The sequence below is a fragment of the Parasphingorhabdus sp. JC815 genome, from assembly GCF_040717415.1.
Classification (GTDB): domain Bacteria; phylum Pseudomonadota; class Alphaproteobacteria; order Sphingomonadales; family Sphingomonadaceae; genus Parasphingorhabdus.
Genome location: NZ_JBFEFM010000001.1, coordinates 229,554 through 285,942, shown reverse-complemented (window position 1 = coordinate 285,942; position 56,389 = coordinate 229,554). Strand labels below are relative to the sequence as shown.

The window sequence follows — 56,389 nt, the reverse complement described above, 5'->3', positions numbered from 1 at the left end:
CTCCGGTAAAAGAGCCTTTCTTGTGACCGAATAAAATGGATTCGATCATCGTTTCGGTAATGGCGGCACAATTCACCGTAACCAGTTGTTTATCAGCACGCGTGCTGTTTTCATGAATATAACGCGCAACGCCTTCTTTGCCGGTCCCGGTTTCTCCGGTGATCATGACATTGGCATCACTGCGCGCCACGCGGGCTGCATATTTATATAGGGCAATAGATTTAGGGTCTGCAAAAGCGGGGCCTTTACCCCCCCGCATGGATTCAATGATGCACGACAAACCAAACAGACGGTCTGCTTCACCAAATTCAATGCGCGGGGGTTGGCTGAGGGTAGCCGGAACAAAACGGAATGGACCATCCCGATAAATAACGACGGGATCTTTCACCACATTGGATGACGCACTATGATCACGGTGGAGGGGTTCAACACTCGCGAGCATATCAACAAATTCCGGAAACCTAGAGACCAGGCTAGATTTTATCGCACTGTTGATCATTTTATTCCCTCATGATTATTCTGAACACGGAATCCTGCTGTGTTCATCATAGTCATCGCAATCTACGTGCCAGTTTTGGGAATTGGCAGAAACGCGCCATATTTCAGTATGGACTTGTCGGAATACCGACATATTTATCGGAAAACCGACAGTCATTAATACCACCTGTCGGAGAACCGACATTTTTTTTCATTAATTATTTTGAGACCCGCCGTTAACTCCTTTGAGGCCGCTTCAAGAGACGAGGTGACCCACAATAAGACCAGTAAGTAAATTGTGAAAAGGATGTCACTATGACTGTAATAGGAACTAACGTAACGGCTCTGCGCACCAGCTATAACACCAACCAGGCTGAAATGGGTCTCGCAAAATCTATCGAGCGCCTGTCAACCGGCCGTCGGATTAACAATGCTGCCGATGATGCGGCCGGTAACGCCATTGCAACCCGTATGTCTTCCGAAATTCGTGGCCTCAGCATGGCAATTCGTAATTCCAACGATGGTATTTCGCTTGCCCAGACCGCAGAAGGCGGCATGAACGAAATCACCAACATGCTGCAACGTATGCGTGAACTGTCAGTTCAGTCTGCCAACGGCACGCTTTCCAACGGTGACCGCACCAACCTCCAGACCGAAGTTACCGCTTTGATCGCCCAGATTGGTGATGTCGCAACACGGACAACCTTCAACGATGTTGCATTGCTTGACGGCACCAACGCATCCATCAACATCCAGACCGGTAGCGACGCCTCTCAGACAGTTGTTGTCGGATTGGTTGATGTCAGTGCTGCGACCCTTGGCGTTAACGCGCTGGATATCAGCACAGAAGCTGGTGCAACAGCTGCGTTGACCGCTCTCGACACCGCTTTGGATACCGTGACCACGGGTCAGGCTTCTTTGGGTGCTTCGCAAAACCGTCTTCAGGCAACGATCTCCAACCTGTCTGATCGTGTTGCCAATATGACGGAATCACGTTCGCGCATCATGGATGTGGATTTCTCTGCCGAGACAACCGAGCTGGCTAAAAACCAGATTTTGAGCCAGGCTTCTACCGCCATGCTCGCTCAGGCGAACCAGTCCCAGCAGTCAGTATTAAGCCTGCTGCGCTAAGACAATCGTCACGACGGAAAAGCCTCTTCCCCAAAAGGGAGGAGGCTTTTTCTTTGGCGGTTACTGGATTATCAAACCAACACGCGTCATTCCGGATACTCCGGGATGGCGTAATTCTATTTACCAGACCCCATTGCCGCCTGTAATTTCTCCAGCGCCCGTTTTTTGATCTGGCAGACGCGAACAGAAGACACATCCAAAGCAGCGCCAATTTCATCTAGCTGCATCTCTTCGATGAAATAACAGTTGAGAACAAGCTGCTCGCGTTCATTCAGCTTCTTCAAATTGGCCGATAAAAGCTGAACCATCTGGTCTTTTTCCAGCGTTTCATGCTGGTCATCGTCTTCATTGGTGAACCAGCTACTGGAATCGCAATAGACTTCATCAAGGGAATCGACGTGAACATCAATTGCGCGATCGGCATTTTTACGAAACTCAGCCTGATCTATGCCCATAGCGTTGGCGAGATCCACCTCATTGGGTTCATACCCGTTTTCCTGAGCCAGTTGCTCGCTGACCCGGCGGAGCTTTTTGTTCCACTCAACCGCACTTCTACGCAAATTACAGGTGGTTCTTAGATAGTCGATCATCGCGCCGCGAACCCGGACATATAGATAGGTGGTAAAACTATGCCCCTGATCAATATATTTGGCAGAAGCCTCCACCAGCGTCACCAAACCGACCTGAATCAAATCCTCAATCTCGACCCGGTCAGGAGAGAATGATTTAATCTGCCATGCAATCTTGGTCACAAGCCCCTGATGTTCCCTGACCAGTGCAGACTCGTCAACCTGCATCGCACCATAAGCTTGAGAGACTCTGTTTTTCGTTTGTAACATAAGTTCATTCCACTCGATTAAAATGTCTGGTCTGATTCCACACGCGCCGGTTCTGGTCGGGTCTGTGGAACGCCGATTTTTGCCAATACTTCAATGGATTTATCTTCCGGCAATTCCTGATAGGAAAGCACCGTCAGGTCAGGGAAACGGTTCTTCAGCAATGCTCCCAACGGGCGGCGGACAATGGGCGAAGTAATCAGCGCAATGTTCCGCGCTTCCATCGGCAGGGTCCGTGCCGTATCATCAACCGCTTCGACCAATTGCTGTGCCAGCTGCGGTTCAATCGGATAATTGGCATCTTCTCCAATCTTTAACGCCTTGACGAGCAGGCTTTCCAGATCGGCATCCAGCGTCACGACCGGCAGCGGCAGATTAACCGGCACCATTGTCTGAATGATCAGGCTACCGATTTTCTGCCGGATCATATCAACAATCTTATCGGTTTCGCTATGATGGTTAGACGCCTCCAGCATCGCCAGGCAGATTTTCTGAAAATCCTTGACCGGCACCTTCTCGGCAAGCAGTTCCCGGCAAATCGCTGTAATCGCAAAGAGCGACAAGGGCTGCGGCGTCAGGCTGTCGACCAGTTGGGGCGAGCTTTCTTTTAACAGGTCGAGCAATTTCTGTGCTTCGTCCATGCTGAATAGCTGCGCTGCGTTTCGGCGAACGACATCATTAAGATGGGTCGCAACAACCGTCGGCGCGTCGACGACCGTATATCCTTCTGCAATAGCTTGAGATTTTTTATCCGCCCCGATCCAGATGGCATCCATGCCAAAAGTCGGGTCTTTACAGGGGCGCCCTTCGATAACTGCATCGACATGACCGTCATCCAACGCAAGAAAATCATTGGGCCAGACTGTGTCCTCACCCAATACCATACCGCCCATCATGATCCGGTAGCTATTCGGTTCTAGCTCCAGATCATCCTTGATCCGCACCAGCGGAACCACAAAGCCCAGCTCTTTGGAAATTTGACGCCTTATTCCGGTGATCCGCTTCATCAATGGTGCACCCTTGCGGTCTTCCACCATCGACACCAGCCCATAACCGATTTCAATACCCAGCCGGGCTTTTTCGGACACGTCTTCCCAATCAATCTGCTCGGGCTGTTTTTCAGGCACTGTTTCTGTAACCGCTTCAACCGGCTTAGGCTTGCGGATGAGGTAGAATGCAAAGCCGCCTGCTACGGCTGCTGCAGGAAGCACCACCATGTGAGGCATACCCGGTAAGACACCCAGAATCGTCAGAATCACGGCCACGGGAATCCACGCCGCCCCTGACCCGAACTGAGAAGTAATCTGGTCCGGCAGGTTTTTGCTCGAAGAAACTCGCGTGACAATGGCAGCCGCAGCAATCGACAGGATCAACGCGGGAACCTGCGCCACCAATGCGTCGCCAATGGCAAGCATGGAATAAGTACTTGCCGCCTCGGCAAAGGGCAATCCGTGCATCGTGGTGCCAAGAACGATGCCGCCAATAATATTCACCGCAAGAATCAATATCCCCGCAACCGCATCCCCTTTGACAAATTTGGAAGCACCATCCATCGAGCCGTAAAAGTCAGCCTCTGTCGCCACTTCCGAGCGCCGCGCCTTAGCTTCTTCGGGTGCGATCAGACCGGCATTCAAATCGGCATCAATCGCCATCTGTTTGCCGGGCAAGGCATCCAGTGTGAAGCGGGCAGATACTTCTGAAACCCGGCCTGCACCTTTTGTAATGACGATCAGATTGATGATCATCAGGATCGAGAATACAAATATACCAACAACATAATTTCCGCCGAGCAACAGACTGCCAAAGGCTTCGATAATCTGTCCGGCTGAATCCCCGCCTTCATGCCCCTGCACCAATACCACGCGGGTGGATGCGACATTCAGACCCAGCCGCATCAGCGTTGCGAATAGCAACACCGTCGGGAAACTGGAAAAATCAAGCGGCTTGGTTGCATTCAAGGCCACCATCAATATGGCAAGCGAGATCATGATGTTGGTAATAAAGCCTATGTCCAGCATGATCGTTGGCAGCGGCAGAACCATGAATATGACCAGCAAAAGGGTCGCAAGCGGTAGCAGGCCTGATTTCAGGTTACCCGCCATCCGGTCCATGGAGAAAATTTGTCGGTTCATTATATATTATATCCCCAAAGTGGCGAGCATCAGATAGGCAGCACGCGCTGGCTCGTTAAATGGCTTTGCCTTGTTCGCTTGATCTTGACCGGCATGTGCGCGGGCGATCCGCAGGTAATCAGCGGGTTGCACCATCTGCCCCCTGCGCGCGTCCTGAAGTGGTTGCGTGCGACCGGCAGACGGCGGCAAAGTCTTTCCGCTTACCGGCAAACCATTGCCGACCAGATTGACCGCATCAGCCAATTTATGCGCAAAACGATTGCGGATGGTTTCAAAGCTGTTTGCTTGACCAGCGCGATTAAAAAATATGTTGCGATTGGCACGGGCCGCTTCGGGAAAAGCCCGGGCAGCAGCTCCATCAGGATTTTCATCCATCTTGTTCAGAAATTTTGCTGCTCCGGCAGGGCCAAGGAAATGCGCCAGATACAGATCAACGGACTGGGGTGTTCTTCCGGTCTTCCGTTCCAGATAGTCACTATTGTCGCTGGCAAAATCACCGGCCAGATCAGCAGAAAGTTGCGGGTCATTTCTAAGTGCTAATATGCTGGATTTCTGCGCTTTATCGGCAACGCTCAGATAGCCGTTTCTATTTCTGGAAATAGCGTTCTGCGCCCATCCCAGCCCATATTTATCGCCCTTGTCCTTTATCAGTCCAAGCCAGGTCTGGTCGATAAACTGATATAGTCCGGTAGCCGATGAAGTCTGCGCTTTTGCATCTGCCCGCATACCGCTTTCAAGCTGTGCCTGGGCGACCAGATACTGGAAGTCCACACCGGTGCGCTGTGCTGAACGGGCAATAACGCCTGAAAGGTCACGACGTCCTGAAGAGTTCGGTCTGGCAATATTGGCATCAGCAAAATTGGTAACGGGTAGATGGGACATGTTGGTATCAAATTCTCCTGTAAATAGGAGAAGCAATAGTCATGCCAAATGGAATCGCTTAAGAGCCGACAAGCATATCACAGTTCTGCCATGCCAAAGGCGGCTCAAACACTTATCCCGCCCAACAGAAAACCCGTCATTTCCACATCGGAAACAACGGGTATAATTTGCGGTTAAGTTCAGGTTTCGGAGCTATAAACGCTGTTTACCGTTCATCGGCACGGAACAGCACGGAACAGCGGATTATATTTAACGCCCCCGCGGTGTTCCGGAGTAGGTGTTTGCCTGACTCTCGCGAAATCCGGCCAAAAGCTGTAGTCTTGTCGAGCTATGGTCCCGCAAAAAACGCAAACGATAAATGGACGCCTGCATTAACTCGTCCGCTTCACTTATAAGCGGTTTGAGGCCGGGATCATAATCCTTCGCCTCTATCGCGCCAAGTTTCGCTGCCGCCTCACCCAATTCGGTGCTGGCCCGGAAAATAGCATCACTGTCATGGCCTTCCAAAGCTGCGAACAATATATCCTGCGAATTACGGAAAGATTCGACTATTTGCTGCATCAATCCGATCCCATTCCAAAAACGCCTCTATCCAGCATTTTTTGCGCCAACGCATCGCTATCCACTTTGTAGGTTCCAGCGGCGATCCGCTCTCTCACATCAGCCACTTTTTGTATGTCAAACGGCGGCGTTTTTTCTGCCAGCACAGAGGCAGTAGTGGTTATGGATGGCGTTTCTTTCATCGAGGCGACATCCGGTCCTGCACCGATGTTTCTGGCCGTCCCATCATGTGTTGCTCCCTCTTTCACAGCCGGGCGGTCCAGCCGCGTATTGATCGCCGAATAGCTTTCAACAGGTTTCATTTCTATAGCTCCTTAACACTGTAGCCTATTAGTGTTTGCGCTTTCGCACAGATAATATCTACATCGTTCCTGATATTTAACGGCGCGTTGTGAAAAAATTAATATCTTTGTTTGAAAAAACTTACTGAACCAGTTCTACTTCACCGGAACCCGATACACGGGCCATTAATTCTTTGGATTTGCGGTTAGCACGAACAGGAATATAATCCCCTATCCGCCCATTTTTCTGCGCCACTACACCATAGCTTATACTGAAGCTGGGACGTTTAACTACAAGCGTCAGCGGCTGGTTTCTAAAGACCACAAACTCATCGGCACGCTCCGACTGATTAGATAGCCCTGCTTGACTGCGCCTTACCGGAACGAAAATCCGCCAGCCCAATTCAGGACAACTCACCATGACCGCATTATTCTTGGTGTCCGAAAAACGCACTCCGTTAGAACAGCGTTTCAATCGCAATTTCGTATCAATGGGTGCGCGCGCTCCGCCTGCATCACCGATTTGCGCTCCAAGATGCGCGGCAACCTGTCGGTCGAGCGCGGCGCTATCTTCAAACGGAGAAGCTGCGCCCATTGCGAAAAGAGACATTATAGGAATAGCAAAGCGGTAGTGAAGCATGATCGGTTCCTGTATTGTGTTCAGAGAAAACCAAGCAGGTTCCATGCCAGTTTATGCAATTTGCTATATTATTTGCCTAAGCCACTATTTTCAGGTGATTGGAAGGTCAGCAAGATATTTTGCTTTTCTGTGGTTTTGGACAGCAGCTTTTCTGGCATTTTCAGAACGATCCGTTCACCGTCCTGACCGGCTTTTTCAAAAGCATCGGCAATCGCAGCAGAGCGAGCGGCTACTTTCTCCCATTGCCGTAGCCTTTGACCGCTTTCTTTCTGTGTAATTGCTGGCACATATATGGTCAGTGTCTGGTTTTTCCGGACATTAGGAATTTTTGCAATCTCGCGGCGCGCATGATTGGTCAGCACCGCGCTGCTATCACCAAAGAAATCAGTGACCTTATATTCAAATTCCGCCAGAATAGCCGAAGCCTGAGCAGTCTCATCTGACAGTTTTTTATCGGATTCAGGGTCGGCAAGATTCACAAAATGGGCATAGGCAAAGGCGCTGAGTAGCATCAACGCCAAATCGAGAAATGACAATGTCGTGCGGCTTGCATTCACTGTTCGCTCGCCGCCCGCGCCGAATGTGCTGGGGGATATGCGGGGGACTGTGCGGGGGAAAAATGCACTGGCGTCAAGATAACCAGCTCGCGCTGCGCTATCGTTATCGCGTGCTGCACCACCGCCGCGCGATAGGCATTTAATACTTCTGCTCGCGCCTGCAATCTCACATGTATGGGATAGGCAATAATATGCGAAACGAACAGGCCATAGAGGCTTGTGAGCATGGTGAAGCTCATCGCTGGCCCCATTTTCAGCGGATCAATTCCGGTCGCAAATAACTGGATTAGACCGATAATCGTACCGATCAATCCAATGGCCGGTGCAATTTCAGCAGCGGCGTTCCAATATGTTGCTGCCATATTCAGCTTTTTCTGAGCCGCATTACGCTGCAACCGCGCCCATTCCCCGAATGCTTTGGCATCACTGGAATTAACCAGCTCTCTAATCAGGCGAGTGACGAAAGCATCCTCGCTGCTCAGGTGCTCCAGTCCAGTAAAGCCTTCTTCGCGCAAAACAAAATCAATACGGCGGCACATGAAAGTGGCATTTTCTCCGCTTTCAGCGAAGGGATCTCTGCCAAGAGCGCCCAGCGCGGCAAAAGCCAGACCAAAAGAGGGCCGGCCATTTTGAATCCAGGCCATGATCAGCACACAGCCAAAAACAAGTCCGAATGATAATGGATCAAAAAACCGACCGATGTTGTTAAGCACGATGTCCATTAGTGTACATCCCAGTTACAGAGGTGTCGGTTATTGGGGGGCCGGTTACTGGGAGCATAGCTGTTGAAAGCGGCAAAATTTTTCCGCCCACCGGCAAAAATCTGCCGGTCTGGAACATTTGTGCCTAAAATCTTCATTCTTACCGCCATAATAGCTCTAAAACTCACCATTTTCCACCATTTGCCAAAAAGCTGGCACGGCAATTGCATTGTGTTGCTCGAGATTACCTATTCCGGTGTTTCTCATATCCCGGTGACGGTCGAAAGGCCGCACGATTAAGACAGGATGACAATCGATGCCGAGTTTAGATCAGATATTTGCATTGAACGGAGGAGCGTTAAAGTTGCGCTCCCAGCGTTTGAATATGCTCGCTTCTAATATCGCAAATGCTTCTACGCCTGGATATAAAGCGAAAGATCTCGATTTTGACCGCGCGATGCAACAGGCCCAAAACGGTAGCTCCGTAAATAAAGCAATGAGCGATCACACAGGTTATCGCGTGCCGCTGCAACCCTCACTTGATGGCAATACCGTAGAACTGTCGGTTGAACAGACTCTGTTTGCTGAAAATGCCATTCAATATCGCACCACCCTCTCGTTCCTTCAGGGGCAGGTGTCATCAATCAAACGCGCATTGAAAGGGGAATAGTTATGAGCGGTATGAATGTTTTTGACGTCGCCGGTCGAGCGATGTCGGCGCAGATGGTGCGGCTGAATACCACGGCATCCAATCTGGCCAATGCCCGCACAGATTACGCGACAAAGGACGAAGCCTATCGCGCAATGCGCCCGGTTTTCCGCTCGGTCATGGAAGATAATATGGCGACGGTCGATGTCGAGCGCGTTGTTCAAAGTGATCTGCAACCGCAGAGGCGGCATGACCCGACAAACCCCATCGCCGATGAAGACGGCTATGTCTGGGAAGCGGCTGTCGATGAAACGGCAGAGATGATCGATATGCTCGAAACTTCGCGCAATTACCAGAATAACGTCCAGGTTTTACAAACTGCAAAATCACTCATCCTAGAAACAATAAGGAACCAGTAATGGATATCGCTCCGCAGGTTTATGACAAAAAATCATCCTACATGGACGGTCTGACCACATCACAGCCGCCCAATGCGACAGGTGATAGCACATTGGATCAGGATTCCTTTCTACGGCTGATGACCACCCAGCTAAAGTTTCAGGACCCTTTTGAACCGATGGATAATCAGGCGATGGTTGCCCAGCTCGCACAATTTTCAAATGTTGCGGGCATTTCGCAGATGAACAAGGCTCTTACCGATATTGCTTCCATGTTGGGAAGTAACCGCTTGTCCGATGCAAAGGAATGGATCGGTCATTCGGTTCTGGTTCCCGGTAATTTCGCTGTTGCCAACAAAAGCGGTGAATATGCCGGAGAATTTGAATTAACAGAGGCGAGCGAAAATCTTTCCATCGACCTGCTGAATGACAAAGGCGAAATCGTGATGTTTGCCGAACTGGGCAGTCAGGATGCCGGGCCAGTCCAGTTTAACTTTGAAAGCAAGAATGCTGATGATCAACCATTGGATCTCGGGCGACTGAAAGTCCGGGTGAACGGTGGTTCTGTCTCCGATCTTGCGACGTGGGTACCGGTCGCATCTGTACAAACATCCGAGGGCAATGGTCCTCCACTTCTTGTTACCCCGATTGGCAACGTCTTGCCATCGGATGTGCTGCGCGTCGGATAAACGCAGCAGTTTACTCAAATATTTATTAGGAGAAGAATAATGTCTTTTTTTACATCTCTTACTGGCTTGAAGGCAGCACAAACTGACCTGAATGTCATTTCAAATAACGTAGCCAATACAAATTCAACCGGCTTCAAGAAAAGCCACGCTCAATTTGGCGACCTATTTGCCGCTGCTCCAACCCAAACGACTAAGACTGTCGCAGGTCAAGGCGTCCGCTTAGCTGGTATTACACAGCAATTTACGCAAGGAACATTAAAACCAACCGACAAGACGCTGGATATGGCGATTGCCGGTGACGGCTTTTTCGCTGTGCGTAGTCAACCGCCTCAAGCAAGCCTGTCCTATACTCGTAACGGCGCTTTCATTGTCAATGTTGACCACGAAGTCATTGATACAACCGGTTCCAAAGCACAGCTTTTGCCTGTTGATGCCAATGGTGTCGCAACATCCACAAATATTGCCGACATGTATGATTTCATTGTACCTGAAACAGATCCCGGTGATCCGACTGCACTGTTGACCAATATTTCCATCAATGGCGAAGGCGTTGTCAGCGCAAGCTTTACTAACGGCAACCAGATACATCTTGGTGCCATGGCACTTGCGAGCTTTACCGCTATAGAAGGGCTTCGCCCCAATGGTGATGCACATTGGCAGGCAACCGGCGACTCTGGCCCACCCCAGATCAATCAGGCTGCGAACGGTCCTTTGGGTCAGGTGCGTTCCGGTGCGCTGGAACTGGCTAACGTGGATATTACCGAAGAATTGGTTTCGCTCATTTCGGCGCAGCGCAATTTCCAGGCCAATGCCCAGGCAATTGAAACTGCCAATACCCTTAGCCAGACGATGATAAATCTGAAGGTCTAATGGCTGACGGATAGGGAGTTAATCAATGGACAAGCTTGCATATACCAGCGTCAATGCGATGAAATCGTTGATGAACCGGCAAACCGCCATCGCCAATAATATGGCGAACTCGAATACAATTGGCTTCAAGGCTGATATGGTTTCGGCAAAAGCCAAATATTTGGCTGGCCCCGGCCATGACAGCCGGGCCATAGCGGTCGAGCGGGATATGCAAGCTGATATGAATGCCGGAACTGTTACGCAAACCGGACGCTCTCTCGACATTGCTCTGGAAGGCGATGCGATGATCGCGGTTCAAGCAGCCGATGGCAAAGAAGCATATTCCCGGCGAGGCGATCTTCGTATTGCTGCGTCGGGTGCCATGATAACCGGGGACGGCTTTCCCGTAATGGGCGCCAGCGGCCCGATCACTATGCCGCCCGCGGAACGCGTAGATATTGGTGCAGACGGGACTGTCTTTTTCGTGCCCCAGGGCGGTGATCCCACACAACCACAAGAGCTGGACCGGATAAAACTGGCCAGCATGACCGGCAGCGCCATTTCCAAGGGGCCAGACACATTGTTTCATGCCGCCGATGACGGCGTCCTGCCAGTTGATGACAACGCGCGATTAATTTCAGGAGCATTGGAAGAATCCAATGTCAACATGACAGCCGCGCTGGTCGATATGATTGAAACAAGTCGCGCCTGGGAAACACAGGCTAAATTGCTGCGAACCGCCCAGGAACTGGATGAAAGCAGCGCCAGCGTCATGAATATGCCGCAATGATAACCGGCGTGCCCGGCGCACGACCATAGTTTGTGCGAAATTCGCACGGCCATAGTTTGTGCGAATATCGCACGGAGGAGACATAAATGAGCAACGCAGCCCTACAAGTCGCGCGCACCGGACTGGACGCGCAAAATACTAAAATGCGTGTTATCGCCAACAATCTGGCGAACGTAAATACAACAGGATTCAAACGCGACCGCGCAGATTTCGAAACCCTTGCTTATCAGAATATCGTGACCCCCGGCGCGCCGTCCGATGCACAGAACCGCTTTGCCAGCGGCCTGCAACTGGGCACCGGTGTGAAACTGTCCGGGATCGGCAAAGTTGTTACGCAAGGCACACAGCAAAACAGCGATAATGCCCTTGATATGGCAATCGAAGGTCAGGGCTATTTTCAGGTGGAAATGCCCGACGGCACGACCGGCTATACGCGAGCCGGTAATTTTAGCCGGTCTGGTGAGGGCAATATTGTCACAAGCGACGGCTTGCCTCTCATCCCCGGTATTCAGGTTCCCGAAGGCGCAACATCGCTGACCATCGGTAATAACGGAACGGTGACAGCAACGCTGGCGGGGCAGGATGACATAACCGAGCTGGGCCGCATCGAACTTGCCAGCTTTACCAATCCGGCGGGACTTCTTTCGGTCGGCAACAATATTCTGACCGAAACGGCAGCAAGCGGTGCGCCTTTGGTCGGCGAAGCCGGCACGGAAGGACGCGGTGCTATCCGTCAGGGTGCGCTGGAAGGCTCCAACGTCAATATTGTCGAAGAACTAGTCAATATGATCGAGACGCAGCGCGCTTATGAGGTCAATTCGAAAATGATCTCTGCCACAGATGAAATGCTGCAATTTGTGAACCAGCAAATCTGATTTTTCGGGAGCAAGAGACTATCATGCCTTTATCATCTATTTCGAAAACCGCTCTGCCGGTTACACTTGCGCCCTTTTTTCTTATCGGGTGCATGGGATCGGGCAATGCTGCGCCTGAGCCGGGGTTTGCACCGGTAGTCGCCGCCCTCCCTGCCCCTCCAGCTCCTGAACAAGCCAATGGTGCCATTTTTCAGTCCACTTCGGGCTATGCTGCCCTAACCAGTGGGATGCGGGCTAGTGCCAAGGGTGATATTATCACTATCCTGCTGGTCGAAAATACCAAGGCAGCCAAAACCAACAGCGCATCCAAAGACCGCGGCGGCGGATTTTCCCTGTCACCGCCGACGACCGGCCCATTATCCCTGTTTTCACCCAGCGACATTGCTGCCAGCGGATCACATAATTTCTCTGGTTCCGGCAAAGCTGCCCAGTCCAATAGCTTGCAAGGCAGGATCAGCGTGACCGTTGTCGAAAGCTATGCCAACGGAACCATGCTAGTGCGCGGACAGAAATTGACCTCTCTGAACCGCGGGGATGAACACACACAATTTAGCGGCCTTATCCGCGCGATTGATGTGTCTTCCGACAATACTATCCCGTCCAGCAAAGTGGCCGATGCCCGCATCATTTACGGTGGATCAGGCGAAATTGCTTCCGCCAGCAAACAGGGCTGGCTGCAAAAATTCTTTTCATTCATTTCCCCATTTTAGCCCTCCAGCAGGCGAGACAATATGACCCTATCCCAGAAATTCACCCGTTTTTCCCGCAAGGTCGCCGCAATGGCGAGCATGATGCTTCTCACCGGGATATTCGCCGGAATGCTGGCAGTGCAACCGGCACAGGCCGAACGGATCAAGGATCTTGGTCATTTCGCTGGCCTGCGGACGAACCAGTTGGTCGGCTATGGCATTGTGGTCGGTCTTTCGGGAACCGGCGATGATAGTCTGGAATATGCGACATTGGGCGTTAAGGGGATGACCAGCCGTTTTGGTCTGGCGCTTCCCCCTGGCGTGAACCCTGCAACAAAAAATGCGGCGGCGGTCATGGTTACGGCTGAAATGCCCGCCTTTGCCAAACCGGGTCAACGCTTGGATGTCACAGTATCTGCCATCGGCAAGGCCAAATCGCTGCGCGGAGGCACGTTGATTTTAATGCCGCTCTACGGTGCCGATCAACAGATTTACGCGATGGCACAAGGCAATCTGGCTGTAGGCGGTCTTGGCATTTCGGCAGCGGATGGATCCCGTTTGACGGTCAATATTCCGTCTGTCGGCCGGATATCCAGCGGCGCGACAATTGAACGAACCGTTGCAACCGGCTTTGAGAGCGAGCCTTTTCTTAGTTTCAATCTGACCGATGCTGATCTCACCACCTCGCTTCGCGTTGCGGACGCGATTAACGAAAGCATCGGATCTGGCCTTGCGATAGCAATTGATGCCGTCACCGTACGCATTGCTGCTCCTCCGGGAACGCAAGAGCGCGTGATGTTAATGGGCCGGATCGAAAATCTGATCGTAAAACCAGCCGAAGCGCGGGCGCGGATTATCGTCAATGCCAGAACCGGAACCGTCGTAATTAACGGATCGGTCCGGCTTGGCCCAGCGGCGGTAAGCCACGGCAAGCTGACGGTCCGTGTCGAGGAAAATCCGATGGTGGTGCAACCCGCGCCATTTAGCCGGGGCCGCACAGCCGTAGAGCCGAATAGCGACATTTCAGTGGAAGATGAAGGTGCTCCGGCATTTGAAATCGGCAGACGCGCTTCTTTATCGGAAATTGTCGAAACTATTAATTCCATCGGCGTTTCACCGTCTGATCTAACAGCGATCCTAGAAGGATTGAAACAAGCCGGCGCATTGAAAGCGGAGTTGATTATAATATGACCAGTATCAATCCTCACGGGAATTATTTGGCCGCATCCACGACTGCCACACCTACAGCTCGTGTCGCGCCAGGCGATGCAAATGCAACTGCCGAAATCAAAGAAATGGCTGCAAATTTTGAAGCTATTTTTGTCCGGCAAATGCTTTCTACAATGCGCTCATCGTCATTGGGGGAAGGCCTGTTTGACGGAAAGGGTACAGAAGAATTTCGCGATATGCAGGATGCCCAACTCGCAAAAAACATGGCCGAAAAGGGCGTGTTCGGCGTAGCCGAGCTATTGACCCGCCATTTGGACAATAGCGGTGTGACCGGCACTGACCAAAACAATGGGGAGCAGAAATAATGTCTGACCTGTTGAACATCGGACGCTCCGCCCTACAGGTTAACAGCCGCGCGCTGGAAACTGTCGGATCTAACATCGCCAATGCCGAAAATCCCGACTATGTGCGCCGCTCCCTTAATGTCGGAGATACGACAATCTATGGCACCACCAATCCTCTCTATGGAAATTACACCGGCTCTGGCGGCGTGGCTATCAACGGCCTCACCCGCAACAGCGACCAGTTTCTCGAAGCAGCGACCCGCCAGACCGGCGCAGGTCGTGTACGCAGCGAAATCATGGTCCAATGGCTAGAACAAGGTGAGCTCGCGCTGGCGAATAATGAATCAGATATAGGCAGCCAGCTAACCAAAGTTTTCGGCAGTGCCGAAGAATTATCCGCAGTGCCTTTTGAGTCCGCCCTCAGGGGGCAATTTCTAGGCGATATTCAGGATACGGTTTCGCGCTTTAATCAAACGGCTGCAAATCTTTCCGCTAATCTGAAACTGATGGATGGGGCAGCCGAGCAGGAAACCGTCGGCTTGAATAATGCCTTGGCCGAACTGGCTGAAATCAACCAGAAATTACGGCCTACCCAAGCAGGAACTTCGCAACAGATTGCTCTGCTCGACCAGCGCGACGCAGCTCTGACAGTCATAACCGAAAAACTGGACGTAGAGATTAGTTTTGGCGAGAATGGAATGGCCGATATTACACGCGGCGGCACAAATCTGGTCAATTTTAATATTGCCAGCCCTGTCAATTTTGTTGCCAATGCAGGCGGCGCCTTTGACATAGAAGTCGGCGGAACAATATTGCCACCTCCGACGGATGGAACATTGGGTGGACTTCATCGCGCACAATCGGATGTCGCGGCTATGGCCACCAATATTGACGCACTCGCGGTACAATTTGCTACCGAGATAAATGGCTGGCAAGCCAATGGCCGCACGGATGCCGGAGTTCCCGGCGCTGCCGCAGTAACCCATGGCGGCACAGCAGCTAGCCTGTCAGTCACGGGGCTTACGGGTGACGACCTTGCACTGGCATCAGCCGCCGGCGTTGCCAATGGTAATATATTGGCGTTTGTAAATCTTCGCTCCGCAACCGGCACAGAACGACAATATGAGAATATGGTCGTCAATCAGGCACAAAACCTGATGTCGGCGCGAAGCGAAAGCGACGCTGCAACCGCATTTGACCGGGCCACACGCGAAGCGCGCAACCGTGTTTCGTCTGTCGATCTCGATCGGGAGGCCGCCGATCTTGTCCGCTTGCAGCAATCTTACGAAGCATCTGCCCGGATTATTCAGGTCGCTCGCGAGACCATACAATCCGTTCTGGCAATATTTTAACGGTTCTTAATAAGGCGCAAAAGCAAGGGCGCAATAGGGGGAAGTAATGGACTCAATTAACCGCACAAGACCACCTGATGCTGTACAGAAGCAGGCTGAACTGTCCCGGTTGATTGCCCGTACAGAGGAATCAGTCTCGACGGGAAAAAGCTTTAACCGGCCATCCGAAGCACCTTCCGCATGGCTGGAGATATCCAGCATTAGCAAGCAGTCCACCATAGAAAAAGGATGGGCCAGCAATATCGGGCGCGCACGTATTCTGGCACAGCAGGCAGAATCAACAATCGACACCCTGTCCAACGGTGCTATTCGTGTTCGCGAATTAATGGTGCTGGCCAATAACGAAACACTAGCTCCTCGCGACCGTGAGATTATAGCGTTGGAGCTGGAAAGCCTTCAGGACCAGTTCAATAAATTAAGCATGGTGAAAGATAATTACGGCGGTCAGCTATTTCATCCCGGCGATCCAATCCAGATGCGGATTGATGCCGATATTCTGGTGACACCTGCCCCCACATTGCAAGATGTTTTCGGAAATATTGATCTGGGCGGCAGCACCGACAATCTTGATACAATCATGACAAACATGATAAACGCCGTTCGCTTCGGCACGGTTGCTGATCGCGCAGACGAACTCAACAATGCTAAATCGGTAAGCGATCATTTTGCAACGGTTCTTGGACGTCAGGGTGTGTTCGGAAACCGGCTGGATGAGCAAGAGGTAAGGCTACAACAATCAGCGCTCAACACATCCGAACGGCGCTCAGCATTGGAACGCACAGACGTGGCAGAAGCCATTTCCCGGTTTCAATCCTTGCTGGTCAATCTTGAAGCAGCGCAAAGGCTATATGCCAAGACTGCCAGCACTTCGCTGATTCAGCTCATCGGCTAGCGCCCCTGAATCTTCACTATCGCACCCTTAACCACAAAGGCTTTCGCCCGTTCATTAGAGTGATAACCCATCCTTCGTTTGTCGGAGATGATCACACCGGATCGGGCCAGTAGATTGGAAAAAAGTTTATGTTCGCTGGAATAGGTATTGTTGTCCTGCTTGTCATGGTTTTTGGGATATTCACGCTATCCGGCGGCGATATGGGAGTGGTTCTTCATGCCCTTCCTATCGAGATGGGAATTATCGGCGGCGCTGCCGTAGGCGCGTTGATAATCGGTAATAACGGTGCTCAGCTAAAAGCGTTACTCGGAGGAATGGGCAAGGTTTTCAAAGGTCCGACTTATGTGAAACAGGACTTTATGGATTGCATATTGCTGGTTTCCAAATTGAACAAGATCCTGAAAAGCGACGGTCCGGTTGCGCTTGAACCCCATATCGAGGATCCAAAATCCTCCCCGATTTTCAGCGAATACCCCAAATTGTTGAAAGATGAGGCGTTGATCCACCTTATTGCCGATAGTTTCCGGCTTGTTGTCGTATCATCGGGAACGCTGGATCCCTATGCGGTTGAAGATGTCATGGATCAATCCATCAAAACCCACCATCATGAAGCGATTGCACCAGCCAATAATCTTCAGACACTTGCCGATGCTCTACCTGCCTTGGGTATTGTGGCCGCGGTTCTGGGCGTGGTCAAAACCATGGGCGCGATTGATCAGCCACCAATAATATTGGGTGCAATGATTGGTTCTGCCTTGGTTGGAACATTTTTGGGAGTTTTGCTGGCCTATGGCTTGGTCGGGCCGATGGCTGGCCGTGCGCGCTCGGTGATTGAAAGCGATGCAGCTATCTATCATGTCGTAAAGCAGCTGATTATCGCCAATTTGCACGGGCATCCACAACCGCTGATAATCGAAGCGGCCCGCACCGGCCTGCAACATGTAAATCAGCCCAGCTTTTCCGATGTATTTGATGCAGTCAGGGCACGATAGGTCATGGCAAAGAAAAAAGCACCCGAGCCGGTTCGGCCCATTATCGTAAAGCGGATCATTGCCGATGATCATGACGCCCATCATGGCGGAGCATGGAAAGTCGCTTACGCCGATTTTGTTACCGCAATGATGGCTTTTTTTCTGCTTATGTGGCTGCTTGGTGCAACCGATGAAAAACAGCGCAAAGGTATAGCCGATTATTTCGCGCCAACAATCGCGCAAGTTAAACGCGATAGTGCAGGTGGTAAGGGCATGTTCGGCGGTTCATCAGTCACCGATCCGGATAAATATCCCCATAAGGCAACACAAATCGGCAATCAGGCGGTGGCAATAACTACCAAGAATAGACCCGTCCTTAAAAAAGAGAAGAATGTAGGTCAGGGCCGGGCTTCTAACCCCAAGTCGTTAAACGCCAAAGAATTTGAACAACGTGTCCGTGAGCAATTAAAAAACAATCCCGAAACGGCAAAATTGCTCTCCAATGTCCGTTTTACCGATACGAAAGAAGGCTTGCGGATCGACATAATTGACGAAGCGGATTTCAGCATGTTTGCATTAGCAACCAACAGGCTGCAATCCCGCGCAATCGAGCTGCTTGGCCAAGTGGCCATGATTATCAATACCGTGGATAATGAACTGATTATCAGAGGGCACACCGACAGCCTGCCCTATGCCAGCGGACAAAGCATGAATAACTGGCTCCTGTCTTCGGCCAGAGCCGAAGCCACGAGACAGGAACTGGTCAGACAAGGTCTGGCGATCAATCGCATGGCGCGGATTGAAGGGGTTGCAGATACAGAACCTTATAATCCGGCAGAACCCATGGATGATAGAAACAGGCGCATTTCGATCACAATGAAGACCAGCTAATGGTTATATCCGAAATGGACTATTTGCTCTAATTATATCCATATTGGATGTAATATCCTTCATTATCCCCTGATTGGGCGCAATATCAGTTGATATTTTTCAGTCCGATTCGGATAAAGATTTTTGAAGGGGTTAAATCTTTCGTCCAGGGCCATCGCGACCCCCGCAGGTTGCGGTCTTGGTAAACGTAGCGCACCTGGTATGCGTTATAACTGATTGGGTAGAGTGTGGTTTCACCCGCTCTACCCAATCGTGTTTTGGCCAATCGTGTTTTGGCCAATCGCTTTTCGGGATTCCGGGCATCCATGATGAACCAAAGGTTTCACTCCCTTACCATGATGTGTGGAAAGAAACCTTTTCTCAACGGATCATTTACGCTGTAGCTTTCAGACAATATTGATCATCTGGTCAGCTAAAAACAGGCCAGATACTAATGATTTACAGGAAAAGCCCTATAAATTGAGATGTTTATAGCCGCATGAAGTAGTTAAACTTCCGCGATCACCATCCTGGTCAGTCAGAATATTTTATATGGAAGGGCCGGTTGCTATTGGTAGGATCTGGTAGTGACCGTATCTTTTCCAACCTCTACATCATATTATAAAAGATTCGTCAGCCGCCAAAGGCTTCCTTGATTTTCGAGAAAAAGCCGCTGCTGTTAGGGCACTCGTCGCCTGTTTCGGTTTCCTGGAATTCGCGCAGCAATTCTTTTTGGCGAGAGGATAGCTTCGTCGGTGTTTCAACGTCGATCTGCACCACCATATCACCATGGCCACGCCCACGTAAGACCGGCATACCAGCGCCGCGTTGGCGTATTTGTTTGCCGGACTGGATTCCGGGTGGGATGCGGATTTCATGCTTGGATCCGTCCAGACCGGGAATCGCAATTTCTCCACCCAGAGCCGCAACCGAGAAACTGATCGGTGCGCGAGTAAACAAGGTAGTCCCTTCACGCTCAAAATACTCATGGCGCGCCAAATGAATGAAAATATAGAGATCACCGGGGGGTGCGCCACGCGCGCCGGCCTCACCTTTGCCGGAAAGGCGGATACGCGTGCCGCTGTCGACACCGGCAGGGATTTCAATTTCCAAGGTACGGGGTTTATCAATTCGTCCGTCACCGCGGCATGTATGGCACGGGCTTTCAATCACCTCGCCACGTCCCTGACAGCTTGCACAAGTTCGCTCAACGACGAAAAAGCCCTGCTGAGCCCGCACTTTGCCATGGCCATGACAGGTTACACAGGTTTTTACGCCCGTTCCCGGCTCTGCACCTGACCCCTCACACTCGTCGCAAGCAACCGAAACATCTATTTCGATTTCAGTCTGTTTTCCGTGAAATGCTTCTTCAAGCGTGATTTCCATATCATAGCGCAAATCTGCGCCGCGTGCCGGACCACGCTGATGCTGTTGACCACCAAAGCCGCCACCAGCACCGCCGCCAAAGATAGTTTCGAAAATATCGCCAATATCGTTAAAGCTGGCACCGCCGCCAAATCCGCCGCGACCTGCATTATTACCGCCGCCATTGGTAAAGGCCTCATGGCCATATTGGTCATAGGCCGCGCGCTTTTGCGGATCTTTCAAAACATCATAGGCTTCGCTAATCGTCTTGAACTTCGCTTCTGCTTCCGCATCACCCGGATTTCGATCAGGATGATATTTCATCGCCAGTTTGCGATAGGAAGATTTCAGTGTGGCGCTATCACAGCCGCGCTCCACTTGAAGTTCCTGATAATAGTCCATTTCGGTTGCCATTACTTATACCCAGCCCCCTAAGCCGAAAAATCCAACATCAAAATACCAGCAATAAAGCGCCAGCATTAAAACAATAGCATGGAAACGATAGCGCTGGACCTACCAAACTCCTTTTTCAAGGATATGGCTTTGGCAGGCCCAGCTCTATCAGCTTTTACAATTGTTATTCAGCGGCTTTTTCTTTGGAGTCAGTATCATCGCTGTCATCGACCTCGGAAAATTCCGCATCGACTACATCATCATCCGCCTTTGCTGCTGCGTCGGCTGCGGCTGCATCTGCTGCATCACCGCCAGCGGCCTGCTCGGCTTCATAGATTTTCTGACCCATCTGCATGGAAACCTGTGCCAAAGCTTCGGATTTAGCCGTCATTGCTTCAGGATCACCACCTTCAATCGCTTCTTTGGTTTCAGCGATTGCCGTTTCGATCTGGCCTTTCAGATCATCGTCAATCTTGTCAGCATGTTCAGACAATTGCTTCTCGGTCGTGTGAACCAGACTTTCCGCATTGTTTTTGGCTTCTGCCTCTGCACGCCGCTTCTTGTCTTCCTCTGCAAATTTCTCTGCATCCTGAACCATCTGATCAATATCACTGTCAGACAGACCGCCAGAAGCCTGGATCTTGATCTGTTGTTCCTTACCCGTGCCTTTATCTTTAGCCGAAACATTGACGATACCGTTGGCATCAATGTCGAATGTCACGTCAATCTGCGGAACACCGCGTGGCGCTGGCGGAATGCCAACCAGATCAAACTGACCAAGCATCTTGTTATCCGCTGCCATTTCGCGTTCGCCCTGGAACACACGGATGGTCACAGCGCCCTGATTATCGTCAGCAGTAGAATAGACCTGCGACTTTTTCGTCGGGATGGTCGTATTCCGGTCAATCATGCGGGTAAATACCCCGCCCAGCGTTTCAATACCCAGCGACAGTGGTGTCACGTCGAGCAGCAATACGTCTTTAACATCGCCTTGCAAAACACCGGCCTGAATAGCCGCGCCCATGGCAACAACTTCGTCCGGGTTCACGCCGATATGCGGCTCTTTGCCGAAGAATTCCTGCACAGTGTCACGGACCTTGGGCATACGGGTCATACCGCCGACCATAACAACGTCACCAATTTCAGATGCGTCAATACCGGCATCTTTCAACGCCTTTTTGCAAGGCTCCAGTGTCCGTTTAATCAGGTCCCCGACCAGTTTTTCAAGATCGGAGCGCGTGATGGTTTTCACCAGATGCTTGGGGCCATTTTGGTCGGCTGTGATAAACGGCAGGTTGACCTCTGTGGTCTGGGCCGAAGACAGTTCGATTTTCGCTTTTTCCGCCGCTTCTTTCAAACGCTGAAGCGCCAGCTTGTCTTTGGTAAGGTCAATGCTTTCCGCTTTTTTGAAATCTTCTGCAAGAAACTCTACAATTTTAGCGTCAAAGTCTTCACCACCAAGGAATGTATCACCATTGGTTGACTTCACTTCAAAAACACCGTCGCCAATTTCCAGAATGGAAATATCGAATGTACCGCCGCCAAGGTCATAAACCGCAATGGTCTTGCCTTCGCTTTTTTCCAAGCCATAAGCCAAAGCCGCAGCCGTTGGCTCGTTGATGATCCGTAAGACTTCCAGTCCGGCAATTTTTCCGGCATCCTTGGTCGCTTGACGCTGGGCATCGTTAAAATAGGCCGGAACCGTAATAACCGCCTGCTCAACTGTTTCACCAAGATAGCTTTCAGCCGTCTCTTTCATTTTTTGCAGAGTGAAAGCCGAAATTTGTGCAGGAGAATAATCTTCGCCGCCAGCTTTTACCCATGCATCACCATTGCTGCCTTTAACAATGTCATAAGGCACCAGTTCCATATCTTTTTTGGTCATCGGATCGTCGAACCGCCGCCCGATCAACCGCTTTACAGCAAAGACGGTGTTTTCCGGATTCGTCACAGCCTGACGTTTGGCTGGCTGTCCGATCAGACGCTCACCGTCTTTGGCAAAAGCGACAACCGACGGGGTGGTCCGTGCGCCTTCCGAATTTTCAATAACTTTCGGCTTTCCGCCGTCCATTACGGCAACACAACTGTTGGTGGTGCCCAGATCAATACCGATTACTTTAGCCATTTTTCCCTCAATTCACTTTAATATATTTTCTAAACCTAGCAAAATAGCCGCCCGGCCCTTTTGAATTGGCGCCGTTACAGCTTCGAGATGGGATATAGGTGGCATTTTCTTTGGCACAAGTCTTGGCATCGTAGTAGAGAGGCTCTACAATTCATAAAAGGGTTATTCATTCCCTGAAATCTGGAGTTTTCAGCCTATCATGATGAAACAATTTTCCATAATTTTTGCTAGCCTCGCTGCTCTTTTTCTTAACGCATGTGGTCAGGGCGATGTTCTTCTGGTCGAAGAAGCAGTCGTTAATCTGTCCCCTGTAGAGGGTAATCCGTCTGCTGGATATTTCACAGTGCGCGGTGGCCCGGAAGATGTCTCGCTGGTGGGCGTTACTGCCGATGATGTGCTTCGCCTGGAAATGCATGAAACGGTTGAAGAAGACGGCGTTGCGAAAATGCGTCCGGTAAATAATGTTCCGGTACCGGCTGGCGGGACTGTCAAATTTGAACCCGGCGGCAAACATTTGATGATCTGGGGCGTGGGCAGCGGATCAATCAAGCGCGGCACATTGCGGATGATTTTCATCTTTTCAAATGACGACCGGATTCAGTTTGATGCCGTCATTAACAAGGTTGGCGGAGCCGCATCGGAAGCTCATGGCGATGACCATAATGATGAACATGATGAAAAACCGGCCACAGAGTCCAATAAAGCGGAGTCCGATAAAAAAGTAGCGCAGCCCGCTGGCTAAACCAGATTGAAAATCTGCGATCATGGGAAAAAAGGCTGAAACAAACCGGTCAGGCCGTTTTCTTACCGTTGCGGAAATAAATCTCTGTTTGTCCGTTTTTGGTAAAGCGGTCGATTACCGGCTTGTCCGCATATTCAATCGCAAATGGTGGCCATTTCACCCACGCGGCGTCACCATGGCACCAGACGGCAATATCTGGTTCCATCCCAAAAGTGACCTGTTTCGTAGCGATTATGGCAACGCGGACTTAAAACTACAGGGCTTGTTCATTCATGAAATGGTTCATGTCTGGCAACATCAACAAGGGGTTTTTCTACCGCTCGCCCGGCACCCCTTTTGCCGTTATGATTATAAGCTGATCCCAGATAAGCCTTTTGCCAGCTATGGTATTGAACAACAGGCCGAAATTGTCCGGCACGACTTTCTACTGAAACAGGGCGCAAAATTAAAAAACGGGTTTCAGCCAGAACAATTCGCCGGTTTGCTACCATTCGGGCCGTCGGGATCATTCAATCCTGGAACTACCCTTAGAGCCTAAGGTAACAATCCGATCCGGTCTCGCATCATCCAGCGTGTCAGCATTAATATGGCGACAATGCCCAAGCCGCTGGCAAGACCCGTCCAAACGCCAATGCCTTCCCAACCTTGCCAGAAAGCCAGACCGGCTCCCACGCCGATGCCGATAAACCAATATCCCATGAGCGCAAAAAGCATCGGCACCGTTGTATCGTGCAACCCACGCAACATGCCTGCTGCAACCACTTGTGCACCGTCAACAATCTGAAAAATCGCGGCAATAGCAAGAAAGCTGACAGCAAGAGCCGCTACTTTTTCATTTCCCGGTGCATTAGCGTCGATGAAAATCGCTATCAGAAATTCCGGAGCCAGCACCAGCACCATAGCCATTGCCGCCATAAATGCCGTGCCCATGGCAAAGCTCACCCAGCCAGCACGGGTAATGCCGGCGTGATCACGCCGCCCGTACTGGATACCGACGCGCACTGTCGCTGCTTGCCCGATGCCCATCGGCACCATGAATGTCAGCGATGCCAGTTGCAGCGCAATGGCATGTGCAGCAACAGACTCGGCATTTATCAACCCCATCAACAGCGCGGCCATACCAAAGACAGAGCCTTCCAGACCCATGGTCACGGCAATCGGTAGGCCCAGTTTCCACATCTTGCGATAGCGTTCCCAATCGGCGCGCCAGAACCGACCGAAGAGATGATAACGGCGAAAGCGTTTGTGCAGCAGGACCACCAGAACCATTCCGCCAAACATCAGCATATTGGTCATCACACTGCCAATACCCGCACCCATTACGCCAAAAGCAGGAACGCCAAATTTGCCGAATATCAGCGCATAGTTAAAAATGGCGTTGGTCATCACCGCGATAACACTGATAATCAGCGCCCAGACCGGCTGTTCCAGCGCAGAGACAAAATTACGTAATATGATGAAACATAAAAACGGCAGTATCGACCACATATAGGCCGAAATATATAGTCCGGCATTACGCGCGAGATCAGGCTCCTGACCAAATAACAGCAATATGCTTTCGGTGTTCCACAATAATAGCCAAAATGGAATTATAACGGTAATCGCTGTCCATATTGCCTGACGGAAAGTCCGGCGCACGTCGCGCACACTGTGGCTCATGCGGCCAATTTCACTGGCCATCAACGGCGCAGATGCCGTCACCAGCCCCATGCAGAATATCGCGCAGCTCATCGCAAAGTTGAAACCAAGCGTTGCAGCAGCAAGCTCGCGCGCACCGAGCCATCCGATCATCAGCACATCGGTCGCGCCGATAAGTGCCATAGTCAGATTTGACAGTATAAGCGGCCACGCGAGCTTCAACGTCGTGGCCGCTTCGCGGCGCCACGGATTTTCTATTGCAATTGAGGATGCTGCGCTAACCATCAAAGTCCGTTAGCGGAGCTTGATGGAAGGCGCTAGCGAAACTCTTACTCAATCATCAATGGATTATATCAATGCCAGCCGATTGCCAGCCCAATATCAATCGCCTTAATCACTGGCTTAACGGGGATAGCCCCGCAACCCCCGGCAATCTTCATCAAGCCTGCCTCTACGGTCATAACCGTCGCAACGGTCATTCTTGTCTACAAAATAGCCCGCCGCAGCGCCAGCCGCAGCACCAATGGCTGCACCTTTAACGGCGTCATCCGTATCCCCGGTTACAGCGCCAATGACACCGCCCGCTACCGCACCAGCAGCCGCGCCTTCACCGGCATAATTACCAGCACAGGCCGAAAGAGACAGGGCCGAAACCGCCGTGACCGAAAGAACTGACATTTTATTGGTAAATCTTTTTGCCAAAGGTCGCATAATATACTCCTGAATCATTTTGCCCCAACTGATAATCCTTTAACACATCTTCTGCGGTTCCGTTCCTGAATGAACGTGATTATTCAGACGAATAGCACTCTTATTGCGATGACTACTTTTGTTACGACAATAGACGCCAGAGCGACACAGACTTTCTAGTTAAACGCGCATCCCAATAGGTCAGGCGGCTCTGCTTCAGCAAAGACTATCACCTCATTCCTCTCATATAAAATACCGGAAAATGGAATTATCATCTAAATTGATCCTTGCCGCTTGTTCCTTTCCTCTGCCAATAGGCGACCACGAAAAATAGTGGGCATTAAGAAACAGGGAAAAGAGGATCCGCGCATGGTATCGACAATCGGATTAATCGGCGGGTTGGCGCTGCTCATCTACATGACTGTAAAGGGTGTAAACATCCTGATCGCCGGACCAGCTGCCGCCGCGGTTGTGGCTGCGAGTAGCGGTTTGGCCTGGTTACCGCCACTTGCCGCTGAGGGCGCACCCGATTTCGCGACCTCTTATATGGACGGATTTGTCGGATTCTTCAAAAGCTGGTTCTTCATGTTTCTGCTTGGAGCGATATTTGGTGAAATCATGGGGGCATCAGGCGCTGCGGCCAGTGTTGCCCGCTGGATTGTTGAGAAAATCGGTATTAAACATGCGGTGCTCGCGGTGGTCGCGGCCTGCGCTGTTCTGACTTACGGCGGGGTCAGCGTTTTTATCGTCGCATTCTCCGTCTATTCACTGGCGGTGCATCTGTTCCGCGAAGCCAATCTGCCACGCCGGTTCATTCCCGCAGCGCTGGCTTTCGGGTCCGTGACCTTTACCATGACTTCGGCAGGAAGCCCGGAAATTCAAAATCTGATCCCGATGGAATTTCTTGGCACCACTGCCTATGCCGGGTGGGAAGTCAGCCTGATCATAGCGATTTTTATGGCTACTATCGGCCATTTCTGGCTTAATTGGATGGTCAAACGGGCCGTCGCCAATGGTGAAACTTTTGTTGGCCGCGAAACCGATGATAGCAATAATGACCATGGCAACCTGCCCGGGCCGCTTCTTTGCTTGCTACCACTGGTTACCGTGCTCGGCATTTTCCTGATCTTTCAATATCCACAGGCGATGGGGCCATTATCCATCATCTTGCCGCAAAATTCGCTTGATAAATGGGCACTTGTCGCCGCGCTGGGTTCGGGAGCGATAGTCGCACTCGCCGTAGGATACCGAAGATTGCGGACCATGCCGGAAGCCTTCTCACGCGGTGCAACCAGCGCCGTGGTGGCTATTACCAACACCTGCGCCGTGGTCGGCTTTGGGGCGGTTGCCCAGTTATCCCCGGCCTTTCAGGGGGCATTGGCCATGGTACAGAATTTACCCGGTAGCCCGCTTATCGGCGCGGCTATTGCGGTCACTGTTATAGCTGGCCTGACCGGATCGGCTTCAGGTGGACAGACCATCGCCCTGCCCCTGATCGCGCCGCATTACCTGGATATAGGCGCGCAGCCGGACCAGTTACACCGCGTCGTCGCTATATCTTCGGGCGCCCTCGATAGTCTGCCGCACAATGGCTATGTCGTCACCACGATCAGAGCGGTTTGCGGGGAAACACATAAAGACGCTTATGGCGCGGTCGGCGCATTGACCGTGGTCATACCTGTCATTGGAACGATTATGGCCGTGATATTATTCACGGCCTTTTAATCATCATGTTCTATCAAATGTGTAGCCGGACTATGGTGAATAAACCCTAATCCGGTTTTTTTGCCACACCAACCATAGCGGGACGCAACAACCGGTCCTTGATGATATATCCGGCTTGCATTTCCTGAACGATTGTTCCCGGTTCTTCCGCGTCGGTCGGTACTTCAATCATTGCCTGATGATGGTTCGGGTCAAGCGGCAATCCCATAGCAGGCACGCGTTTAATACCGTTTTTCTCGAACACGGTTATTAGCTCGCGGCCCGTCGCTTCGATACCGCTGATCAGACCTTTCCATTTTTCTTCATTCTTGATCTCTGTCGGAATGGCGGCAAGAGCGCGTTGCAGATTGTCCGATACGCTTAACATATCGCGCGCAAATCCGGTCGCAGCATAAGCTCTGGCATCCTGAGCGTCTTTTTCCAAACGCCGGCGGACATTCTGGGTTTCGGCCTGAGCATAGAGAACCTGTTGTTTTGCCTCAGCCAGTTCGTTTTCAAGTTCGGCAATGCGCTCTTCCTGGGAAAGGTCTTGAGATGCATCGCCATTGTCTTGCCCGCCATTTTTTAAAGTTTCTGGCACACCTTCCAGTTCCGCTGCCGCGGCATCGTCAAGTTTGGCGCTTTTATTGTCTTGGGGTTTACTATCACTCATTATTCGTCACTCATTTTTCGTTATTTGATCAACAATTTGGATATAGTCTGCGCAGTGAAATCTACCATGGGTACGACACGCGCATAATTCAAGCGGGTTGGGCCAATAACGCCAACCACGCCGACTACCTTTCCATCACCATCTTTATAAGGAGCCGCTATCACAGATGAACCGGAAAGCGAGAATAGCTTATTCTCTGCACCGATAAAAATTTTTGCCGCATCAGCATCTCTGGCATTATCGAGTAGACGGGCAATTTCTTCTTTGCCTTCCAGCTCGTCGAGCAATTGCCGGATCCGGTCTATATCCGCAAGTGCGCTGTCTTCCAGCAAGTTTGCCTGACCGCGCACGATTAGCACTGGCCGGGAAGAGGAATCCTTTGACCAGATCGCCAAACCGCGCTGCACCAGATCTTCCGAAGCCTTGTCTATCGCCAGCCGACCAACCTGGACATCCCGGTCGAGCCGCATTAGCGCATCTGTAAGCGTCATCCCGGCAAACTGCGCCGTGAGATAGTTGCTGGCCTCTACCAGAGCGGATTCCGATATACCGATGGGTAGATCAAGCACCCGGTTTTCAACCCCGCCATCCTGTCCAACGAGAATCGCTAACCCCTGCCCCTCCGACAGTTTCACAAAGCTGAACTGTTTGAGCAACGGCTCCCGCTTAGGAACCATCACCAAGCCTGCACAAGCCGATAGACCAGAAAGAATAGCGGTGGTTGCAGACAGGGCTTCTTCGATCGGACCTTGATCGTTAATTTGCGATTCAATCGCCTCGCGTTCCTTTTGCGAAGGCTGCGCCGTTTGCATCATACCATCAACAAACAGTCGCAGACCTATTTCTGTCGGTATCCGCCCGGCGCTTGTATGGGGCGCAGCGAGTAGGCCATATTCTTCAAGATCCTGCATGACATTGCGGATAGAGGCGGGAGAAAGCTCCAGGCCCGGTGCTTTTGAAATGGTGCGCGAACCAACCGGCGCGCCATTATCGAGATAGGTTTCCACCACAATCCGGAAAATATCCTGAGCCCGCGTTGTCATTTCGGTAATAGGTGTACTAATCATAGTTGCAAGATAGGGATATTCCTCATTTGATTCCAGCCTTGCAGAATTAGCTGCCTGTTCTAAGACGTAACCCAAACCATCCACAGGAGAATCACTTATGCGTCCATCAGGACGCGCGCTTGACGAAATGCGCGCTATTACAATCGAGACCGGATTTACAAAACATGCCGAAGGGTCTTGCCTGATAAGCTTTGGTGATACGCGGGTGTTGTGCACCGCCAGTATTGAAGAACGTATTCCGCCATGGCTGCGCGGCAAAGGTGAAGGATGGGTTACCGGCGAATATTCCATGCTGCCCCGCGCCACCCATACCCGCGGTTCCCGCGAAGCGGCGCGCGGCAAGCAATCAGGCAGAACTCAAGAGATCCAACGTCTTATTGGCCGCTCTTTGCGCGCGGTGGTCGATTTGCAAAAACTCGGTGAGCGCCAGATCACATTGGATTGCGATGTTATACAGGCCGATGGCGGCACGCGAACCGCGTCAATCAGCGGCGCGTGGGTTGCCCTACGGCTGGCGGTCAATGGTTTGCTGGACCAAAAACTGATCAGCGAAGACCCGATTGAACAGAAAATTGCCGCGATTAGCTGCGGTATCTATAATGGCAATCCTGTGCTTGATCTGGATTATGATGAAGATAGCAATGCCGGTGCCGATGCCAATTTCGTGTTGACGGGTGATGGTAATATTGCTGAAGCACAGGCAACCGCCGAAGGTGAGACATTTGATGACGAAGGCCTGATGCGTTTGATGCGGCTTGCAAAAATCGGTTGCAGCCAGATTTTTGAAGCGCAGGAAAAGGCGGTTTCCTAAGAATATTTATGACCAAGGCCCGCAAACTCTCTCCCGGCAAGCTCATTATTGCCAGCCATAATCAGGGCAAGCTACGTGAAATCCGTGCCTTGCTCACTCCTTTTGGCATTGAGCCTGTTTCTGCCGGTGAACTGAATTTGCCCGAACCGGAAGAAACCGGAACAACTTTTGCGGAAAACGCGCTTATCAAAGCGCATGCCAGCGCCCAAGGAGCGGATTGTGTAGCCCTGTCGGATGATAGCGGTCTGTGCGTTAACGCTCTTAACGGCGCGCCGGGGGTTTACACCGCTGACTGGGCCGAAGCCGATATTTATGAAGGCGGGCCGGGCCGCGACTGGTATATGGCAATGGGCAAAGTTGAAGGGAAGCTGGCGGAACTGGGGCCGGAAACCGATCGCAGTGCCTATTTTGTCTGCACCCTTGCCCTCGCGTGGCCCGACGGCCATTCCGAAATTTTTGAAGGCCGCGCACATGGTAATCTGGTTTGGCCACCGCGCGGAAAATTGGGTTTCGGCTATGATCCTGTGTTTCAACCGATCGGGTTTGAACAAACTTTCGCGCAGCTTGATCCACAGAAAAAGCACGAAATGAGCCACCGGGCCAATGCGTTCAATAAGCTGGTAGAGGCCTGTTTCGACTAAGCAGGGACAATATTGCCGCTTGCGTGCTAGCATTGCCGCTTGCGTGATAGTAGCCAGATACCTAGTAATGCGCCGATGCTTCACGCCCCATCCTCCGCTATAACTGCCAGGCAAACGGATCAGGATGCGCTTGCACTCTATATCCACTGGCCCTTTTGCATCGCCAAATGTCCTTATTGCGATTTTAACAGCCATGTGCGCGATCAGGTTGATTATGATTCATGGCAAAGAGCGCTTCTTGCTGACCTTGTGCATGAATATCAAGTCAGTCAGAACAGGCGGATAAGCTCAATTTTCTTTGGCGGCGGCACGCCGTCGCTGATGGACCCGCGGCTAGTGGCAAAACTGATAGAGGAAGCCAATAATCTCTGGGGTCTGATTGACAATTGCGAGATCACTCTGGAGGCGAACCCTTCATCGGTCGAAGCCAGCCGTTTTTCCGATCTTGCCCATGCTGGTGTGAACCGTGTTTCATTGGGATTGCAATCGCTGGACGATCAAACGCTTGAGTTTTTAGGTCGCGCCCATGATGTCAAAGAAGGTCTTGCGGCTTTGGAAACCGCGCAGCAAAATTTTGAGCGGGTCAGCTTTGACCTGATTTATGCGCGTCCCGATCAATCTTTATACGACTGGCAATCGGAATTGGGAAAGGCGCTGGAATTTGGAACCAGTCATCTGTCGCTCTATCAGCTTACGATTGAACCGGGCACACGCTTTGAAACATTAGTGCGAACAGGCGCATTGGTCCCGGCCGATGACGATCATTGTGCTGACCTGTTCGAGCTGACCCAGCAATTGACCAGCGCTGCCGGTCTGCCCGCTTATGAGATTAGCAATCATGCCAAGCCCGGACAGGAGAGCCGCCATAACCTTAGCTATTGGCGCTATGACGATTATATCGGAATCGGTCCCGGGGCCCATGGCAGGCGGCTGAACTGCGCGACCGAGCGGCACAAAAAGCCGGAAAACTTCCTTTCCGCTGTGGAACGCAATGGTAACGGCCTCAAGGTCGAGCAAGCATTGTCCCCTCAAACACGAGCGATGGAAGCGTTGATGATGGGGTTGCGACTGGCCGAGGGCGTTGATCTGAAAGCGCTTGAACGTAAAACCGGACTGGCGGTTGCGGAGATGGTTGATAAACAAGAGGCCGAGAAGCTGTCCACACTGGGACTGGTTGACTCACATACGGACCGGCTGACAATAACCAGCAAAGGCATGCCCTTGCTCGATGCTATTTTGCCCGAACTTATCGCTGATACGCTACGTTCCTGAAGCAAAGCATGATGTGAGACATTTGGACTTTATACACTGGCGCTGCTAGATTCTATATAATGGAAAGCGCCAGCACCCTTATTCAGGATTTTTCCCGCCATTTGCGCGAGGGACGGCGGCGTTCACCGCATACCGTACGGGCCTATGTCACAACGGCCGAGCGGTTTTGTGCATTTCTGGCAGAGCATCTGGGCGGCACAGTCGGTTCAGCGCAAATCAAGGCGCTCAAGCAAGCGGATATTCGCTCCTACCTCGCCTTTCGCCGTGCGGACGATCTGTCCAATAACAGCGCGGCTCGCGAATTATCGGCTATCCGGTCTTTCCTGAAATTTGTCGGAGGTGACGAGAGTGCAATTCCAGCGGTCAAAGGACCAAAGGTCACTCGCGGTGTGCCTCGCCCCGCTTCACCTGATGACATAATCGCAATAACACAGGACATTGCGTCAAGCGCTAGAGAAGACTGGATTGGTGCACGCGACTGGGCGGTTTTATTGTTGCTATACGGTTCGGGCCTGCGGATCAGCGAGGCGCTTGACCTAACCGCCGAGGCATTGCCGCTGTCCGATACGCTCCGCGTGACTGGCAAGCGCGGCAAGACGCGGATTGTGCCGATACTTCCCAAAGTGCGCGTTGCGATTGAGCATTATATTGATCTTTGCCCGCATGAGATGACACCAGATAAAGCGATATTCCGGGGCAAGCGCGGCGGGCCACTATCGCCCAATCTGATCAGGCGCGTTGTTGAGCGGGCGCGGACGAACCTTGGCATTTCGGACAAGACCACACCCCACGCCCTGCGCCACAGCTTCGCTACGCATCTGCTCGCTGGCGGCGCTGATTTACGAAGTTTACAGGAATTACTGGGCCACGCCAGTTTAAGCAGCACACAGGTTTATACAGCCGTGGATGCCGCGCATTTGCTGGATATTTACCAAAATGCCCATCCCCGGGCGTCAAACAGCTAGATCGGTCATTCCCCCTCGGGTCGCCAGAATATCATGCGCCAGATGTAGATAATTACCGCTATTATTATGATAGCCAGCGATACCGGACCGACATATTTTTCGATCTCGTCCACATTCTGTTGTAATTGATAGCCAGCAAAAACCAGTGCGCTATTCCACACCGATGCACCCGCCAAGGTCGCCAGTATGAACCGCATGTGAGACATTCCGAACAGGCCGGCCGGAACAGAAATAAGGGTGCGTATATTGGGAATGAATCGCGCAAAAAAGACAACCCATTCACCATGGTTATCGAATACCCCGTCAATCCGGTTAACGCTACGCACATCAAGGGTCAGCCAGCGGCCATGTCTGCGGACAAAGTTACGCAGATCATCCTCATCCCATCGCCGGCCGATCATGAACCAGAAATAATTGCCTGCCAGCGAACCTAAAGAGCCGACCAGAACCACTAGCGGCGCAAAGAAACTGCTCTGGCCTACTCCGACACCGGCCAATCCCATGATTAATTCGGAAGGTATTGGGGGAAATATATTCTCAACCGCCATGAGCAAAGCAATTGCCAGATAGCCTCCCTGCTCAATAAAATCGGGAATCCAATCGCTCATGTAGAACCGCCTGTTTGCTAATTCGAGCCGACCCGTGCTTCGATCGCATCCCAGATCATTCCTGATGTGTCACTGCCATTAAACTTGTCGATCGCAACAATCCCGGTGGGCGATGTCACATTAATCTCGGTCAGCCATTTTCCGCCGATCACGTCAATGCCTACAAAAAGCAATCCCAGCCGTTTAAGGTCCGGTCCCATCGCGGCGCAAATTTCTTTCTCGCGCTCGGTCAGGTCGGCCGCTTCGGCATAGCCGCCCTGCGCCAGATTGGAACGGAATTCCCCTTTGCCCGGTTTGCGATTGATCGCGCCAGCCACCACGCCGTCAACCAATACGATGCGCTTGTCACCTTCCTGCACTTCGGGAAGAAACGGCTGAATCATATGCGGCTCGGGCCATGTCTGGTTAAACAGCTCGACTAAGGCACTTAAATTGCTGCCGTCTTCTCCGATAAGGAAAATCGCCTTGCCGCCATTGCCATGCAGGGGTTTAACAACAATGCCGCCATGCTCGGCCTGAAAATCACGAATTTCATCTATGTTACGCGTGATTAATGTCGGCGGCATATATTGGGCATAATCCAGCACATAGACTTTTTCAGGCGCGTTACGGACCGATGCCGGATTGTTGACGACCAGCGTTTCATGCTCAATCCGTTCAAGCAGATGGGTCGCGGTAATATAGCCGACATCAAATGGAGGGTCCTGACGCATCAGGACGACATCTATATCACTACCAAGGTCCAGCTTGACCTCTTCACCAAATTCATAATGATCGCCTGTCACTTGTTGCACCTTTACCGGATGCGCGAGTGTGGTCAGGCGGCCTCCCAGATAGGTAAGATTTTTCACATCATAATGATAGAGCCGGTGCCCCCGTTTTTGGGCGGCAATCATCAAGGCAAAACTGCTATCCCCGGCGATATTCACACTATCCATCGGGTCCATTTGCACAGCGATTTTCAAACTCATAAGCTATCGTCCCTTGAACGGATTATTGGCAGGCTTAAAACCCGTGCCAGACATTGGTTAAATGGGTCGGCAAGCGGCGCGGTGCAACCAAAATCACATCAATTCGCGCATCCTCTCCATTTTGACAATATTCCGGATAGAGAATTTCCACCGCCGCCGCGACCCGTTTTAACCGATGATGGTCCACGGCCCGTTCCAGATCCTCGATCTTCGTCCGTGCTTTGACTTCTACAAAGGCCACTAAGGCCCCCCGTTTGGCGATTAGGTCCACTTCACCGCGCGGGGTTCGGACACGCTGGGCCAAAATCCGCCAGCCATGTAAACGCAGCCACCCCGCAGCAATGCTTTCGGCACGCCGTCCCTGTTGTTCCGCGTGCTTCCTATTCATTACTGGCTTTCCGCTTTCCAGCGATTGGCCAAATCATAAAGCGTCTTTCTGTCGGCACCATATATACGGGAAATCTCTCCAGCTGCTTTTGACGCGGGAAGCCGCTGCAATGCTTCGCGCAGTGCTTGCTCCACCTCTGCCTCGCTGGCGGGCTTTGCAGCCACCGGCGGCCCGATTACAACGGCAATTTCTCCTTTTGGTTTCTCATTCGCATAGCGCTCAGCCAGTTCTTTCAGGCTGCCCGTGACTGTTTCTTCAAATTTTTTGGTGATTTCGCGAATCACGGCTCCCTGCCGGTCCCCTAATTTGGCGAGCGCATCAGCCAGCATAGCACCTAGCCGTGAACCATTTTCATAGAAAACCAGCGTTGCTTTTAGCGGATTTAATTCTGTAAGAACCTCTCCCCGCGCCTTGGTTTTGCTTGGTAAAAATCCCTCGAACAAAAACCGGTCACTGGGCAAACCGGAAAGGGTTAATGCAGCAATCACGGCACTTGGCCCCGGTACGGTGGTAACATAAATGCCCTGTGCCTGTGCATCCCGAACCAGCTTGTAACCGGGGTCAGAGATAAGCGGAGTACCGGCATCGCTGACCAGTGCGACAATTTTGCATCTTAGCGCTGCTAAAATTTCTTGCCGTTCCTGTTTGCCTTTATGGTCATTATAAACGACCATCTTGCACTTTTTACCAATATGATTCAAAAGCTTGCCAGTAACTCTTGAATCCTCGACTAAAACAAGATCGGCAAGGCCAAGGACTTGCTCGGCCCGGCGAGACAAATCTCCGAGGTTGCCGATTGGTGTGGCGACGATATACAGGCCATGTTCAACGGGAGCAGACATAATGAATGCCATGACAGATAAACCGCTTGTAGGACAGGATGAAAACGCATCCCCTCAGGCTTCATTTGCGCCCGCGCACCGTGGACGCCGCAACCTGCTTAAATATGCCGGGCTTGCTTCTATTGTTTTTCTGGCTGGTTGTGAATCAATCGTGCCGCGCGGAGCAGAACGACCACCTGCCCCCACGCCCGCTCCGCCGCCAGTAACCGGCGATTTGCCCAGCGATCAGCAACATCATCGCATTGCGTTGCTCGTTCCCTTGACCGGCAAAAATTCAGGCGTCGGACAATCTTTGGCCAATGCCACTACGATGGCGTTGCTCGATACCAAGGCGCAAAATATCCGGATGACCAGTTATGATACTGGCAAAGGCATCACCGCCGCCGCGAGAAAAGCGATTGCCGATGGCAATAAGCTGATCATCGGTCCGTTGCTGAGCGACAATGTAGTGGCAACCGCGAACATCGCTAGGCCCGCAGGTGTGCCGATACTCAGCTTTTCCAATGATGCTGGCGCTGCCGGAGACAATGTCTTTCTGCTCGGACATATTCCTGCACAATCAATCGAGCGCGTTGTCACCTACGCCAAATCAAAGGGTATGAACCGTTTTGCCGCACTGGTGCCCAACGGCGTTTACGGCCAGCGCGCTTCTTCGACTTTGTTGAGTTCGGTCAAGAATGTGGGGGGAACAGTTGTAGCGATTCAAAATTTCAATCGCGATTCAGCATCCATTGAAGCTGCAACAAAGAAACTTTCCCAAAATGGTGACTTTGACGCGGTGCTGCTAGCGGACAATGGCACCATGGCGATCAAAGCTGCGCCCTACATCCGCAAAAATGCCAGCAACAGCGCCAAAATTTTGGGAACAGACCTGTGGAATACCAGTAGCAACCTTGCCGGAGCGCCGGCCTTGCGCGGGGCATGGTTTGCCAGTGTTTCAGACGGATTATACCGGCAATATGCCACCAAATATCGCAGCCGTTATGGCCGCGCACCTTTCCGCCTATCCAGCTTGGGCTATGATTCTGTTCTGCTGACAGTCAAAGTGGCGCAAAACTGGAAAGTGGGCACTCCATTTCCGATCAAACAATTGACCGATCCGGGTGGGTTTATCGGCCTGGATGGCGTGTTCCGTTTCCGCCGCAACGGCATTTCCGAACGCGCATTGGAAGTCCAGGAAATCAAAAATGGCAGCTTTAGCGTTATAGACCCTGCGCCCAAGGCGTTTTAATAGCTCTGCTTAATAGCCCTGCACCCACCGCGTTTAGTAGCTATTAGCAGCAGAACCGGGTTCATTGTGCGCCACAGGTCGCCCCTGCACCTTCTGTCATTCCCGCGCAGGCGGGAGTCCAGCTAATTAAACGCTATGGAATAAAGCTGAACCCCGTCGCGGAATAACGTGTAGTGACAGAGAACCACCTGATTATCCTATCTGCTGGCCGGTATCTTTCCAGTCTGCGAGGAAACCCTCAATCCCTTTGTCGGTCAGAACATGTTTGAACAGTCCGCGAATGACATTGGGCGGCATGGTCGCGACATCCGCGCCGATACGCGCGGATTCCAGCACATGGACCGGATGGCGGATAGAGGCGACCAATATTTCTGTTTCATAGGCATAATTGTCGTAAATCAGGCGAATATCGTCAATCAGCTTCATGCCATCAAAGCCATTATCATCATGGCGCCCGACAAAAGGGGATATAAAACTTGCGCCCGCTTTGGCGGCGAGCAATGCCTGATTGGCGGAAAAACAGAGCGTGACATTCACCATCGTGCCCTCATCAGTTAGCGCCTTGCAGGTTTTCAGACCATCAATGGTCAAAGGAACCTTGATGCAGACATTATCCGCAATTTTGCGAAGCACTTCTGCTTCTTTCATCATGGTTTCATGGTCCAGCGCGACGACTTCGGCGGAAACGGGGCCATCGGTCAGCCCGCAAATCTCCTTGGTCACTTCCATGATATCACGGCCTGATTTCTTAATCAGTGACGGATTGGTCGTTACACCATCCACCATGCCGGTAGCAGCCAGATCGGCAATTTCGGTAGTATCAGCGGTATCAACAAAAAATTTCATGCGGTTTGTGCTCCAGATGCGGGTGCGGTAAATTGGCTTTTCAAGGGTCTACCGCTTTTTATCGCCGGGCGAAACATAGCATATGGAAAAGATGTGTAGAAACCTGTGGATAGATTGATGTTAGGCAGTGGATAAAATCCTGCGCGATCAGGCCAATCCGAATACACTGATCAACAAAGGATCATTGGTTGACGCGGGATTAGCCCTGATCTTTGCTTCCTGAGCGCCGATGGAGCGATAGATGGAATCACTGACCTTGCGCGTCACATCCTCGCTAATATCGGTGAAATTGATATTGCTGACCTGCGACAAGGCCAGATTGATGATTTCATTGTCAAACAGGTTCAACCCCTTGCTGATACCCGGCAATATATGCGTCGCCAACGATGGGCCAAGCTCTCGCTGTAACAGGGCCGTGGCAGCGCGATCTCCACCCTTTATGATCGCAGCTGCATCCGCTATGCTCATATTTTTTATAGTCTCGGCAATAATCGGCGCAGCCAGCTCCGCCCCTGTTTCCGCCGCACGGTTCACTTGTATGAGCAGACGTTTCTGGATCGGCTTGGACCCCAGGACGGCTGTTGCGATGTTGGTCGCGCGGGCGCCTCCCAGCTTATCAGGCACAGAAATACGCGCAATTTGACTGTCAAAAAATCCGTTAGGCTGCATCAACTCAGCAAAAGCATTTTGCGACGACACGGTGAGTAACCGCCGAACCGCCTCGGTCAAGCTAAGCGGCGGCAGGCTGGTGCAGCCGGGCAATCCCAACATTGCCATAGTGACTCCAGTGACTCCAGCCGCGATCAAATTCCGACGATCCATAACGTGCATATGCTCATCCCTCTAATTCAAGGCAGACTGCATAGCAATTAGTGACGCAATCCCAAACCACGCTTATACGGGCAGCATGAATCACCCCATCAATCGAGTGAGAGTGCTATTGCTCAATGCGGCCCTGGGACCGCTCGATTACAGTCTACCTGTCGGTATGCTTGCTAAACCGGGATCGATCGTAATGGTTCCATTAGGACCACGTAAAGTGCCCGGTGTTGTTTGGGAGCCAGAGAGTTTTGCAGTTGAAGAAATTGACTCCAAAAAGCTACGCCCTGTTCTGGAATTGCGCGATGTACCCCCGCTATCCGCACCGCTAAGACGTCTGATTGAATGGACCGCCCATTATTATTTTGCTTCACCCGCATCAGTTTTGCGAATGGTTCTGTCGAGTGGCGCTGCTTTTACCGATAACCGTCCGATCATCGAATATCGGTTAAATGGTATAATCCCCGACCGCATGACGCCGCAGCGCGAACAGGTGTTTGAGAAACTGGCTGATGTTCAAGGTACGATCAGCGAACTGGCCTATAAGGCTGATGTTTCTGTTGCGGTTATCAAAGGACTGGAAAAAATTGGCGCATTGGATAGCAGTGAAGTTTCTCCCTTCGCCGACTTCCAGCAACCTGATCCCGACTTTATGCAAGTAAATTTGAGTGAGGATCAACTACGGGTCAGCCGCCAATTAATCGGCGCTGTGCAGGCATCATTGTTTCAGCCGTATTTGTTAGATGGTGTCACCGGATCGGGTAAAACGGAAGTTTATTTCGAAGCAATTGCAGAGGCTTTGCGTCAAAACAAGCAGACATTGGTATTGCTTCCCGAGATCGCTTTAACGGAACCGTTTCTGGACCGGTTTAGAGCGCGCTTTGGTGCTGAACCGGTGGCATGGCATAGTGGGCTAAAACAATCGGACCGTAGAAAAAACTGGCACGCGCTGGCCGACGGCAAAGCAAAAGTGGTTGTAGGGGCGCGATCAGCCTTGTTCTTGCCTTATAAAAAACTCGGATTAATTATCGTTGATGAAGCACATGAAGTCAGTTTTAAACAAGAAGACGGGGTGCGTTACCATGCCCGCGACGTAGCGGTAATGCGCGGATTATACGAGAAGTTCCCGGTAATCCTAGCCTCAGCCACACCTGCTATAGAAAATCGTCATCAGGTCGAACAGGGTAATTACGAGTTGCTTGAGCTGCCCGCCCGTTTTGGCTCTGCTCAGTTACCAGAGATTGAGGCTCTTGATCTGACACAGGATATTCCTGCACGCGGATCGTGGCTTGCGCCGACACTGATCAACGCGCTCGAGGAAAACCTTGAGAAGGGCGAACAATCCCTGCTTTTCTTGAACCGCCGGGGTTTTGCGCCGCTTACTTTGTGCCGAACTTGCGGGCACCGTATCAATTGTCCGAATTGCACTGCATGGATGGTCGAGCATCGCCTGACAAAACGGCTTGCTTGTCATCATTGCGGGCATGTTATGCCCCAACCGGATAAATGCCCTGAATGTAGTGACGAGGATTCGCTTGTTGCCTGCGGTCCCGGAGTTGAACGTATCTGTGATGAAGTCAAAATGCTTTTTCCCCAAGCACGAACCGCTATTGTCACGTCTGATACAATCTGGTCACCTGCTAAGGCTGGTGAATTTGTGGAGCAGATGGAGACGGGTATGATAGATATCGTAATCGGTACGCAGCTCGTCACCAAAGGCTATCATTTCCCCAATCTGACTCTGGTCGGTGTTGTCGATGCTGACATTGGCCTTGAAGGAGGCGATTTGCGGGCTGCCGAGCGCAGTTTCCAACAAATTGCTCAGGTAGCTGGACGGGCCGGGCGAGCCGACAAACCCGGCCATGTCTATGTTCAAACCCGTATGCCTGAAGCACCGGTAATACAGGCGCTGGTCAAAGGAGACCGGGATGGTTTTTATGCCGCCGAAACAGAAGCCCGCCGCGCGGCGGCTGCCCCGCCCTTTTCACGGCTTGCGGCCATCATTATATCGTCGGAAGACAATTCAGAAGCGATGGAAACAGCGCGTCTGATTGGCCAGACAGCCCCGAAACTGGCCGGTTTCACCGTCTATGGCCCTGCCCCTGCCCCGCTCGCCATGCTGCGTGGACGCTATCGCCACCGGCTGTTGATCCACACTCACCGATCCGTTGAATTACAAGATATTACGCGCGAATGGCTGGCAAAACTTGAATGGCCAAGGGCGGTGCGTGTAAGTGTTGACGTCGATCCATACAACTTTGTCTGATTTACGAAAAATATATCCATCCTGCGCTCCAAGCTTGATGCGGGATAGAAGGTAATGGTAGCGCATATCTCGCTTCGCATGCCCCGCGAAACACGAAACACTAAAGGCTCTCCAATGAACCGCATCCTTGCAATTTTTGCTCTTGCCCTCGCCGCCCTGCTTGCCAGCCCGGCTCAGGCAGATCCGGCTGATATTGCCGCTGCCAGCCGCTCGGTCGTCCGCGTTGTCATGGCTGCTACAGATGGCGATAAAGTCGCTTTTGTCGGCCATGGGAGCGGCTTTGCAGTTGCCCCTGACAAAATTGTAACCAACGCCCACGTCGTAGAAATAGCCCGGCAGGAAAAATCGGTTGTAATCGGAATTGTGCCGTCACAGGGCGGGACCAGCTATGGCGGAAGAATCATTGCTTATTCTCCCGGTAATGATTTGGCACTGATCCAGCTTCAAGATGGTGGGCGATTGCCACCGATGACAGTTTTTAGCGGTCCGATAGAGGATGGCGCTGATGTTGTAGCCGTTGGCTATCCCGGTTCTGTGGACCGTGCTCAAGGGCTTAATCTTGACGAGCTGATTACCCCGATGTCACCCGTTAAAACACGTGGTTCTGTTTCCGGGGGCCGTTCTACCAAGCAATTTGATACAATATTGCACACAGCGCCGATTGCCAGCGGCAATAGCGGCGGTCCGTTAATCGACAATTGTGGCAGGATATTGGGCGCGAACAGCTTTGGCTCTGTATCAGATGGCAATGATGCAGAATTTGGTTTTGCCGTATCCAGCCGCGAGATATTATCCTTTCTTCGCAAAGCCGGAGTTAAAGCGGCGATAGCCGCCACCCCTTGCCGTTCTGCTGCTGTGATCAGCTTTCAGGAACAACAACGCGAGGCCAAAGCAAGGGCAAAGATAGAAGCCGCACAAAAAGCCAAAGCAGCACAACGTCAGCAGACCGAAAACCGCTTGCGCCGCACCGTCTCTCAGGAAATTATAACCGAGCGCGAAAATCATATGGCAATTGGTGCGTTAATGCTGGTGCTGTCGCTGATGTCCATTGGCGGCGCGGGTTATTTGATGTTTAAGGATAAGCGTACTCCTGCTATCGGAATCGCTGGCGGAGCGGCTGTGCTAATAGTTGGAGCAATCCTTATATTTCTCTCGCGTCCCAGTTTTAATGAAATTGACGATCGTGTTGCAGCGGCGCTAAAAGAAGAATTTCCTGACGATAGCGATGCAAAGAGCGAAGAACCCCTTGCAACTTCAGGAAAATACCAGTGCCGCTTAAACTCCGATCGCAGCCGGATCACAGTTTCCCAGACTGACTCGCTGGATATTGACTGGACCAAAGACGGCTGCGTAAATGGTCGCACTCAATATAGCCATGATAACGGCAAATGGTCGCGGATATTTGTGCCTAATCAGGAACAGACCGTAACAATCAGCAGTTTTAACCCCGAAAGCGCAGAATTCATAACCGAGCGTTATCTTCTTGGCTTGACGGCTATGACCCGTGCGCGTGAAATTCGCCAACAATATGACAATGGTAGCTGCACCACCGATGATAAGATATTGGCCGATATTTCCGAGATGGTAAAATCATTACGCAGCGAGTTACCTACGCAGGCTAATGAGCGGCTGATCTATGAATGTAAAAAACTTTCACAATGATAAATCTGCTCCCCTAAGAAACGGAAATATTGACCGTCCAGCGCTGGGGGCGGCATGGGGAGCAAAGGAACTATTTCATCCGTCTGATGTTAATGACAGTGTAACTGCTCAAAGGACATCAGATGACCGATGCAAAGGACAGATCAAAGAAACCTGATTATTCGGGATTAAAAGCCGTCTTTATCAACTGCACACTTACGCCCTCGCCATCGTTCAGCCATACTGAATGCCTGATGGATGTTGTCCGGGCCATTATGGAAGATGCCGGAACAAAAGTGACATGTTTTCGCAGTGTCGATCATGACATAGCGCCCGGTGTTTATCCTGACATGACCGAACGTGGTTACGATACCGACGCATGGCCCGATATTTCCAAAGCAGTGCTATCCAGCGATATATTGGTAATCGGCACGCCCATCTGGCTGGGCGATATATCATCGGAATGTCGCAAGATAATCGAACGGCTTTACGCCCATTCCGGTGAAACCAACGCCAAAGGCCAATATATATTCTATGGCAAGACCGGCGGCTGTATCATCACCGGCAATGAAGACGGCGTAAAACATTGCGCGATGAGCACGCTCTATTCCCTCAGCCATATCGGCTATACAATTCCGCCACAGGCCGATGCAGGATGGGTCGGTGAGATTGGTCCCGGCCCATCCTATGGTGACAAAAAAGATGATGGAAGCCGAGTCGGTTTTGACAGTGATTTTACCCAGCGCAACGCGACATTTCTGGCGTGGAACCTGATGCATACGGCCAAGATGCTCAAACAGGCGGGCGGTATTCCTGCCTATGGTAATTCGCGTGAAGCATGGGATGATGGCACAAGATATAATCACCCCAATCCCGAATATCGGTAATTTCAGGCGCGAAAAGAAATATGCTCTGACCGCGACGACCACATAAAGCCGGCGTGCTCCTATAAAATAGCCACTTATAAAATAACCAATCAAATAATTATCGTCATTCCCGCTAAGGCGGGAATCCAGCTTTCCGGTTTTAGTATAGCTGGATTCCTGCCTTCGCAGGAATGACGGTGTTTTGATTATATCTGAAAATCTTGAATCTAAGGCAACATTAAGGCCATACACCGCCCTCCGGCTCAATAATTTCAGCAGAAACGGATAAATCTGCCCAAATGGGATAACCACTCAATTTAAGCGCCCACATTAACCGGCCGCATTATCATTTTACCGTTTCGCGCTTCAGCAACCGTTTCTTTATGTCCAGCCCATAAGCATAGCCGCCCAAAGTACCATCACTGCGTACCACGCGGTGACAGGGAATCAGAACCGCGACATTATTGGCGCCATTTGCACTACCCACCGCGCGCACCGCTTTGGGTTTGCCGATCGCAGCGGCAATCTCGGCATAGCTGCGTGTCTCGCCCAGCGGTATTTTCTGAAGTTCCTGCCAGACGGCTTCCTGAAACGTCGTGCCCTGCACATCCAAAGGGATGTGGCGAAAATCGCCGGGCTTTTCGACAAATGCAGTGACCTGACTGAGCAGATCATGGAACGATTCGTCACCGGCTTTTAATTCCGCTTTGGGAAAACGGGCCTGCAAATGTTCTTCACTCTCGTTAAATGACAAACAGCATATACCTTTATCTGTCGCAGCCACCATCATCATGCCCAAGGACGTTTCCACATTAGCCCAGCGGATCACGGTTCCCGCTCCACCATTTTTCCAAGCACTGGATCTCATCTCTAACCTCTTTTCACTATCTACGTGGAACGGGAAGCGGACCCATAGCCTGTAGCCCGTATCTTGAGATCCCCGTATCTTGAGAACATAGCCAGTTTATCCGGCTATTTTCCGGCTCCCAGCGACCCTTCGTCAAATATAGCTCATTGATAACGCAACCCCTTTTATGCTGGTACGGAGCATAGCATGTTCGCCCCGTCCATTCATGCCAAAATCACCCTGTTGAAAATCATTCCCAAAGCCATCTTGCATCGCAGCAAAATGGTTGCTAGACGCCGCGCAACCCAAGGCAAGATGCACTGTAATTCATCTGTCAGGGTCATGATCATTTAGCAGTATTTTGACCGGGTTATCAGGTCGATGATACAGGTACAAAGTAACGAAGGAGTTAGCAGGCGCGTGGAGAATTCCAGCGGCATTAGAGCGAGTTTAGCGGGGCGTTACGCCACTGCGCTGTTCGCCTTGGCCACCGAAAATAAAGCCATCGACAAGGTCGAAGCAAGCCTTGCCTCGCTGAACAAAGCGATGAACGAATCGGACGAGCTGAAGGCGCTGATCAGCAGCCCGGTTTTGTCCCGTGCGGATGCTGGCAAGGCAATCGCCGCCATTGCAAAGAAAATGAAGCTGGATAATCTGACCACCAATATGCTGGGTGTTCTTGCGGCCAATCGCCGGCTTGACCAGATACCTTCCGTCATTCGCGCATTTGCAACACTGGCTTCTGCCCATCGCGGTGAAATTACCGCTGAAGTTACTTCCGCTCATCCACTGGATGACGCACAGATTGCTGCGCTGAAGGCGCAACTCAAAAAACGTGTGGGGAACGATGTTTCGGTTTCCACCTCTGTCGATCCGTCTATCTTGGGCGGTCTGGTCGTCAAAATTGGCAGCCAGATGATCGATAATTCAATTAAAACCCGTTTGAACACGCTTTCCCAAGCCATGAAGGGCTGATGGCTCAGGCCATAAAGGACTATAAGGAATAGAATGATGGATATTCGCGCCGCAGAAATTTCAAAGGTCATTAAGGACCAGATCTCCAATTTCGGCAATGAAGCCGAGGTTTCCGAAGTCGGAACCGTTCTGGCTGTTGGTGACGGCATCGCCCGTATCCACGGGCTGGATCAGGTGCAAGCCGGTGAGATGGTTGAATTCTCCAACGGAATTCAGGGCATGGCGCTGAACCTCGAAGCCGATAACGTGGGTGTCGTTATCTTTGGTTCTGACGCTGACATTAAAGAAGGCGATGTCGTCAAGCGGACAGGTACGATTGTGGACGTTCCGATCGGCAAGGAATTGCTTGGCCGCGTTGTTGACGGTCTTGGCAACCCCATTGACGGCAAAGGGCCGATCAAAACCAAAAAGCGTAGCCGTGTTGAAGTTAAAGCTCCGGGCATTATCCCGCGTAAATCCGTGCATGAACCTGTGCAAACCGGCCTCAAGGCGCTTGATGCTCTGGTCCCTGTTGGCCGTGGCCAGCGTGAATTGATCATTGGTGACCGCCAAACCGGCAAAACGGCTGTTGGTATCGACACCTTCATTAACCAGAAAACGGTTAATGCTGGTGATGACGAAAGCAAAAAACTATATTGCATCTATGTCGCTGTCGGGCAAAAGCGATCGACTGTTGCACAAATCGTGCGCCAGCTTGAAGAAAACGGCGCGATGGAATATTCCATTGTTGTTGCTGCAACCGCTTCAGAGCCTGCTCCGCTGCAATATCTTGCACCTTATACCGGTGTGACCATGGGCGAATATTTCCGCGATAATGGTATGCACGCCTGTATCGTTTATGATGACCTTTCCAAACAGGCTGTGGCTTATCGCCAGATGTCCTTGCTGCTTCGTCGTCCACCAGGACGTGAAGCCTATCCGGGTGACGTTTTCTACCTGCATAGCCGCTTGCTGGAACGTGCTGCAAAGATGAACGAAGATAATGGCTCAGGGTCTTTGACCGCACTGCCAATCATTGAGACACAGGCCGGTGACGTTTCTGCCTATATTCCAACCAACGTGATTTCGATTACCGATGGTCAGATTTTCCTTGAAACCGATCTGTTTAACCAAGGCATCCGTCCCGCCATTAACGTGGGTCTGTCCGTGTCTCGTGTGGGTTCAGCAGCTCAAACCAAAGCGATGAAAAAAGTTTCCGGTTCGATCAAACTCGACCTTGCTCAATATCGCGAAATGGCGGCCTTTGCCCAGTTTGGTTCCGACCTTGATGCGTCCACGCAGAAATTGCTGGCCCGCGGTGAGCGTTTGACCCAGCTTTTGAAACAGGCACAATTCTCTCCGTTGCCATTTGAAGAGCAGACTGCCTCCATCTATGCTGGTACGAATGGGCATCTTGACCCTGTCGCCGTGGAAGACGTTGTGCGCTATGAAGAAGCCATGCTCGCCTATATGCGGACAGAGCATGCCGACATATTGAACACAATTCGTGAAAGCGGTGACTTGGCAGATGATACCAAGGCAAAACTGGAAGATGCTTTGACCACATTTGGCAAAAGTTTCGCGTAACCTGAACGTCCGAAGCCCTGAACCAGTTTCAGGATTTCGGGCGCTGAAAACAGATCCTGATACTTTTTCAGGATTATGAATTTTGGAGTAAGTGACTAGCTATGGCCAGTCTTAAAGAACTGAAAGACAGGATCGGGTCGGTTAAATCGACGCAAAAGATCACCAAGGCCAAAAAAATGGTGGCCGCCGCTAAATTGCGCCGGGCGCAAATGGCGGCTGAAGCTGCTCGTCCTTATGCCACGGAAATGGCAAAGGTTATGGCAAGCCTTGCTGCCAAGGTGACGGTGGACGAGAATTCACCCAAGCTGCTGGCTGGTACTGGCGAAGACCAGACTCATCTTCTGGTCGTAGCGACCTCTGATCGCGGTTTATGCGGTGCGTTTAACGCCAATATTGTTAAAGAAGCGCGCGTAAAGGCAGAAAAGCTGATTGCTGAGGGCAAGACCGTTCTTTTCTATATGGTCGGGCGCAAGGGCATACCCGTTATCAAGCGCTTATACCCCAAGCTGATATTGAAACATTTCGATACCACTGAAGTAAAAACTCCCGGTTTTGACGAAGCCAAAGCTATTGCCGAAGATTTGACCGCTATGATTGAAGAAGGCACATTTGATGTCGCCCATCTCTTCTACTCGAAGTTCAAATCCCCGCTCGTACAGGAACCAACCGCACAGCAGATTATTCCTGTTGCTCTGGATCAGTCAGGTGAGACGGCATCTGAAGCAGCGGTTGAATATGAACCGGACGAGCAGGAAATTCTCACTGAATTGCTGCCACGCAACCTTACTACCCAGATTTTTGGTGCCTTGCTCGAAAACATGGCTTCGGAACAGGGTGCGTCGATGACCGCTATGGATAATGCAACCCGCAATGCGGGCGATTTGATCGATAGCCTGACCATCGAATATAACCGCAGCCGTCAGGCCGCAATTACAACTGAGTTGATTGAAATTATCGCTGGCGCAGAGGCGCTCTAATATCTGTGTTCCTGCTTAGGCTGGAACCCGTTGCAGACAAAATCCCGGTTTTTGCGGGATAAAGAATGAAGGCTAAAGGACGAATATAATGGCAAAAACCAATAATGTAGGCCGCATTTCACAGGTTATCGGCGCTGTCGTCGACGTGACCTTTGATACGGACATTCCGGCAATTTTGTCGGCTCTGGAAACCGATAATAACGGTAGCCGGCTGGTGCTTGAGGTTGCTCAACATCTTGGCGAAAACACCGTGCGTACGATCGCCATGGACGCGACCGAAGGTTTGACCCGTGGTCAGGAAGTCACCGACACCGGCGCACAGATCATGATGCCCGTTGGTCCTGAAACACTTGGCCGCATCATGAACGTTATCGGCGAACCGATTGACGAGCTTGGCCCGATCGGCGCCAAAAGCAGCGCGCCCATTCACGCAGAAGCGCCGCTGTTCGTTGACCAGTCCACCGATAGCGAAATTCTTGTCACCGGTATTAAGGTTGTCGATCTGCTCGCGCCTTATGCAAAAGGTGGTAAAATTGGCCTGTTCGGCGGTGCCGGTGTTGGTAAGACCGTGCTTATTCAGGAGCTGATCAACAATATTGCCAAAGGTCATGGCGGTACATCCGTTTTCGCCGGTGTGGGTGAACGTACCCGCGAAGGTAATGACCTTTATCACGAATTTCTTGACGCGAATGTTATCGCCAAGGGCGAAGACGGCAACGCCATTTCCGAAGGTTCCAAAGTGGCCCTCGTCTATGGTCAGATGAACGAACCTCCAGGGGCGCGTGCCCGTGTTGCTCTGTCCGGCTTGGCCATTGCTGAATATTTCCGTGATCAGGAAGGCCAGGACGTTCTATTCTTCGTCGATAATATCTTCCGCTTCACACAGGCTGGTTCGGAAGTGTCTGCGCTTCTGGGACGTATCCCGTCGGCTGTGGGCTATCAGCCAACCCTGTCCACTGATATGGGTGCGCTGCAAGAGCGTATTACCTCGACCAACAAAGGTTCGATTACATCGGTTCAGGCCATTTATGTCCCTGCCGATGACTTGACCGACCCGGCACCGGCAACATCATTTGCCCACTTGGATGCAACAACCGTTTTGAACCGTGCGATTTCGGAGCTAGGCATCTACCCCGCAGTTGACCCGCTCGATTCAACGTCCCGTGTTCTGGAACCACGCGTTGTGGGTCAGGAACATTATGATACAGCCCGCGCTGTTCAGGAAATCCTGCAAAAATATAAATCACTACAGGATATTATCGCTATTCTTGGCATGGACGAGCTTTCCGAAGAAGATAAGCTGGTCGTTGCCCGTGCGCGTAAAATTCAGAAGTTCCTGTCGCAGCCTTTCCATGTTGCAGAAGTCTTTACCGGTATTCCGGGCAAGTTCGTTGATCTGGCCGATACAATTAAATCGTTCAAAGCGGTTGTGGATGGTGAATATGACCACCTTCCTGAAAATGCTTTCTACATGGTTGGCGGTATCGAAGAAGCTATTGAAAAAGGCAAGAAGCTGGCCGAAGAAGCGGCTTAAACGCAAACCCCTCTTATCTGAGGGCATCGGGCGGATATATTCCGCCCGTTACATTTGAAGGCTGGCATCGCGCCAGGCTTTATCAATCACCCCTTTCCCCTCCCCCAACAAGGGAGGGGTTGGAGACTTTTAGATGGCAAACTTACATTTCGAACTCGTAACCCCGGAAAAACTTGTCCGTTCGGATGATGTTTATATGGTTGTTGTGCCCGGCACAGAAGGCGACTTTGGCGTGCTGGCTGGCCATGCGCCATTCATGTCCACCATTCGTGACGCGCAATTATCTATCTATGCCAGCGAAGGCGCAGAGGCGGAAGTCATCACCGTTGAAGGCGGTTTTGCCGAAGTGAATGAAAAAGGCCTTACAGTATTGGCCGAAGCGGTCGCTTAATAATCACACGCTATCAATTGCGCTGAGACAGAGCGTATAGAATATCTGCTGAATTAGTGCCTGAATTACCATGATATGGTGCAATTAAGCCTCGATCACTGTTGTCGCCTTGCGCTCGCTGTGCCACAGGAATAATCCGCTAAATAATATCAACCCTCCGCCAACAAAGGCCAGCGGGTCGATCGGATCATCAAATATGAATATGCTGATCACTGATGCTATGATCAACTGTATATAGACGATCGGAGCAATAGCAGCAGCAGTCGTCCGCATGGTCGCCATATATAATAGGAAATGGCAACTCGTTGCGGTTATAGCGACTATCGCGCAACGCAGCAAAACATGCCAATCGGGCGCTCCGGGCACGTGCATGGCCGGCACCAGAAAATGCCCCACGATAGCGGCGATACAAAGGAATATAGACGCCCAGAAAGCAATATAGAATTGCGCCGCGAATATGGACCGCTGGCTGGATACCATACGGTTAAGGATCAGCATGGACGACATTGCTGCCGCTGCAAATAGCGGCAATATCGCAACCCAGCCAAACGCGGCTACATTGGGGCGGAGCATGATCAACACACCGCCAAAGGCTATTATGGTTGCGATCCACGTCCCCGGTCGCATTTTTTCCTTCAGTAGCCAGCCCGACAATAAAGCGGTAAATATCGGGCTGACGAATGAAATGGCCACTGCATCAGCCAGAGGCATGATATAAATCGCAGAGAAAAAACTCATCGTCACAACCGCTAGCGCCATACCGCGTGCAGCATGCAGCCAAGGGCGGCTGATCTCGAAACCGGCTCTCCCCTCTCGCCAAAAGAGAATGACAGCCAGAGCGATAGCTCCCATACTAAAACGCACGGCGGCTACCGCTGGGGCGGGCCAGTCACCGGCCATAGACTTGATAATAGCGTCGCCAACAGGAAAACCTGAAAACGCGATTAGGGCAAGTATTATGCCGCCGCTCGCTCCGGTATTTTTGGGCGTCTTTTCACTATGTTTGTCCGCCTGCACAGCTCGTCCGATCAGTTAATGGTTGCAAAACAGGAATTGCAGGCAAACGACCAAGAAACAACCTCCATCTGTCCCCCACAACAAATAAGATAAAGCGGGAACGGCGCGGCTAATTATCCAATCATTAACCATTTTCGTTGAAAGAGTAGTTTAATCAATTGGGAACATATTATTTCCGGCGGAGAGACATGAGCGCATTTGGTAAGAAAAATGGATTGGGTGGCGGTAGACCGTCATTTGGCGTCGCAAAACCAATGTCTGGCGGAGGGCCGAAGCCGGATACCCAACGGGAGGATGTGAAGCCCGCAAATGGCGGTGGACAATTTCCTCCGATAGATGCTGCCCCGCTTCCCGAACAACCCACAAGCGCCCCCGATCAAGATGACGCAATGTCGCGTCTTGCAGAGCGTTCCAATGCAATAGTAGATAGTGGCGATAAAGACGAGGGTTTTAGCGCTTCGGTTCATAAGATCAAAGAACAGGTGCTACCGCGGTTGCTGGAACGGGTTGATCCGGAAGCCGCTGCAACGCTGAACAAAGAAGAGTTAACCGAAGAATTCCGCCCGATCATCATGGAAGTGCTGACCGAGCTGAAGCTAACGCTGAACCGGCGGGAACAATTTGCACTTGAAAAGGTGCTGGTTGATGAATTGCTGGGTTTTGGTCCATTGGAAGAATTGCTCCAGAATCCGGATATTTCGGATATTATGGTCAACGGTCCGGATCAGACCTATATTGAAATCAAGGGCAAACTGGAAGTTGCGCCGATTAAGTTCCGTGACGAAGAACATCTGTTCCAGATTGCCCAACGGATCGTAAATCAGGTTGGTCGCCGCGTTGACCAGACGACACCGCTAGCCGATGCTCGGCTTGCCGATGGTTCGCGTGTTAACGTAATTGTGCCGCCGCTCAGCCTTAGAGGCACGGCGATCTCTATTCGTAAATTCTCAGATAAACCTATCACGCTTGATATGATGCAAGGCTTTGGCTCTATGTCGACACAGATGTGCACGGCATTGAAAATTGCCGGTGCTTGCCGTTTTAACGTGGTTATTTCCGGCGGCACGGGTTCGGGTAAAACGACCATGCTCAACGCCATGTCGAAAATGATCGATCCGGGTGAACGCGTTCTGACAATCGAGGATGCCGCCGAGCTTCGTTTGCAACAGCCCCACTGGTTACCACTGGAAACCCGCCCGCCAAATCTTGAGGGCGAGGGAGCCATTACTATTGGCGATCTGGTGAAAAACGCCCTGCGTATGCGGCCTGACCGGATCATATTGGGCGAGATTCGCGGTGCAGAATGTTTTGACCTGCTCGCCGCGATGAACACGGGCCATGATGGCTCCATGTGTACGCTTCACGCCAATAGCCCGCGTGAATGTCTTGGCCGTATGGAAAATATGATTCTGATGGGCGACATCAAGATCCCTAAAGAAGCCATTTCACGGCAAATTGCAGAATCGGTTGACCTCATCGTTCAGGTGAAACGTCTGCGTGATGGTTCCCGCCGGACAACCAACATCACCGAGGTTATCGGCATGGAAGGCGATGTGATTGTGACACAGGAACTGTTCAAATATCAATATTTGGACGAGGATGCCGATGGCAAGATTATCGGTGAATATCAATCCTCGGGACTGCGCCCCTATACGCTGGAAAAAGCACGCCAATATGGCTTTGAACAGCCGTTTCTCGAGGCCTGTCTCTAGACCCTGTTCAATTCACTCGAAATCGCTCTAAAATCCTTTCAGCGCCAGGCCGATAGATATGGCCGCAAACAAAAGCGCCATCACCATGATGAATGGCCACGGCATAAAGCCGACGTTTTCAATGTTTTTGCGATTGTTGCGTCGGCGCTCTGCGATCGCGGCAATCGCAGCAACCAGAACCGCGACCCCGCCAGCAATCGCCCAGCCACCTAAATCCGGAAGCCCGCCCAAAACCGCTTAGCTATCCAGCATGTTGATAATGCCCGAAAAATCCATCCCGCCATGTTCGTCGGCATATTGGGCATATAGGCTTGCAGCCTGTTCACCCATCGGGACTTTTGCTCCGGCACTTTGCGCCGCTTCCATAGCAAGACGCAAATCTTTCAGCATCAAAGCAGCAGCAAAACCGCCCTCATAGCCATTATCGGCCGGGCTTTGCGGGCCGACACCGGGAATCGGGCAATAGCTGGTCATTGACCAGTTTTGTCCCGAAGCATTGGATGAAATATCATAGAACTTCTGCAAATCCAGACCAAGTTTTTCGGCCATTTTAAATGTCTCGGCAGTAGCAATCATAGAAGCACCCAAAAGCATATTGTTACAGATTTTCGCTGCCTGCCCTGCTCCATTGTCTCCTGCGTGGATTACTGTTTTACCCATGTCGGAGAGGATCGGTTCCGCCCGCTTGAAAGCCTCTTCACTGCCGCCCACCATGAAGGTCAACGTGCCGCCATTGGCCGCAGCAATGCCGCCCGATACCGGCGCATCAACCGGCAGAATATTCTTTGCCTTTGCCATCTCCGCAACATCACGCGCGCTATCAACGTCAATCGTCGAGCAATCCAGAACCAGCGTTCCCGGAGAAGCATTGATAACGATGTCATTGGCATAGACTGCGCGCACATGTTTACCGGCAGGGAGCATCGTCACCACCGCTTCCATATTGCGGATTGCTTCAGCTGCATCGCTAACCGGATGACAGCCTGCTTCCCCCGCTCTGGCAAGCGCTTCACCCGACAGGTCAAAAGCATGAACCTCGTGCCCTGCCTTCGCCAGATTGGCAGCCATGCCGCCGCCCATGTTGCCAAGGCCGATAAATCCGATTCTCATAATTTTTTCCATTCAATTATTTTCGTGAAGCCGAGCCAGTTTTGGCCAAAGTTAAGAAGGCCGGGGAATTAACGCCCTTTCCACTGCCCTTCGCGTTTTTCGATAAACGCAGCCATGCCTTCGGCTTTGTCCTCGCTGGCGGTCAGGATCTGGAACAGGCGACGTTCATGCAACAATCCCTGATCGAGCATGGTTTCAAACGCCGCGTTGACCATTTCCTTGTTCACGCGCAGCGCCATGGGCGGCATTGATGCGATGGTTTTTGCGGCTTTAAGCGCTTCATCCAGCAATTCATCATGCGGCACTACGCGAGCGACAAGACCGGAACGCTCGGCCTCTTCGGCTGCCATCATCCGGCCTGTGAGGCACATGTCCATTGATTTGGACTTGCCTACTGCTCTGGTCAGGCGCTGTGACCCGCCCATTCCCGGGGCAACGCCAAGTTTGATCTCGGGTTGGCCGAATTTAGCGTTTTCGCTGGCAATGATAAAATCCGCCATCATCGCCAATTCGCAACCACCGCCCAGAGCGAAACCGTTTACCGCAGCAATCCATGGCTTTCGTGTTGTCTTGACAATCTGGCTCGTCCATTTGGAGAAAAAATCTTCAAGATAGAAATCAGCCGCTGATTTCTCATACATTTCCTTAATATCGGCACCGGCTGCAAAAGCCTTGTCGCCCGAACCGGTCAGCACGGCACAAAGTTGATCCTCATCGGCTTCAAAAGCGGCAAACGCATCGATCAATTCGTCGAGCACCTGACTGTTAAGGGCATTAAGCGCCTTTGGCCGGTTGAGCGTTATCAGAGTGACTGCATCGCGCTGCTCGACCAAAATTGTTTCATGTTTTGCCATGTGATTCTCCTGATTTCCTCATGCTGCCGTCGGCGCATATCCGTTGTTATTTCGTGCTATTCAAATGCCTTGATCATAGTCGAGGACGATGAATCTAGAGTGCCAAAGGCTCCCATTCCTCTTCGGCAGGAAGTGGCGCAAAAATGGAGTCCAATAACGCGTCACTCACCTCTTCGGGTGTTGCCGGGTCCCATTTGGGTTCATTATCCTTGTCAATGATTAGTGCGCGAACACCTTCGATAAAATCGTGCCGCGTCAGCACCCGTGACCCGATACGATATTCGTTTCGCATTTCATCGGCAAATGTTTCCATTGCCGCCCCCTCTTTCAACTGGCGCAGTGCAACCTTGCAGGTTTGCGGGCTTTTTGTGCTAAGTGTCGCCAGCTCTTTTGCTGACCAGTCGCTATCATCAGCTTCCAGTGCGGCAAGAATATCCTCATAAACATCTGAAGCAAAAAACTTGTCGATCTTGTCCAGATTTTGCAAAATGCGTGCTTCCGGAACAATGTCAGACAATTGGCCCAATATCCCGTCAATCCGGTCGGGATTTTCGGCTATCCGCTGTTTCGCTTCGGCAAGATTGTCAGATGGCAAATAATGCGTTGCCAAGCCCACTTCTTTACATTCCGCGCCGTCCAGACGCGCACCGGTAAGCGCCAGGAACTGTCCCAGACGCCCTTCAAGGCGCGAGAGAAACCAGCCGCCACCGACATCGGGAAACAGGCCAATGCCCGTTTCCGGCATGGCAAAACGCGTATTTTCAGTGGCTACCCGATATTTGGCCGGCTGTGAAATACCGACACCGCCGCCCATGGTAATACCGTCCATAAAGGCGACTACCGGCTTGGGATATTCAAAAAGCAGGTGATTGAGCTGATATTCTTTATAAAAAAACTCTCGCCCTTCCTTGCCATCTTTTTTTCCCGATGCCTGAAGCATGGCAATGTCGCCACCGGCGCAAAATCCGCGTCCTTCGCTATGGTCTATGATCACAGCCTCTACGCTGTCATCATCGCGCCAAGCGATCAACGCATCAAGCATCCCTTCGCACATGGCGAGGTTAAGCGAATGGAGGACTTTAGGTCGGTTAAGGCTGATATGCCCAACACGGCCCGTTTTGTTAACTATGAGATCGTTGGTCATTTTATCTTTCTAATCTTGGGGAAGCGCCTATTGCCTGAGTATTTCGCGCGATACAATCATCCTCATGACCTGGTTTGTGCCTTCAAGAATGGAATGAACGCGTAAATCACGCCAGAAACGTTCAATTGGATAGTCTTGCAAATAACCATAGCCACCAAAAAGCTGTAACGCATCGTTGACGATTTTTGAACCATTGTCCGTCGCCAGCCGTTTGGCCATGGCCGCAAATTTGGTTTTATCAGCCGCGCCCTGTGTTACCTTTACCGCTGCCAGATAGAGCAATGCGCGTGATGCTTCGAGGTCGGTCGCCATATCGGCCAACATAAACTGAGTGTTCTGGAAATCACTGATGCTTTTGCCAAATTGCTTGCGCTCTTTGGTATAATTTACCGCTTCGTCCAGACAGCGCTGCGCCCCGCCCAGAGAACAGGCACCAATGTTCAAACGCCCGCCATCAAGACCGGCCATGGCAATACGAAAGCCCTCACCCTCGCTGCCAACTCGGTTTTCAACGGGAACGCGGACATTGTCAAAATTGACCTGAGCCGTAGGCTGAGAATGCCAGCCGAGCTTTTTCTCGTTCGCACCAAAGCTGACGCCTTCCATATCTTTATCTATAACCAGACATGTAACCCCGCTGGCGCCATCATCGCTGGTCCGTGTCATAGTGACATAAACCTCATTCTCGCCGCCGCCAGAGATAAAGGCTTTGGAACCGCTGACGACATAATGGTCGCCATCCTTTACCGCTCTGGTCTTTAGCGAGGCCGCATCGGAACCGGCCCCTGGTTCGGTCAGGCAATAGCTGGCAATTTTTTCCATACCGATCAGGTCGGGCAGATATTTGTCCTTCACCGCATGAGAGCCGAAAGTATCAATCATCCACGCGGCCATATTGTGGATTGATATGAAAGCGGAGGTTGAAGGGCAGCCGTAAGCCATGGCTTCCATGATGATCGCGC

The 56,389-nt window shown here is 51.5% G+C and carries 58 protein-coding genes and 1 pseudogene (2 of these 59 only partly in view); 31 read left to right on the top strand and 28 right to left on the bottom strand.

Features of this window, described 5'->3' with window-relative positions:
- Positions 1–442, bottom strand: the 5' end (the start) of a protein-coding gene (locus AB1K62_RS01365; protein WP_367000629.1) for a sigma-54 dependent transcriptional regulator. It extends 719 nt beyond the left edge of the window; only the first 442 of its 1,161 coding nucleotides appear in the window; it begins with the start codon at positions 440–442; its stop codon lies beyond the left edge, outside the window.
- Between the two features lie 350 nt (positions 443–792).
- Between AB1K62_RS01365 and AB1K62_RS01360 the strand changes: the two genes are divergently transcribed.
- Positions 793–1,608 carry a flagellin gene (locus AB1K62_RS01360; protein ID WP_367000628.1) on the top strand — a complete coding sequence of 272 codons (816 nt, stop codon included), beginning with the start codon at positions 793–795 and terminating at the stop codon, positions 1,606–1,608.
- A 116-nt stretch (positions 1,609–1,724) separates the two neighbouring features.
- Here AB1K62_RS01360 and AB1K62_RS01355 read toward each other — a convergent pair whose 3' ends face one another.
- The 8 genes from AB1K62_RS01355 to AB1K62_RS01320 form a co-directional block, all read right to left on the bottom strand.
- Positions 1,725–2,447 carry a sigma-70 family RNA polymerase sigma factor gene (locus AB1K62_RS01355; protein WP_367000627.1) on the bottom strand — a complete coding sequence of 241 codons (723 nt, stop codon included), beginning with the start codon at positions 2,445–2,447 and terminating at the stop codon, positions 1,725–1,727.
- A gap of 17 nt (positions 2,448–2,464) precedes the next feature.
- Complete coding sequence (flhA, locus tag AB1K62_RS01350; RefSeq protein ID WP_367000626.1) at positions 2,465–4,576, bottom strand: flagellar biosynthesis protein FlhA; 2,112 nt, start codon at positions 4,574–4,576, stop codon at positions 2,465–2,467.
- A gap of 6 nt (positions 4,577–4,582) precedes the next feature.
- Positions 4,583–5,458 carry a lytic transglycosylase domain-containing protein gene (locus AB1K62_RS01345; RefSeq protein WP_367000624.1) on the bottom strand — a complete coding sequence of 292 codons (876 nt, stop codon included), beginning with the start codon at positions 5,456–5,458 and terminating at the stop codon, positions 4,583–4,585.
- Positions 5,459–5,707: 249 nt separating this feature from the next.
- On the bottom strand, positions 5,708–6,019 hold the full coding sequence (locus AB1K62_RS01340) for a hypothetical protein (protein WP_367000622.1): 312 nt from the start codon (positions 6,017–6,019) through the stop codon (positions 5,708–5,710).
- Positions 6,019–6,321: a flagellar biosynthesis anti-sigma factor FlgM gene (gene flgM, locus AB1K62_RS01335; RefSeq protein ID WP_367000620.1), complete on the bottom strand. Its 303-nt coding sequence runs from the start codon at positions 6,319–6,321 to the stop codon at positions 6,019–6,021. The genes AB1K62_RS01340 and flgM overlap by 1 nt, the downstream gene beginning before the upstream one ends.
- Positions 6,322–6,442: 121 nt before the next feature.
- Positions 6,443–6,940, bottom strand: a complete 498-nt coding sequence (locus AB1K62_RS01330; RefSeq protein WP_367000619.1) for a flagella basal body P-ring formation protein FlgA — start codon at positions 6,938–6,940, stop codon at positions 6,443–6,445.
- Between the two features lie 68 nt (positions 6,941–7,008).
- Entirely contained in the window at positions 7,009–7,497 is a 489-nt protein-coding gene (locus AB1K62_RS01325) for a hypothetical protein (protein WP_367000618.1), read from the bottom strand.
- Positions 7,494–8,219, bottom strand: a complete 726-nt coding sequence (locus tag AB1K62_RS01320) for a MotA/TolQ/ExbB proton channel family protein (RefSeq protein ID WP_367000616.1) — start codon at positions 8,217–8,219, stop codon at positions 7,494–7,496. The genes AB1K62_RS01325 and AB1K62_RS01320 overlap by 4 nt, the downstream gene beginning before the upstream one ends.
- Positions 8,220–8,514: 295 nt before the next feature.
- Between AB1K62_RS01320 and flgB the strand changes: the two genes are divergently transcribed.
- From flgB to AB1K62_RS01255, 13 genes are all read left to right on the top strand, one after another.
- A complete protein-coding gene (flgB, locus tag AB1K62_RS01315) occupies positions 8,515–8,868 on the top strand; it encodes a flagellar basal body rod protein FlgB (RefSeq protein ID WP_367000614.1) in 354 nt (117 codons plus the stop codon).
- A gap of 11 nt (positions 8,869–8,879) precedes the next feature.
- Complete coding sequence (gene flgC / locus AB1K62_RS01310) at positions 8,880–9,266, top strand: flagellar basal body rod protein FlgC (protein WP_367002012.1); 387 nt, start codon at positions 8,880–8,882, stop codon at positions 9,264–9,266.
- Entirely contained in the window at positions 9,266–9,934 is a 669-nt protein-coding gene (locus AB1K62_RS01305; RefSeq protein ID WP_367000611.1) for a flagellar hook capping FlgD N-terminal domain-containing protein, read from the top strand. Before flgC ends, AB1K62_RS01305 begins: the two co-directional genes overlap by 1 nt.
- A 39-nt stretch (positions 9,935–9,973) precedes the next feature.
- Positions 9,974–10,804: a flagellar hook basal-body protein gene (locus tag AB1K62_RS01300; protein ID WP_367000609.1), complete on the top strand. Its 831-nt coding sequence runs from the start codon at positions 9,974–9,976 to the stop codon at positions 10,802–10,804.
- Positions 10,805–10,829: 25 nt separating this feature from the next.
- On the top strand, positions 10,830–11,573 hold the full coding sequence (flgF, locus tag AB1K62_RS01295) for a flagellar basal body rod protein FlgF (protein WP_367000607.1): 744 nt from the start codon (positions 10,830–10,832) through the stop codon (positions 11,571–11,573).
- An 86-nt stretch (positions 11,574–11,659) separates the two neighbouring features.
- Positions 11,660–12,448 carry a flagellar basal-body rod protein FlgG gene (gene flgG, locus AB1K62_RS01290; protein ID WP_367000605.1) on the top strand — a complete coding sequence of 263 codons (789 nt, stop codon included), beginning with the start codon at positions 11,660–11,662 and terminating at the stop codon, positions 12,446–12,448.
- Between the two features lie 92 nt (positions 12,449–12,540).
- Positions 12,541–13,158, top strand: a complete 618-nt coding sequence (locus AB1K62_RS01285; RefSeq protein ID WP_367002010.1) for a flagellar basal body L-ring protein FlgH — start codon at positions 12,541–12,543, stop codon at positions 13,156–13,158.
- 78 nt (positions 13,159–13,236) lie between these two features.
- A complete protein-coding gene (locus AB1K62_RS01280; protein WP_367002008.1) occupies positions 13,237–14,328 on the top strand; it encodes a flagellar basal body P-ring protein FlgI in 1,092 nt (363 codons plus the stop codon).
- Positions 14,325–14,672: a rod-binding protein gene (locus tag AB1K62_RS01275; RefSeq protein ID WP_367000604.1), complete on the top strand. Its 348-nt coding sequence runs from the start codon at positions 14,325–14,327 to the stop codon at positions 14,670–14,672. Before AB1K62_RS01280 ends, AB1K62_RS01275 begins: the two co-directional genes overlap by 4 nt.
- Positions 14,672–16,003, top strand: a complete 1,332-nt coding sequence (flgK, locus tag AB1K62_RS01270) for a flagellar hook-associated protein FlgK (protein ID WP_367000602.1) — start codon at positions 14,672–14,674, stop codon at positions 16,001–16,003. Before AB1K62_RS01275 ends, flgK begins: the two co-directional genes overlap by 1 nt.
- 46 nt (positions 16,004–16,049) lie before the next feature.
- Positions 16,050–16,895, top strand: coding sequence for a flagellin (locus AB1K62_RS01265; RefSeq protein WP_367000601.1), 846 nt, complete (start codon positions 16,050–16,052; stop codon positions 16,893–16,895).
- A gap of 128 nt (positions 16,896–17,023) precedes the next feature.
- Positions 17,024–17,887 carry a flagellar motor stator protein MotA gene (motA, locus tag AB1K62_RS01260; RefSeq protein ID WP_367000600.1) on the top strand — a complete coding sequence of 288 codons (864 nt, stop codon included), beginning with the start codon at positions 17,024–17,026 and terminating at the stop codon, positions 17,885–17,887.
- Positions 17,888–17,890: 3 nt separating this feature from the next.
- Positions 17,891–18,757 (top strand): flagellar motor protein MotB, encoded by an 867-nt coding sequence (locus AB1K62_RS01255; RefSeq protein WP_367000598.1) that lies wholly within the window; start codon positions 17,891–17,893, stop codon positions 18,755–18,757.
- 612 nt (positions 18,758–19,369) lie between these two features.
- On the opposite strand, the gene dnaJ is transcribed toward AB1K62_RS01255, so the two are convergent.
- Positions 19,370–20,515 (bottom strand): molecular chaperone DnaJ, encoded by a 1,146-nt coding sequence (gene dnaJ, locus AB1K62_RS01250; protein ID WP_367000596.1) that lies wholly within the window; start codon positions 20,513–20,515, stop codon positions 19,370–19,372.
- Between the two features lie 163 nt (positions 20,516–20,678).
- A complete protein-coding gene (gene dnaK / locus AB1K62_RS01245) occupies positions 20,679–22,619 on the bottom strand; it encodes a molecular chaperone DnaK (RefSeq protein WP_367000594.1) in 1,941 nt (646 codons plus the stop codon).
- Between the two features lie 199 nt (positions 22,620–22,818).
- On the opposite strand from dnaK, the gene AB1K62_RS01240 reads away from it, so the two are divergent.
- The gene (locus AB1K62_RS01240; RefSeq protein WP_367000592.1) at positions 22,819–23,361 is read left to right on the top strand and encodes a copper chaperone PCu(A)C; all 543 of its coding nucleotides are present in this window, start codon (positions 22,819–22,821) and stop codon (positions 23,359–23,361) included.
- A 22-nt stretch (positions 23,362–23,383) separates the two neighbouring features.
- Positions 23,384–23,899 carry a vgr related protein gene (locus AB1K62_RS01235; RefSeq protein ID WP_367000591.1) on the top strand — a complete coding sequence of 172 codons (516 nt, stop codon included), beginning with the start codon at positions 23,384–23,386 and terminating at the stop codon, positions 23,897–23,899.
- On the opposite strand, the gene AB1K62_RS01230 is transcribed toward AB1K62_RS01235, so the two are convergent.
- Together AB1K62_RS01230 and AB1K62_RS01225 are read right to left on the bottom strand one after the other, a co-directional pair.
- Positions 23,896–25,284: an MATE family efflux transporter gene (locus AB1K62_RS01230; protein ID WP_367000589.1), complete on the bottom strand. Its 1,389-nt coding sequence runs from the start codon at positions 25,282–25,284 to the stop codon at positions 23,896–23,898. The two genes, AB1K62_RS01235 and AB1K62_RS01230, sit on opposite strands and share 4 nt — an antisense overlap.
- Before the next feature lie 117 nt (positions 25,285–25,401).
- The gene (locus AB1K62_RS01225) at positions 25,402–25,710 is read right to left on the bottom strand and encodes a YMGG-like glycine zipper-containing protein (protein WP_367000587.1); all 309 of its coding nucleotides are present in this window, start codon (positions 25,708–25,710) and stop codon (positions 25,402–25,404) included.
- Positions 25,711–26,058: 348 nt separating this feature from the next.
- On the opposite strand from AB1K62_RS01225, the gene AB1K62_RS01220 reads away from it, so the two are divergent.
- Positions 26,059–27,414, top strand: coding sequence for a GntP family permease (locus AB1K62_RS01220; RefSeq protein ID WP_367000586.1), 1,356 nt, complete (start codon positions 26,059–26,061; stop codon positions 27,412–27,414).
- A gap of 46 nt (positions 27,415–27,460) precedes the next feature.
- Here the strand turns inward: AB1K62_RS01220 and grpE are convergent, their stop codons facing one another.
- Entirely contained in the window at positions 27,461–28,066 is a 606-nt protein-coding gene (gene grpE, locus AB1K62_RS01215) for a nucleotide exchange factor GrpE (RefSeq protein WP_367000584.1), read from the bottom strand.
- Between the two features lie 20 nt (positions 28,067–28,086).
- Positions 28,087–29,133, bottom strand: a complete 1,047-nt coding sequence (gene hrcA / locus AB1K62_RS01210) for a heat-inducible transcriptional repressor HrcA (protein WP_367000582.1) — start codon at positions 29,131–29,133, stop codon at positions 28,087–28,089.
- Positions 29,134–29,230: 97 nt separating this feature from the next.
- Between hrcA and rph the strand changes: the two genes are divergently transcribed.
- The 4 genes from rph (at position 29,231) to AB1K62_RS01190 (ending at position 32,822) form a co-directional block, all read left to right on the top strand.
- Positions 29,231–29,944 carry a ribonuclease PH gene (gene rph / locus AB1K62_RS01205; protein WP_367000580.1) on the top strand — a complete coding sequence of 238 codons (714 nt, stop codon included), beginning with the start codon at positions 29,231–29,233 and terminating at the stop codon, positions 29,942–29,944.
- 8 nt (positions 29,945–29,952) lie between these two features.
- Positions 29,953–30,585 carry an RdgB/HAM1 family non-canonical purine NTP pyrophosphatase gene (rdgB, locus tag AB1K62_RS01200; protein ID WP_367000578.1) on the top strand — a complete coding sequence of 211 codons (633 nt, stop codon included), beginning with the start codon at positions 29,953–29,955 and terminating at the stop codon, positions 30,583–30,585.
- Positions 30,586–30,660: 75 nt separating this feature from the next.
- Positions 30,661–31,857: a radical SAM family heme chaperone HemW gene (gene hemW, locus AB1K62_RS01195; RefSeq protein WP_367002007.1), complete on the top strand. Its 1,197-nt coding sequence runs from the start codon at positions 30,661–30,663 to the stop codon at positions 31,855–31,857.
- Positions 31,858–31,916: 59 nt separating this feature from the next.
- Positions 31,917–32,822: a tyrosine recombinase XerC gene (locus AB1K62_RS01190; protein ID WP_367000577.1), complete on the top strand. Its 906-nt coding sequence runs from the start codon at positions 31,917–31,919 to the stop codon at positions 32,820–32,822.
- Between the two features lie 5 nt (positions 32,823–32,827).
- Here AB1K62_RS01190 and AB1K62_RS01185 read toward each other — a convergent pair whose 3' ends face one another.
- Genes AB1K62_RS01185 through rsmI form a run of 4 tightly spaced genes read right to left on the bottom strand, consistent with a single transcriptional unit; the run spans position 32,828 to position 35,631 of the window.
- Positions 32,828–33,430: a DedA family protein gene (locus AB1K62_RS01185; protein ID WP_367000575.1), complete on the bottom strand. Its 603-nt coding sequence runs from the start codon at positions 33,428–33,430 to the stop codon at positions 32,828–32,830.
- Positions 33,431–33,447: 17 nt separating this feature from the next.
- A complete protein-coding gene (gshB, locus tag AB1K62_RS01180) occupies positions 33,448–34,401 on the bottom strand; it encodes a glutathione synthase (protein WP_367000573.1) in 954 nt (317 codons plus the stop codon).
- A 34-nt stretch (positions 34,402–34,435) separates the two neighbouring features.
- The gene (locus tag AB1K62_RS01175; protein ID WP_367000572.1) at positions 34,436–34,789 is read right to left on the bottom strand and encodes a YraN family protein; all 354 of its coding nucleotides are present in this window, start codon (positions 34,787–34,789) and stop codon (positions 34,436–34,438) included.
- On the bottom strand, positions 34,789–35,631 hold the full coding sequence (gene rsmI, locus AB1K62_RS01170) for a 16S rRNA (cytidine(1402)-2'-O)-methyltransferase (protein WP_367000570.1): 843 nt from the start codon (positions 35,629–35,631) through the stop codon (positions 34,789–34,791). The genes AB1K62_RS01175 and rsmI overlap by 1 nt, the downstream gene beginning before the upstream one ends.
- 1 nt (position 35,632) lies before the next feature.
- Between rsmI and AB1K62_RS01165 the strand changes: the two genes are divergently transcribed.
- Positions 35,633–36,862, top strand: a complete 1,230-nt coding sequence (locus AB1K62_RS01165) for a penicillin-binding protein activator (protein ID WP_367000568.1) — start codon at positions 35,633–35,635, stop codon at positions 36,860–36,862.
- A 192-nt stretch (positions 36,863–37,054) separates the two neighbouring features.
- Here the strand turns inward: AB1K62_RS01165 and fsa are convergent, their stop codons facing one another.
- Complete coding sequence (fsa, locus tag AB1K62_RS01160) at positions 37,055–37,708, bottom strand: fructose-6-phosphate aldolase (protein ID WP_367000566.1); 654 nt, start codon at positions 37,706–37,708, stop codon at positions 37,055–37,057.
- A 147-nt stretch (positions 37,709–37,855) separates the two neighbouring features.
- A complete protein-coding gene (locus AB1K62_RS01155) occupies positions 37,856–38,485 on the bottom strand; it encodes a DUF4197 domain-containing protein (RefSeq protein WP_367000565.1) in 630 nt (209 codons plus the stop codon).
- 130 nt (positions 38,486–38,615) lie between these two features.
- On the opposite strand from AB1K62_RS01155, the gene AB1K62_RS01150 reads away from it, so the two are divergent.
- From AB1K62_RS01150 to AB1K62_RS01140, 3 genes are all read left to right on the top strand, one after another.
- A complete protein-coding gene (locus AB1K62_RS01150; RefSeq protein WP_367000564.1) occupies positions 38,616–40,793 on the top strand; it encodes a primosomal protein N' in 2,178 nt (725 codons plus the stop codon).
- Between the two features lie 54 nt (positions 40,794–40,847).
- The gene (locus AB1K62_RS01145; RefSeq protein ID WP_367000563.1) at positions 40,848–42,455 is read left to right on the top strand and encodes a trypsin-like peptidase domain-containing protein; all 1,608 of its coding nucleotides are present in this window, start codon (positions 40,848–40,850) and stop codon (positions 42,453–42,455) included.
- Between the two features lie 122 nt (positions 42,456–42,577).
- A complete protein-coding gene (locus tag AB1K62_RS01140) occupies positions 42,578–43,321 on the top strand; it encodes a flavodoxin family protein (protein ID WP_367000561.1) in 744 nt (247 codons plus the stop codon).
- 325 nt (positions 43,322–43,646) lie between these two features.
- On the opposite strand, the pseudogene AB1K62_RS01135 reads toward AB1K62_RS01140, so the two are convergent.
- A pseudogene (locus AB1K62_RS01135) lies at positions 43,647–44,198 on the bottom strand (methylated-DNA--[protein]-cysteine S-methyltransferase); the annotation flags it as partial.
- Between the two features lie 369 nt (positions 44,199–44,567).
- Here AB1K62_RS01135 and AB1K62_RS01130 point away from each other — a divergent pair.
- The 5 genes from AB1K62_RS01130 (at position 44,568) to AB1K62_RS01110 (ending at position 49,590) form a co-directional block, all read left to right on the top strand.
- A complete protein-coding gene (locus tag AB1K62_RS01130) occupies positions 44,568–45,122 on the top strand; it encodes a F0F1 ATP synthase subunit delta (RefSeq protein ID WP_367000560.1) in 555 nt (184 codons plus the stop codon).
- 36 nt (positions 45,123–45,158) lie between these two features.
- Entirely contained in the window at positions 45,159–46,688 is a 1,530-nt protein-coding gene (gene atpA, locus AB1K62_RS01125) for a F0F1 ATP synthase subunit alpha (RefSeq protein ID WP_367002005.1), read from the top strand.
- Positions 46,689–46,789: 101 nt separating this feature from the next.
- Positions 46,790–47,665, top strand: coding sequence for a F0F1 ATP synthase subunit gamma (locus AB1K62_RS01120; RefSeq protein WP_367000558.1), 876 nt, complete (start codon positions 46,790–46,792; stop codon positions 47,663–47,665).
- Positions 47,666–47,753: 88 nt separating this feature from the next.
- Complete coding sequence (gene atpD, locus AB1K62_RS01115; protein WP_367000557.1) at positions 47,754–49,199, top strand: F0F1 ATP synthase subunit beta; 1,446 nt, start codon at positions 47,754–47,756, stop codon at positions 49,197–49,199.
- Positions 49,200–49,332: 133 nt separating this feature from the next.
- The gene (locus tag AB1K62_RS01110; RefSeq protein ID WP_367000555.1) at positions 49,333–49,590 is read left to right on the top strand and encodes an ATP synthase F1 subunit epsilon; all 258 of its coding nucleotides are present in this window, start codon (positions 49,333–49,335) and stop codon (positions 49,588–49,590) included.
- An 84-nt stretch (positions 49,591–49,674) separates the two neighbouring features.
- On the opposite strand, the gene AB1K62_RS01105 is transcribed toward AB1K62_RS01110, so the two are convergent.
- Positions 49,675–50,607, bottom strand: coding sequence for a DMT family transporter (locus tag AB1K62_RS01105; RefSeq protein ID WP_367000553.1), 933 nt, complete (start codon positions 50,605–50,607; stop codon positions 49,675–49,677).
- 188 nt (positions 50,608–50,795) lie between these two features.
- Between AB1K62_RS01105 and AB1K62_RS01100 the strand changes: the two genes are divergently transcribed.
- Positions 50,796–52,319: a CpaF family protein gene (locus AB1K62_RS01100; protein ID WP_367000551.1), complete on the top strand. Its 1,524-nt coding sequence runs from the start codon at positions 50,796–50,798 to the stop codon at positions 52,317–52,319.
- Positions 52,320–52,346: 27 nt separating this feature from the next.
- On the opposite strand, the gene AB1K62_RS01095 is transcribed toward AB1K62_RS01100, so the two are convergent.
- From AB1K62_RS01095 to AB1K62_RS01075, 5 genes are all read right to left on the bottom strand, one after another.
- On the bottom strand, positions 52,347–52,550 hold the full coding sequence (locus AB1K62_RS01095; protein WP_367000550.1) for a hypothetical protein: 204 nt from the start codon (positions 52,548–52,550) through the stop codon (positions 52,347–52,349).
- Between the two features lie 6 nt (positions 52,551–52,556).
- Positions 52,557–53,432, bottom strand: a complete 876-nt coding sequence (gene mmsB, locus AB1K62_RS01090; RefSeq protein WP_367002003.1) for a 3-hydroxyisobutyrate dehydrogenase — start codon at positions 53,430–53,432, stop codon at positions 52,557–52,559.
- Between the two features lie 65 nt (positions 53,433–53,497).
- Positions 53,498–54,283: an enoyl-CoA hydratase-related protein gene (locus AB1K62_RS01085; RefSeq protein WP_367000548.1), complete on the bottom strand. Its 786-nt coding sequence runs from the start codon at positions 54,281–54,283 to the stop codon at positions 53,498–53,500.
- A gap of 94 nt (positions 54,284–54,377) precedes the next feature.
- Positions 54,378–55,427, bottom strand: a complete 1,050-nt coding sequence (locus tag AB1K62_RS01080) for an enoyl-CoA hydratase/isomerase family protein (protein WP_367000546.1) — start codon at positions 55,425–55,427, stop codon at positions 54,378–54,380.
- Between the two features lie 27 nt (positions 55,428–55,454).
- On the bottom strand, positions 55,455–56,389 hold the 3' portion of the coding sequence (locus tag AB1K62_RS01075; RefSeq protein ID WP_367000544.1) for an acyl-CoA dehydrogenase family protein. 211 nt of this gene lie beyond the right edge of the window; 935 of the gene's 1,146 nt are visible here — the last part of the coding sequence; its start codon lies beyond the right edge, outside the window — the gene reads right to left on this strand; it ends in the stop codon at positions 55,455–55,457.

Excerpts from the sequence above, each read along its gene's own strand:
- AB1K62_RS01085 (WP_367000548.1), bottom strand. The coding sequence starts at position 54,283 with ATGGCAAAACATGAAACAATTTTGGTCGAGCAGCGCGATGCAGTCACT.
- AB1K62_RS01275 (WP_367000604.1), top strand. The coding sequence starts at position 14,325 with ATGACCAGTATCAATCCTCACGGGAATTATTTGGCCGCATCCACGACT.
- AB1K62_RS01150 (WP_367000564.1), top strand. The coding sequence starts at position 38,616 with ATGAATCACCCCATCAATCGAGTGAGAGTGCTATTGCTCAATGCGGCC.
- AB1K62_RS01265 (WP_367000601.1), top strand. The coding sequence starts at position 16,050 with ATGGACTCAATTAACCGCACAAGACCACCTGATGCTGTACAGAAGCAG.
- fsa (WP_367000566.1), bottom strand. The coding sequence starts at position 37,708 with ATGAAATTTTTTGTTGATACCGCTGATACTACCGAAATTGCCGATCTG.
- AB1K62_RS01340 (WP_367000622.1), bottom strand. The coding sequence starts at position 6,019 with ATGCAGCAAATAGTCGAATCTTTCCGTAATTCGCAGGATATATTGTTC.
- AB1K62_RS01330 (WP_367000619.1), bottom strand. The coding sequence starts at position 6,940 with ATGCTTCACTACCGCTTTGCTATTCCTATAATGTCTCTTTTCGCAATG.
- flgG (WP_367000605.1), top strand. The coding sequence starts at position 11,660 with ATGAGCAACGCAGCCCTACAAGTCGCGCGCACCGGACTGGACGCGCAA.
- flgM (WP_367000620.1), bottom strand. The coding sequence starts at position 6,321 with ATGAAACCTGTTGAAAGCTATTCGGCGATCAATACGCGGCTGGACCGC.
- AB1K62_RS01110 (WP_367000555.1), top strand. The coding sequence starts at position 49,333 with ATGGCAAACTTACATTTCGAACTCGTAACCCCGGAAAAACTTGTCCGT.
- AB1K62_RS01175 (WP_367000572.1), bottom strand. The coding sequence starts at position 34,789 with ATGAATAGGAAGCACGCGGAACAACAGGGACGGCGTGCCGAAAGCATT.
- AB1K62_RS01185 (WP_367000575.1), bottom strand. The coding sequence starts at position 33,430 with ATGAGCGATTGGATTCCCGATTTTATTGAGCAGGGAGGCTATCTGGCA.
- AB1K62_RS01145 (WP_367000563.1), top strand. The coding sequence starts at position 40,848 with ATGGTAGCGCATATCTCGCTTCGCATGCCCCGCGAAACACGAAACACT.
- atpD (WP_367000557.1), top strand. The coding sequence starts at position 47,754 with ATGGCAAAAACCAATAATGTAGGCCGCATTTCACAGGTTATCGGCGCT.
- dnaK (WP_367000594.1), bottom strand. The coding sequence starts at position 22,619 with ATGGCTAAAGTAATCGGTATTGATCTGGGCACCACCAACAGTTGTGTT.
- AB1K62_RS01345 (WP_367000624.1), bottom strand. The coding sequence starts at position 5,458 with ATGTCCCATCTACCCGTTACCAATTTTGCTGATGCCAATATTGCCAGA.
- AB1K62_RS01080 (WP_367000546.1), bottom strand. The coding sequence starts at position 55,427 with ATGACCAACGATCTCATAGTTAACAAAACGGGCCGTGTTGGGCATATC.
- flgF (WP_367000607.1), top strand. The coding sequence starts at position 10,830 with ATGGACAAGCTTGCATATACCAGCGTCAATGCGATGAAATCGTTGATG.
- AB1K62_RS01255 (WP_367000598.1), top strand. The coding sequence starts at position 17,891 with ATGGCAAAGAAAAAAGCACCCGAGCCGGTTCGGCCCATTATCGTAAAG.
- AB1K62_RS01230 (WP_367000589.1), bottom strand. The coding sequence starts at position 25,284 with ATGGTTAGCGCAGCATCCTCAATTGCAATAGAAAATCCGTGGCGCCGC.
- AB1K62_RS01220 (WP_367000586.1), top strand. The coding sequence starts at position 26,059 with ATGGTATCGACAATCGGATTAATCGGCGGGTTGGCGCTGCTCATCTAC.
- hemW (WP_367002007.1), top strand. The coding sequence starts at position 30,661 with ATGCTTCACGCCCCATCCTCCGCTATAACTGCCAGGCAAACGGATCAG.
- flgB (WP_367000614.1), top strand. The coding sequence starts at position 8,515 with ATGCCGAGTTTAGATCAGATATTTGCATTGAACGGAGGAGCGTTAAAG.
- gshB (WP_367000573.1), bottom strand. The coding sequence starts at position 34,401 with ATGAGTTTGAAAATCGCTGTGCAAATGGACCCGATGGATAGTGTGAAT.
- AB1K62_RS01300 (WP_367000609.1), top strand. The coding sequence starts at position 9,974 with ATGTCTTTTTTTACATCTCTTACTGGCTTGAAGGCAGCACAAACTGAC.
- AB1K62_RS01305 (WP_367000611.1), top strand. The coding sequence starts at position 9,266 with ATGGATATCGCTCCGCAGGTTTATGACAAAAAATCATCCTACATGGAC.
- rph (WP_367000580.1), top strand. The coding sequence starts at position 29,231 with ATGCGTCCATCAGGACGCGCGCTTGACGAAATGCGCGCTATTACAATC.
- AB1K62_RS01240 (WP_367000592.1), top strand. The coding sequence starts at position 22,819 with ATGATGAAACAATTTTCCATAATTTTTGCTAGCCTCGCTGCTCTTTTT.
- AB1K62_RS01100 (WP_367000551.1), top strand. The coding sequence starts at position 50,796 with ATGAGCGCATTTGGTAAGAAAAATGGATTGGGTGGCGGTAGACCGTCA.
- rsmI (WP_367000570.1), bottom strand. The coding sequence starts at position 35,631 with ATGTCTGCTCCCGTTGAACATGGCCTGTATATCGTCGCCACACCAATC.
- flhA (WP_367000626.1), bottom strand. The coding sequence starts at position 4,576 with ATGAACCGACAAATTTTCTCCATGGACCGGATGGCGGGTAACCTGAAA.
- AB1K62_RS01360 (WP_367000628.1), top strand. The coding sequence starts at position 793 with ATGACTGTAATAGGAACTAACGTAACGGCTCTGCGCACCAGCTATAAC.
- AB1K62_RS01120 (WP_367000558.1), top strand. The coding sequence starts at position 46,790 with ATGGCCAGTCTTAAAGAACTGAAAGACAGGATCGGGTCGGTTAAATCG.
- atpA (WP_367002005.1), top strand. The coding sequence starts at position 45,159 with ATGGATATTCGCGCCGCAGAAATTTCAAAGGTCATTAAGGACCAGATC.
- AB1K62_RS01155 (WP_367000565.1), bottom strand. The coding sequence starts at position 38,485 with ATGGCAATGTTGGGATTGCCCGGCTGCACCAGCCTGCCGCCGCTTAGC.
- AB1K62_RS01235 (WP_367000591.1), top strand. The coding sequence starts at position 23,384 with ATGGGAAAAAAGGCTGAAACAAACCGGTCAGGCCGTTTTCTTACCGTT.
- AB1K62_RS01285 (WP_367002010.1), top strand. The coding sequence starts at position 12,541 with ATGGGATCGGGCAATGCTGCGCCTGAGCCGGGGTTTGCACCGGTAGTC.
- AB1K62_RS01280 (WP_367002008.1), top strand. The coding sequence starts at position 13,237 with ATGATGCTTCTCACCGGGATATTCGCCGGAATGCTGGCAGTGCAACCG.
- motA (WP_367000600.1), top strand. The coding sequence starts at position 17,024 with ATGTTCGCTGGAATAGGTATTGTTGTCCTGCTTGTCATGGTTTTTGGG.
- rdgB (WP_367000578.1), top strand. The coding sequence starts at position 29,953 with ATGACCAAGGCCCGCAAACTCTCTCCCGGCAAGCTCATTATTGCCAGC.
- AB1K62_RS01355 (WP_367000627.1), bottom strand. The coding sequence starts at position 2,447 with ATGTTACAAACGAAAAACAGAGTCTCTCAAGCTTATGGTGCGATGCAG.
- AB1K62_RS01140 (WP_367000561.1), top strand. The coding sequence starts at position 42,578 with ATGACCGATGCAAAGGACAGATCAAAGAAACCTGATTATTCGGGATTA.
- hrcA (WP_367000582.1), bottom strand. The coding sequence starts at position 29,133 with ATGATTAGTACACCTATTACCGAAATGACAACGCGGGCTCAGGATATT.
- grpE (WP_367000584.1), bottom strand. The coding sequence starts at position 28,066 with ATGAGTGATAGTAAACCCCAAGACAATAAAAGCGCCAAACTTGACGAT.
- AB1K62_RS01165 (WP_367000568.1), top strand. The coding sequence starts at position 35,633 with ATGAATGCCATGACAGATAAACCGCTTGTAGGACAGGATGAAAACGCA.
- flgC (WP_367002012.1), top strand. The coding sequence starts at position 8,880 with ATGAATGTTTTTGACGTCGCCGGTCGAGCGATGTCGGCGCAGATGGTG.
- AB1K62_RS01190 (WP_367000577.1), top strand. The coding sequence starts at position 31,917 with ATGGAAAGCGCCAGCACCCTTATTCAGGATTTTTCCCGCCATTTGCGC.
- dnaJ (WP_367000596.1), bottom strand. The coding sequence starts at position 20,515 with ATGGCAACCGAAATGGACTATTATCAGGAACTTCAAGTGGAGCGCGGC.
- AB1K62_RS01225 (WP_367000587.1), bottom strand. The coding sequence starts at position 25,710 with ATGCGACCTTTGGCAAAAAGATTTACCAATAAAATGTCAGTTCTTTCG.
- AB1K62_RS01320 (WP_367000616.1), bottom strand. The coding sequence starts at position 8,219 with ATGGACATCGTGCTTAACAACATCGGTCGGTTTTTTGATCCATTATCA.
- flgK (WP_367000602.1), top strand. The coding sequence starts at position 14,672 with ATGTCTGACCTGTTGAACATCGGACGCTCCGCCCTACAGGTTAACAGC.